General features: G+C 48.8%; 44 protein-coding genes and 1 pseudogene (2 of these 45 cut by a window edge). 38 read left to right on the top strand and 7 right to left on the bottom strand.

The genetic code is table 11. The features are described 5' to 3' along the window. The 20 genes from frr to DXB18_RS03590 form a co-directional block, all read left to right on the top strand. Positions 1 to 129 carry the 3' end of a ribosome recycling factor gene (gene frr, locus DXB18_RS03685; protein WP_118540426.1) on the top strand. The gene continues 426 nt to the left of window position 1, outside the view, so 129 of the gene's 555 nt are visible here — the last part of the coding sequence; its start codon lies off the left edge, out of view; it ends in the stop codon at positions 127 to 129. 62 nt (positions 130 to 191) lie between these two features. Then, a complete protein-coding gene (locus DXB18_RS03680) occupies positions 192 to 920 on the top strand; it encodes an isoprenyl transferase (protein ID WP_118706036.1) in 729 nt (242 codons plus the stop codon). Positions 921 to 932: 12 nt separating this feature from the next. Continuing rightward, positions 933 to 1,733 carry a phosphatidate cytidylyltransferase gene (locus tag DXB18_RS03675; RefSeq protein ID WP_118706034.1) on the top strand — a complete coding sequence of 267 codons (801 nt, stop codon included), beginning with the start codon at positions 933 to 935 and terminating at the stop codon, positions 1,731 to 1,733. A 76-nt stretch (positions 1,734 to 1,809) separates the two neighbouring features. Further along, positions 1,810 to 2,952 carry a 1-deoxy-D-xylulose-5-phosphate reductoisomerase gene (locus DXB18_RS03670; protein ID WP_118540429.1) on the top strand — a complete coding sequence of 381 codons (1,143 nt, stop codon included), beginning with the start codon at positions 1,810 to 1,812 and terminating at the stop codon, positions 2,950 to 2,952. Position 2,953: 1 nt separating this feature from the next. Then, entirely contained in the window at positions 2,954 to 4,054 is a 1,101-nt protein-coding gene (locus tag DXB18_RS03665) for a site-2 protease family protein (protein ID WP_347560846.1), read from the top strand. A gap of 27 nt (positions 4,055 to 4,081) precedes the next feature. Further along, positions 4,082 to 5,155 carry a flavodoxin-dependent (E)-4-hydroxy-3-methylbut-2-enyl-diphosphate synthase gene (gene ispG, locus DXB18_RS03660; protein WP_118540430.1) on the top strand — a complete coding sequence of 358 codons (1,074 nt, stop codon included), beginning with the start codon at positions 4,082 to 4,084 and terminating at the stop codon, positions 5,153 to 5,155. Positions 5,156 to 5,158: 3 nt separating this feature from the next. After that, positions 5,159 to 9,796, top strand: coding sequence for a PolC-type DNA polymerase III (locus tag DXB18_RS03655; RefSeq protein WP_118706032.1), 4,638 nt, complete (start codon positions 5,159 to 5,161; stop codon positions 9,794 to 9,796). A gap of 214 nt (positions 9,797 to 10,010) precedes the next feature. Further along, complete coding sequence (locus tag DXB18_RS03650; RefSeq protein WP_118706030.1) at positions 10,011 to 10,940, top strand: PfkB family carbohydrate kinase; 930 nt, start codon at positions 10,011 to 10,013, stop codon at positions 10,938 to 10,940. A 22-nt stretch (positions 10,941 to 10,962) separates the two neighbouring features. Further along, a complete protein-coding gene (gene udk / locus DXB18_RS03645; protein ID WP_118540433.1) occupies positions 10,963 to 11,589 on the top strand; it encodes a uridine kinase in 627 nt (208 codons plus the stop codon). 60 nt (positions 11,590 to 11,649) lie between these two features. Continuing rightward, positions 11,650 to 13,095: a Na+/H+ antiporter NhaC gene (nhaC, locus tag DXB18_RS03640; protein ID WP_118540434.1), complete on the top strand. Its 1,446-nt coding sequence runs from the start codon at positions 11,650 to 11,652 to the stop codon at positions 13,093 to 13,095. A gap of 5 nt (positions 13,096 to 13,100) precedes the next feature. Then, a complete protein-coding gene (gene iadA / locus DXB18_RS03635) occupies positions 13,101 to 14,279 on the top strand; it encodes a beta-aspartyl-peptidase (RefSeq protein WP_118706028.1) in 1,179 nt (392 codons plus the stop codon). Between the two features lie 91 nt (positions 14,280 to 14,370). After that, entirely contained in the window at positions 14,371 to 15,531 is a 1,161-nt protein-coding gene (gene iadA / locus DXB18_RS03630; RefSeq protein WP_118706026.1) for a beta-aspartyl-peptidase, read from the top strand. A 111-nt stretch (positions 15,532 to 15,642) separates the two neighbouring features. Beyond that, entirely contained in the window at positions 15,643 to 16,680 is a 1,038-nt protein-coding gene (locus DXB18_RS03625; RefSeq protein WP_118540664.1) for a GGDEF domain-containing protein, read from the top strand. Beyond that, positions 16,677 to 16,931, top strand: coding sequence for a Smr/MutS family protein (locus tag DXB18_RS03620; protein ID WP_118540437.1), 255 nt, complete (start codon positions 16,677 to 16,679; stop codon positions 16,929 to 16,931). The genes DXB18_RS03625 and DXB18_RS03620 overlap by 4 nt, the downstream gene beginning before the upstream one ends. Positions 16,932 to 17,546: 615 nt before the next feature. After that, positions 17,547 to 19,088, top strand: a complete 1,542-nt coding sequence (locus tag DXB18_RS03615; protein ID WP_118540438.1) for an L-lactate permease — start codon at positions 17,547 to 17,549, stop codon at positions 19,086 to 19,088. Between the two features lie 89 nt (positions 19,089 to 19,177). Beyond that, positions 19,178 to 20,314, top strand: coding sequence for an acyl-CoA dehydrogenase family protein (locus DXB18_RS03610; protein WP_118706024.1), 1,137 nt, complete (start codon positions 19,178 to 19,180; stop codon positions 20,312 to 20,314). Between the two features lie 98 nt (positions 20,315 to 20,412). Next, complete coding sequence (locus tag DXB18_RS03605) at positions 20,413 to 21,198, top strand: electron transfer flavoprotein subunit beta/FixA family protein (protein WP_118706022.1); 786 nt, start codon at positions 20,413 to 20,415, stop codon at positions 21,196 to 21,198. A 14-nt stretch (positions 21,199 to 21,212) separates the two neighbouring features. Then, positions 21,213 to 22,142 carry an electron transfer flavoprotein subunit alpha/FixB family protein gene (locus DXB18_RS03600; protein ID WP_118706020.1) on the top strand — a complete coding sequence of 310 codons (930 nt, stop codon included), beginning with the start codon at positions 21,213 to 21,215 and terminating at the stop codon, positions 22,140 to 22,142. Positions 22,143 to 22,199: 57 nt separating this feature from the next. Next, the gene (locus DXB18_RS03595; protein WP_118540442.1) at positions 22,200 to 23,618 is read left to right on the top strand and encodes an FAD-binding oxidoreductase; all 1,419 of its coding nucleotides are present in this window, start codon (positions 22,200 to 22,202) and stop codon (positions 23,616 to 23,618) included. Positions 23,619 to 23,632: 14 nt separating this feature from the next. Next, complete coding sequence (locus tag DXB18_RS03590; RefSeq protein WP_118706018.1) at positions 23,633 to 24,328, top strand: FCD domain-containing protein; 696 nt, start codon at positions 23,633 to 23,635, stop codon at positions 24,326 to 24,328. 105 nt (positions 24,329 to 24,433) lie between these two features. Here DXB18_RS03590 and DXB18_RS03585 read toward each other — a convergent pair whose 3' ends face one another. The 4 genes and pseudogenes from DXB18_RS03585 to DXB18_RS03570 all read right to left on the bottom strand — a co-directional run bounded on the left by DXB18_RS03585 (position 24,434) and on the right by DXB18_RS03570 (position 27,760). Then, complete coding sequence (locus DXB18_RS03585; RefSeq protein ID WP_118540444.1) at positions 24,434 to 24,766, bottom strand: hypothetical protein; 333 nt, start codon at positions 24,764 to 24,766, stop codon at positions 24,434 to 24,436. 15 nt (positions 24,767 to 24,781) lie between these two features. Then, the gene (locus DXB18_RS03580) at positions 24,782 to 25,573 is read right to left on the bottom strand and encodes an SDR family oxidoreductase (RefSeq protein WP_118706016.1); all 792 of its coding nucleotides are present in this window, start codon (positions 25,571 to 25,573) and stop codon (positions 24,782 to 24,784) included. Positions 25,574 to 25,692: 119 nt separating this feature from the next. Then, a pseudogene (locus tag DXB18_RS03575) lies at positions 25,693 to 25,992 on the bottom strand (iron-containing alcohol dehydrogenase); the annotation flags it as partial. Positions 25,993 to 26,329: 337 nt separating this feature from the next. Beyond that, positions 26,330 to 27,760: a PLP-dependent aminotransferase family protein gene (locus tag DXB18_RS03570; RefSeq protein WP_118706012.1), complete on the bottom strand. Its 1,431-nt coding sequence runs from the start codon at positions 27,758 to 27,760 to the stop codon at positions 26,330 to 26,332. 185 nt (positions 27,761 to 27,945) lie between these two features. On the opposite strand from DXB18_RS03570, the gene DXB18_RS03565 reads away from it, so the two are divergent. The 4 genes from DXB18_RS03565 (at position 27,946) to DXB18_RS03550 (ending at position 32,872) form a co-directional block, all read left to right on the top strand. Then, positions 27,946 to 28,989, top strand: a complete 1,044-nt coding sequence (locus tag DXB18_RS03565) for a transglutaminase domain-containing protein (RefSeq protein WP_118540448.1) — start codon at positions 27,946 to 27,948, stop codon at positions 28,987 to 28,989. 4 nt (positions 28,990 to 28,993) lie between these two features. Then, entirely contained in the window at positions 28,994 to 29,977 is a 984-nt protein-coding gene (locus tag DXB18_RS03560; RefSeq protein ID WP_118706010.1) for a DUF3878 family protein, read from the top strand. Positions 29,978 to 30,129: 152 nt separating this feature from the next. Further along, positions 30,130 to 30,729 (top strand): biotin transporter BioY, encoded by a 600-nt coding sequence (locus DXB18_RS03555; RefSeq protein ID WP_118540450.1) that lies wholly within the window; start codon positions 30,130 to 30,132, stop codon positions 30,727 to 30,729. A gap of 172 nt (positions 30,730 to 30,901) precedes the next feature. Beyond that, positions 30,902 to 32,872 (top strand): oleate hydratase, encoded by a 1,971-nt coding sequence (locus DXB18_RS03550; protein WP_118540666.1) that lies wholly within the window; start codon positions 30,902 to 30,904, stop codon positions 32,870 to 32,872. An 87-nt stretch (positions 32,873 to 32,959) separates the two neighbouring features. On the opposite strand, the gene DXB18_RS03545 is transcribed toward DXB18_RS03550, so the two are convergent. Continuing rightward, a complete protein-coding gene (locus DXB18_RS03545) occupies positions 32,960 to 34,153 on the bottom strand; it encodes an iron-containing alcohol dehydrogenase (RefSeq protein WP_118706008.1) in 1,194 nt (397 codons plus the stop codon). Between the two features lie 72 nt (positions 34,154 to 34,225). Next, entirely contained in the window at positions 34,226 to 35,044 is an 819-nt protein-coding gene (locus tag DXB18_RS03540) for a polysaccharide deacetylase family protein (protein ID WP_118540668.1), read from the bottom strand. Positions 35,045 to 35,297: 253 nt separating this feature from the next. Between DXB18_RS03540 and DXB18_RS03535 the strand changes: the two genes are divergently transcribed. From DXB18_RS03535 to hflX, 7 genes are all read left to right on the top strand, one after another. After that, on the top strand, positions 35,298 to 36,599 hold the full coding sequence (locus DXB18_RS03535) for a D-alanyl-D-alanine carboxypeptidase family protein (RefSeq protein ID WP_118706006.1): 1,302 nt from the start codon (positions 35,298 to 35,300) through the stop codon (positions 36,597 to 36,599). Between the two features lie 114 nt (positions 36,600 to 36,713). Then, complete coding sequence (locus DXB18_RS03530; RefSeq protein WP_347560022.1) at positions 36,714 to 37,634, top strand: metallophosphoesterase; 921 nt, start codon at positions 36,714 to 36,716, stop codon at positions 37,632 to 37,634. A 144-nt stretch (positions 37,635 to 37,778) separates the two neighbouring features. Beyond that, on the top strand, positions 37,779 to 38,579 hold the full coding sequence (locus tag DXB18_RS03525; protein WP_118706004.1) for a segregation/condensation protein A: 801 nt from the start codon (positions 37,779 to 37,781) through the stop codon (positions 38,577 to 38,579). Between the two features lie 7 nt (positions 38,580 to 38,586). Beyond that, positions 38,587 to 39,663, top strand: a complete 1,077-nt coding sequence (scpB, locus tag DXB18_RS03520; RefSeq protein WP_347560845.1) for an SMC-Scp complex subunit ScpB — start codon at positions 38,587 to 38,589, stop codon at positions 39,661 to 39,663. Then, a complete protein-coding gene (locus DXB18_RS03515) occupies positions 39,644 to 40,078 on the top strand; it encodes a dUTP diphosphatase (protein ID WP_118540455.1) in 435 nt (144 codons plus the stop codon). Before scpB ends, DXB18_RS03515 begins: the two co-directional genes overlap by 20 nt. A 37-nt stretch (positions 40,079 to 40,115) precedes the next feature. Next, positions 40,116 to 40,910 carry a tetratricopeptide repeat protein gene (locus tag DXB18_RS03510; RefSeq protein WP_182430452.1) on the top strand — a complete coding sequence of 265 codons (795 nt, stop codon included), beginning with the start codon at positions 40,116 to 40,118 and terminating at the stop codon, positions 40,908 to 40,910. Between the two features lie 78 nt (positions 40,911 to 40,988). Continuing rightward, positions 40,989 to 42,242 carry a GTPase HflX gene (gene hflX, locus DXB18_RS03505; protein WP_118706000.1) on the top strand — a complete coding sequence of 418 codons (1,254 nt, stop codon included), beginning with the start codon at positions 40,989 to 40,991 and terminating at the stop codon, positions 42,240 to 42,242. 133 nt (positions 42,243 to 42,375) lie between these two features. Here the strand turns inward: hflX and DXB18_RS03500 are convergent, their stop codons facing one another. Next, entirely contained in the window at positions 42,376 to 43,650 is a 1,275-nt protein-coding gene (locus DXB18_RS03500) for a peptidoglycan-binding protein (protein ID WP_118705998.1), read from the bottom strand. A 286-nt stretch (positions 43,651 to 43,936) separates the two neighbouring features. Between DXB18_RS03500 and DXB18_RS03495 the strand changes: the two genes are divergently transcribed. From DXB18_RS03495 to DXB18_RS03465, 7 genes are all read left to right on the top strand, one after another. Continuing rightward, positions 43,937 to 45,028 (top strand): carbamoyl phosphate synthase small subunit, encoded by a 1,092-nt coding sequence (locus tag DXB18_RS03495; protein WP_118540459.1) that lies wholly within the window; start codon positions 43,937 to 43,939, stop codon positions 45,026 to 45,028. After that, the gene (gene carB / locus DXB18_RS03490; RefSeq protein ID WP_118705996.1) at positions 45,028 to 48,633 is read left to right on the top strand and encodes a carbamoyl-phosphate synthase large subunit; all 3,606 of its coding nucleotides are present in this window, start codon (positions 45,028 to 45,030) and stop codon (positions 48,631 to 48,633) included. The genes DXB18_RS03495 and carB overlap by 1 nt, the downstream gene beginning before the upstream one ends. Before the next feature lie 404 nt (positions 48,634 to 49,037). Continuing rightward, entirely contained in the window at positions 49,038 to 50,555 is a 1,518-nt protein-coding gene (locus DXB18_RS03485; RefSeq protein WP_207665761.1) for an ATP-binding protein, read from the top strand. Positions 50,556 to 50,560: 5 nt separating this feature from the next. After that, positions 50,561 to 54,607, top strand: coding sequence for a leucine-rich repeat protein (locus DXB18_RS03480; RefSeq protein ID WP_118705992.1), 4,047 nt, complete (start codon positions 50,561 to 50,563; stop codon positions 54,605 to 54,607). Between the two features lie 34 nt (positions 54,608 to 54,641). Then, positions 54,642 to 55,595, top strand: coding sequence for a MoxR family ATPase (locus tag DXB18_RS03475; RefSeq protein ID WP_118705990.1), 954 nt, complete (start codon positions 54,642 to 54,644; stop codon positions 55,593 to 55,595). Continuing rightward, positions 55,588 to 56,757: a DUF58 domain-containing protein gene (locus DXB18_RS03470; protein WP_118705988.1), complete on the top strand. Its 1,170-nt coding sequence runs from the start codon at positions 55,588 to 55,590 to the stop codon at positions 56,755 to 56,757. Before DXB18_RS03475 ends, DXB18_RS03470 begins: the two co-directional genes overlap by 8 nt. A 148-nt stretch (positions 56,758 to 56,905) precedes the next feature. Continuing rightward, on the top strand, positions 56,906 to 57,671 hold the 5' portion of the coding sequence (locus DXB18_RS03465; RefSeq protein WP_207665760.1) for a transglutaminase-like domain-containing protein. Its footprint extends 1,505 nt past the window's final position; only the first 766 of its 2,271 coding nucleotides appear in the window; the start codon lies at positions 56,906 to 56,908; the stop codon falls past the right edge of the window.

Here is a 57,671-nt window from a genome sequence, read left to right as displayed (position 1 = left end):
AAAGCAGGAGATATCTCCGAGGATGATTTAAAGCAGGGCGAAGAAAAGATCCAGAAGATCACCGATAAGATGATCGAGAAAGTGGACAAGGCTATCGAAACAAAGACCAAGGAGATTATGACTGTCTAGTAAAAAAGGTGGGGGAGAGCAATCTTCCCCATTTCTTTGTATGCTATTGTGGGAGGAAGATTATGTCTGAACAATTAGAGGGAATGGTGATCCCAAAACATGTGGCCCTGATCCTGGACGGCAACGGCCGCTGGGCAAAAAAACGCGGTCTGCCGCGGTCCATGGGACACAAGGAAGGTTGCGTAACGGTAGAAAAAACGGTTGAGATCGCAGCACGCATGGGAATTGAATATTTAACGGTATACGGTTTTTCCACGGAAAACTGGAAACGTTCCGCGGAAGAAGTAGGCGCGTTAATGCAGCTGTTCCGTTTTTATATGGTGCGGCTGCTGAAGGTGGCATCTGCAAACAATGTCCGGGTTAAGATGATTGGGGACCGCACCCGTTTTGATCAGGATATCATCGACGGCATTAACCGCCTGGAATCGGAAACAAAGGATAACACCGGTCTTACATTTGTGATCGCGGTCAATTACGGCGGTCGGGATGAGATCACCCGCGCAGTGAAAAAACTGGTGGAAGACTGCCAGAATGGCAAACAGAATGCAGCCGAGATCACCGAGCAGGTTGTTGCATCGTATCTGGATACTGCCGGAATGCCGGATCCGGATCTTCTGATCCGCACCAGTGGTGAGATCCGCCTTTCCAACTATCTGCTGTGGCAGCTTGCCTATACCGAGATTTACGTGACAAACTGCCTGTGGCCGGACTTTGACCAGGAAGAGCTGGAAAAAGCAATCATGGCCTACAACAAACGCGACCGGCGTTACGGCGGGGTAAAACAGGCATAAGGAGGAAACCGTATGTTTACAAAACGGCTTGTAAGCGGTATTATTCTCGTCATTCTTGCTATTATAGTAGTGGGAAAGGGCGGAGCACTGTTGTACGGAGTGACAGCGCTGATCTCCCTGATCGGCCTGTTTGAGCTGTACCGGGTGCTGAAAATTGAAAAGAATGCCATGGGAATCGTTGGGTATCTGACAGCGGTTTCGTATTATGGGCTGGTGTGGTTTGACGGGCATCATTATGTGACTCTGATGGCAATTGCTGCACTTATGGTCATGATGGCGATCTACGTGTTTACCTTCCCAAAATACCGGACAGAAGAGGTGGCAGAATCCTTTTTTGGCGTCTTCTATGTGGCGGTGATGCTGTCCTATCTGTACCAGGTGCGTGCCATGGGAGACGGAAAGTATCTGGTATGGCTGATCTTTTTAAGCTCCTGGGGCTGCGATACCAGTGCCTACTGTGTTGGTATGCTGCTTGGAAAACACAAGCTGGCTCCTGTCTTAAGCCCGAAAAAGTCCATTGAGGGGGCCGTGGGCGGTGTAGCAGGCGCAGCACTTTTAGGCTTCTTATTTGCCACGGTATTTGGCGGACACATGACAGAGCTGATGTATCCAAGACTGGCATGCACGCTGTCCTGTGCCATTGCGGCGGTCATCTCCCAGATCGGGGACCTGGCGGCTTCTGCCATCAAGCGGAACCATAACATCAAAGATTACGGCAACCTGATCCCGGGCCATGGCGGAATCCTGGACCGGTTCGACAGTATGCTGTTTACGGCTCCGGCGATTTTCTTTGCGCTTTTATTTTTGCCGTAACAGGACTCTGTTTTGATCGTCCGTATTGAAAATTATATGCCAGTCTGCATAATACAGGCTGGAAAAGGAGATACAAATGAAACGTATAGCGATTTTAGGTTCTACCGGCTCCATCGGTACCCAGACCCTGGAAGTCGTGGAGAACAATCAGGATATTCAGGTAACGGCCCTAGCAGCCGGAAGCAACATTGTACTGCTCGAGGAGCAGATCCGCAAATTCCATCCGACACTGGTGTGCGTATGGGATGAGAAGAAAGCGGCAGAATTAAAAACAAACATTGCCGATCTTTCCGTGAAGGTGGTAAGCGGCATGGATGGTCTTTTGGAGGTGGCCGTCCAGCCAGAGTCAGAGATTTTAGTAACAGCGATCGTAGGCATGATCGGCATCCGCCCGACGATTGCAGCCATGAAGGCAGGAAAAGATATTGCGCTGGCAAATAAGGAAACGCTGGTAACGGCAGGACACATCATCATACCGCTTGCAAAAGCGGTTGGTGTGAAGATCCTTCCGGTAGACAGCGAGCACAGTGCTATTTTCCAGAGCTTAAACGGCGAAGACAAAAAAGCAATTCACAAGATCCTGTTAACGGCATCCGGTGGCCCGTTCCGTGGTTGGACGAAAGAACAGCTGGCAGGTGTGCGTCCGGAGGATGCTTTAAAGCATCCAAACTGGACCATGGGAAGAAAGATTACGATCGATTCGTCAACTATGGTGAACAAGGGACTGGAGGTCATGGAGGCGCGCTGGCTGTTTGGCGTGGAGATGGACCAGGTCCAGGTGGTGGTACAGCCGCAGAGTGTCATTCACTCTATGGTAGAGTTCGAGGATGGCGCAGTCATTGCGCAGCTTGGCACTCCGGATATGAAGCTGCCGATCCAGTATGCCCTCTATTATCCAGAGCGGAAGTTTTTGCCGGGAGAGCGTCTGGATTTTGCAAAGCTGGGAAGAATTACGTTTGAGAACCCGGATATGGAAGTCTTCCGTGGCTTAAAGCTTGCTTATGAAGCAGGAACACGCGGCGGTTCCCTTCCGACGGTTTACAATGCGGCGAACGAGTATGCTGTAGGGAAATTCTTAAACCGCGAGATTTCCTACCTGACCATCATCGATATGATCGAGGGTGCCATGGAACATCACAAGGTTGTGGAAAATCCGGATGTAGATGCCATACTTGCCGCAGAACGGGAAACCTATGAATATATAGAAAGCAGGTGGTAGTTTGCTGAACATTCTTGCAGCAGTGCTGCTGTTTGGATTTATCGTACTGGTGCACGAATTCGGGCATTTTCTGCTGGCGAAATGCAGCGGGATCGGAGTTGTGGAATTCTCGGTCGGCATGGGACCGCGCCTGATCAGTTTTCAAAAAGGCGAGACCCGCTATTCCATCAAGGCGCTGCCGTTTGGCGGTTCCTGCATGATGGTGGGAGAGGACGCAGAAAATCCGGACCCGAAGGCTTTTAATAATAAGCCGGTATTATCCCGCATCGCGGTGATCGCGGCGGGGCCGGTGTTTAACTTTATCCTGGCATTTTTATTTGCCATGATCATCGTGGCACAGGTGGGCCACGACGCTCCGGTCTTGACCGGAGTTATGGAAGGCAGCCCGGCCGAGGAGGCAGGACTGCAGGCTGGCGACTGCATCACCAGGATCAACGGACGCCACATTACGGCGTACCGGGATATCATGCTGTATACCTTTTCCCATCCGGGACAGGAGATGAAGGTACAGTTTACAAGACCTTCCGATGGCCTGGCGGGCACAGAAGCCGGAGCCTCTGCAGAAGCGACAGGCAAGAACGATGGTCCGACCTCCGGTATGGTAGTTTTGACCCCGCGCTTTAGCGAGGAATACAATTCCTACATGATGGGTGTCCAGTTTGGTGGTTACCAAAAGGTACACGGAATTTTGCCGCTCATTCATTACAGTGCCTATGAGGTAAAATACTGTGTCATGTCTACGATGGACAGTCTTGGTATGCTGTTTCGGCACCAGATCCGTGCCGAGGAGGCTGTGACCGGACCGGTTGGTATCGTGAACATGGTAGGGGAAACTGTGCAGGAGGGGCGCCAGATCGGTGCCCGTGCCGTGGTTTTAGTTCTGGCAAACTGGGTTCTGCTCTTAAGCTCCAGCCTCGGGATCATGAATCTTTTGCCGATCCCGGCTTTGGACGGCGGACGTCTTGTGTTTCTGCTCATTGAGCTGGTACGAGGAAAGCCGGTGGACCCGGAAAAAGAAGGTATGGTGCATATGGCCGGTATGGCAGTGCTGATGACGCTTATGGTTCTGGTACTTTTCAACGATATCCGGAACCTGATGTAGTATAGAAACGAAAAAGGGGAATTGCAAATGGAACGCAAAATGACAAAGGAGATCCGGATCGGAAACCGGAAGATCGGAGGAGGAAATCCGATCCTGATTCAGTCGATGTGCAACACCAAAACGGAGGATGCAGCGGCAACCGTGGCACAGATCTTAAAGCTGGAGCAGGCTGGCTGTGACATTATCCGTGTGGCAGTGCCGACCATGGAGGCAGCAGAAAGCTTAAAGACCATCAAACGCCAGATCCATATTCCGCTGGTGGCAGACATTCATTTTGATTACCGTCTTGCCATTGCAGCCATGGAGTGCGGCGCAGACAAGATCCGCATCAATCCGGGAAATATCGGAAGCCGGGAGCGTGTGCAGGCAGTTGTGAATAAGGCGAAGGAATATGGAGTGCCGATCCGCGTCGGCGTGAACAGTGGTTCCCTGGAAAAGCCGCTCATTGAAAAGTATGGTGGTGTGACAGCGGAAGGAATTGTTGAGAGCGCCCTGGAGAAGGTTGCCATGATCGAGCAGATGGGCTATGACAATCTGGTTATCAGCATCAAGTCCTCCGATGTTTTAATGTGTGTAAAAGCGCATGAGATCATCAGCAAAAAGACGGATTATCCGCTTCATATCGGCATTACCGAATCCGGTACGCTGACTTCTGGAAATATCAAGTCTGCAGTGGGACTTGGCATTATTCTTCATGAGGGAATCGGAGATACCATCCGTGTCTCTTTAACCGGGGACCCGGTCGAAGAAATCAAATCCGCGAAGCTGATCTTAAAAACCCTGGGTCTTCGAAAGGGCGGCGTGGAAGTGGTTTCCTGTCCGACCTGTGGAAGAACGAAGATCGATCTGATTGGTCTGGCAAACCAGGTAGAAAATATGGTAACCGAGTTTGACCAGCTTGACGTGAAGGTTGCAGTTATGGGCTGTGTTGTGAATGGACCGGGCGAGGCGAAAGAAGCAGATCTCGGAATTGCAGGCGGCTGCGGCGAGGGTCTTCTGATCCGCAAAGGGGAAGTGATCCGCAAACTGCCGGAGAACGAACTCCTTTCTGCGCTTCATGATGAGCTTGCGGCACTTGCGAAGGAACAGGGGAAGTTGTAATACATGAAACCATTTTTGGAAGTATTTCCGGGCTTACATATGACAGACCAGATGCAGGAGCTTTTAACCCTGGTGAAGGTAGACCGCGTGTCCCTTACCAGGGATAGAAGCTCTCTTCGTGTCTATATCGTAAGTCCAAGACTGATTGATAAACGAAATATCTGGTCTCTGGAAAAAGGCATCCGTGACCAGCTTTTTCCGGGAAAACAGATCCAGATCCGTGTTTTCGAAAAATATACGCTGTCTGAGCAGTATACGCCGGAAAAATTGTTAACGGCATACAAAGACAGCCTGCTCGCAGAGCTGAAGGAATATAGTATTGTAGAGTATTCGATCTTCCGGAAAGGAGCATGTACCTTCCCTAAACCGGATCTTCTTCATATGACGGTGGAAGATACCATGGTCAACCGCGATAAGGCCGGCGAACTGAAACGGGTGCTGGAGAAGGTCTTTCATGAGCGCTGTGGACTGCCAGTGGAGATTGAATACGAGTATGTTGCGCCCACGCGTGCAAAGGCTTCGATTGAGCGGGAACTGCAGGCAAAGCAGGAGGCGGAGCGCATGACGGCGAAAGTCGCTGCGGTGCTTGGTCTGAATGCGGCAACCGGAACTGACGGGGAAGTACTCCCGGCAGGAACCGATGGATATGGACATGGCGGACATGGAAGCGGAGCAGCTGGTGCCGGGGCACATGGAACTGCAGGACAGAATGGAGTTGCCGGAAAGGGTCAGACTGGAAACAATCCGGGCGCAAATAGCCAGAACGGCAAAAACGGCCAGTCTGGTGCCGGAAAAGCGGCTGCGGCAAACGGGGTGAATGGCGCTAAGGGCGGAGGCTTCTCTGGTGGGGAGGCGCGTCTGGGACAGCTGCGCTCCGGCAAAAAAGACTTTAAGAAGAACGACTGGAGTTCCGGCGGCTACCGCAAGAAATCGGATAATCCGGATGTTTTGTTCGGTCGTGACTTTGAAGATGACTTTACGGAAATCGAGAAGATTGAAGGGGAAATCGGTGAGGTTACGATCCGCGGCAAGATCCTGGACAAGGACAGCAGAGAGCTTCGCAGCGGAAAAACCATCATCATTTTCCATATTACAGATTTTACCGATACCATTACCGTAAAAGTTTTTGCGAATGAAGACACGCTGGAAGATTTAAATGCGGCGATCAAGCCGGGAACCTTCATCCGTCTGCGCGGCATGACAACGATTGACCGGTTTGACGGCGAACTGACGATCGGTTCTGTGCGTGGTATCAAGAAAGCAGAAGATTTCACCAGCAAACGTATGGACCATAGTCCGGTGAAGCGCGTGGAGCTGCACTGCCATACCAAGATGAGTGATATGGATGGTGTCTCGGATGTGGCGAGTATCATCAAAAAGGCCAAGGAATGGGGCATGGAAGCGCTTGCAGTTACCGACCATGGCTGTGTGCAGGCTTTCACGGAGGCCAGCCATGCACTGGATAAAAACGATCCGTTTAAGATGCTCTACGGCGTGGAAGGTTATCTGGTTGATGATATGAAGGAACTGGTCGAGAACGCTAAGGGCCAGACCTTTGCGGACTCTTTTGTTGTGTTTGATATCGAGACCACCGGTTTTAGCCCGGAGAAAAATAAGATTATCGAGATCGGTGCAGTGAAAGTGGAGCAGGGCGTGATCACCGATAAGTTCAGTACGTTTGTCAATCCGGATGTACCGATCCCGTTTGAGATTGAACAGCTGACTGGTATCAACGACAACATGGTGCTCCCGGCACCGAAGATTGACGTGATCCTGCCGCAGTTTCTGGAATTCTGTAAGGGCTGCAGCCTGGTGGCACACAATGCGTCCTTCGATGTGAGCTTTATCGCCCAGAATGCCATGCTGCTTGGTCTGCCGTTTGACCCGACCGTCCTGGATACGGTGGCGCTTGCAAGACATCTCTTGCCGAATTTAAACCGCTTTAAGCTGGATACCGTCGCAAAGGCTTTGAATATCTCGCTGGAAAATCACCACCGGGCAGTCGACGATGCGGGCTGTACCGCGGAAATCTTTGTAAAATTTATTGAAATGTTAAAAGAACGCGGAGTTGAGGATCTGGCTCACTTAAACCAGATGAGCACGCTTAGTGCGGATATGATCAAGAAGCTTCCCACCAATCATGTCATCATCATTGCGAAAAATGAGGTAGGACGCATCAACTTGTACCGCCTGGTATCCTGGTCTCACATCGATTATTTCGCAAAGCGTCCGCGTATTCCAAAGAGTGTGTTAAACCAGTACCGGGAGGGACTGCTCATTGGCTCCGCCTGTGAGGCAGGAGAACTTTACCAGGCGCTGCTGCGCGGACTTCCAGAAGCTGACATTGTCAAGATTGCGAATTTCTATGACTTCCTGGAAATCCAGCCGCTTGGAAACAATGCGTTTATGCTGCGCGATGAGAAGAGTCCGGTCAAGACCGAAGAAGACTTAAAAGATTTAAACCGCCGTATTGTGAAACTTGGTGAAACACTTGGAAAGCCGGTCTGCGGCACCTGTGACGTGCATTTCTTAAATCCGGAGGATGAAGTTTACCGCCGTATCCTCATGGCCGGACAGGGCTTTAACGATGCCGACCAGCAGGCTCCGTTGTATTTAAGAACGACGGAAGAGATGCTGAAGGAATTTGCGTATCTGGGACCGGATAAGGCAGAAGAGGTCGTCATTACCAATACCCGCATGATTGCGGACATGTGTGAGAAAATCTCGCCGGTGCGTCCGGATAAGTGCCCGCCGGTCATTGAAAATTCCGATGAGACTTTGCGTAAGATCTGTTACGACCAGGCCCATGAGATGTACGGGGAAGACCTGCCGCAGATCGTATCGGCGCGTCTGGAAAAGGAACTGAACTCCATCATTTCCAATGGTTTCGCCGTGATGTATATCATCGCACAGAAACTGGTGTGGAAGTCGAATGAGGATGGTTATCTGGTTGGCTCCCGTGGTTCCGTAGGATCTTCTTTCGTGGCGAACATGGCAGGTATCACGGAGGTAAATTCGTTAAGTCCGCATTACCTGTGCCCGAAATGCCATTACTCGGATTTCGATTCTGCGGATGTAAGGAAATTCTCCGGTATGGCCGGCTGTGACATGCCGGATATGCGCTGCCCGAAGTGTGGTGCGATGATGACCAAGCAGGGCTTTGATATCCCGTTCGAGACATTCCTGGGATTCAAGGGCGATAAGGAGCCGGATATCGACTTAAACTTCTCGGGTGAGTATCAGAGTAAGGCGCACGATTATACCGAGGTTATTTTCGGAAAAGGCCAGACCTTCCGCGCGGGAACCATTGGTACGCTGGCGGATAAGACCGCATTTGGCTTTGTAAAGCGCTATTACGAGGAGCGCGGCATTCACAAGCGAAACTGTGAGATCGACCGCATTGTACAGGGCTGCGTGGGCGTGCGCCGTACGACCGGTCAGCATCCGGGCGGTATAGTCGTACTGCCGATCGGAGAGGAAATCTATTCCTTTACTCCGGTCCAGCGTCCGGCAAACGATATGACGACCTCCACGGTGACCACGCATTTCGATTACCACTCGATTGACCATAACCTGTTAAAGCTTGATATTTTAGGACATCAGGACCCGACCATGATCCGTATGCTGCAGGATTTAACCGGCCTGGACCCGGTAAAAGATATTCCTCTGGATTCTCCGGAGGTCATGTCCCTGTTCCAGAACACCTCTGCGTTAGGCATCACGCCGGATGACATCGGCGGATGTAAGCTCGGTGCGCTTGGAATCCCGGAGTTCGGTACGGACTTTGCGATGCAGATGTTACTTGACGCGCAGCCGAAATATTTTTCTGATCTGGTCCGCATTGCCGGACTGGCACATGGTACCGATGTATGGCTGGGCAACGCGAAAGACCTCATCATAAGCGGGCAGGCCACCATTCAGACGGCGATTTGCTGTCGAGATGATATCATGGTGTATCTGATCCAGATGGGCCTGGAGGAGGGACTTTCCTTCACGATCATGGAGAGTGTGCGAAAAGGCAAGGGTCTGAAACCGGAGTGGATCGAGGAAATGAAAAAACACGATGTGCCCCAGTGGTATATCGATTCCTGCTTAAAGATCAAGTACATGTTCCCGAAAGCCCATGCGGCGGCCTACGTTATGATGGCATGGCGTGTGGCGTACTGCAAGGTGTTCTATCCACTGGCTTACTATGCGGCATTCTTCAGTATCCGCGCGAACGGGTTTTCCTATGAGCTGATGTGCCTGGGCCGGGATAAGCTGGAATATCATCTGGCAGACTTTAAAAAGAGAGCGGATTCTCTCTCCAAGGCCGAGCAGGATACCCTGCGCGATATGCGTATCGTTCAGGAAATGTACGCGCGCGGTTATGATTTTATGCCGATCGACATTTACCGCGCCCAGGCAGACCGCTTCCAGGTGATCGACGGAAAGCTGATGCCATCTTTAAGCAGCATCGCAGGTCTGGGTCTGAATGCAGCGGAGGGTGTGGTTTACGCGGCGAAGGATGGTCCGTTCTTATCGCGCGAGGATTTCAGAAACCGTACCAAGGTCAGTAAGACGATCTGCGACCTGATGAACGATCTGGGACTTTTAGGAGATCTGCCGGAAAGCAACCAGCTGTCGCTGTTTGATTTCTAAAAGAGGCACAGAATGCTTGGTTTGCAGGGAGATGGTTTCTTTGCCATACAACATTTTTCGACAGAATGTGCAAAAGGGATTTACAACCACAGGTCTTCCTGGCTATAATTAAGTATTAAATCGATGTAAAATCGAAATCAAGATATCTGCTGCCTGCGCAGCGCGTAAGCAGCAGTGATATAGTATCAAATAAAGGGAAAGTGAGAAACAAAAGATGGGAATTGTAGTGATCGGTGCTGTTTTTATGGATCTTAAGGGGTATTCCACATCCCCGTATATCCCATCCGGACGAAATGCCGGAATCATCGTACAGAACCACGGTGGGGTATCCAGAAATGTAGCAGAGGATATTGCGAATGTAGAATTGAAGCCAACCTTTGTCAGCCTGGTGGATGATAACTCGATGGGAGAGGATATCATCCGCAAACTGGACCGCCATAAAGTAAACACCAAGTATATCCGGAAACTTCCGGATGGCATGGGAACCTGGCTGGCTGTATTTGACCATGAGGGAGATGTGGTGGCATCGGTTTCCAAACGGCCGGACCTTACACCGATTGGGAATATTTTAGACGAGCAGGGCGATGAAATCTTCAAAGATGCAGACAGCATTGCGGTAGAGATCGATCTGGATAAGGATATCATGAAAAAAATCTTCCAGTATGCTGAAAAATATAACAAAGATGTATATGCCCTGGTGTCCAACATGACGATCGCAGTAGAGCGCCGTGATTTCTTAAGAAAGACCTCCTGTTTTGTCTGCAACCAGCAGGAGGCAGGCATTCTGTTTTCGGAAGATTATGAGAACAAGACTCCGCAGGAAATGGCAGATATTCTGGCAGACCGTATCAAGTCCGCACGGATTTCCCGCATGGTCGTGACGATGGGCGGAGAGGGCGCAGTCTACGCGGACAGCTATGGAAACCGCGGCTTTGTTCCGGCACTGAAGGTCGATGTTGTCGATACCACCGGAGCCGGTGATGCATTCTTTGCCGGGGTCTGCATGGGTCTCACCTATGGAAAGACCATGGCAGAAGCCTGCAGCATTGGTACACGTCTGGCTTCTACGGTCATTACTACTTCGGAAAACATCTGCCCGCGCTTTATGCCGGAGGAATTTGGAATCAAACCGGTTCAGAAATAAACGATACGGAAGGGAAAAGAACATGGAGAGCATCATAATCGGAATTGCCGGTGGATCCGGCTCAGGTAAATCTACCTTTACAAACAGAATCAAGAGCTATTTTGGGGACGATGTGGCGGTTTTGTACCACGATAACTATTACCGCTGCCAGGACGGAGTTCCGTTCGAGACACGTGTGAAGGTAAATTATGATCATCCGGATTCTCTGGAGACCGATCTTTTGATCGAACACTTAAAGGAGTTAAAGGCAGGAAGATCGATCGAGAGCCCTGTATATGACTACAGCCAGCATAACCGTTCCAACGAAACAGTCCGGATCGACCCGAAGCCGATCATTATCGTAGAGGGAATTCTGCTTCTGGCTGATGAGCGCTTAAGAAGCCTTCTCGACATCAAGGTTTACGTGGAAGCCGATGCGGATGAGCGTATCCTGCGCCGTATTTCCAGAGACGTATCGGAGCGTGGCCGTGATCTGAATGGAATCATTGAGCAGTATCTGACCACAGTAAAACCGATGCATTATCTCTATGTAGAGCCGACCCGTTCCAAGGCTGATGTTGTCATCAACAGTGGTAAAAACGACGTAGCGTTTGACCTGTTTGTCTCCAAGATCAGCCGGCTTCTGGAAGAACGGGAAAAAGAAAGTTAGAAAGCAAAAAGAAATTTAGAAAAATTTAAGAATTAGTGTGAAGAAAAGGAGGACATCCAAATGAAAGAAAAGAAAGAACGGGCCAAACGTTTGCCTACCTTTGCGGAATCGATCACACCGATCATCGCAATGCTTCTGATCTTAACGATCGGAAAGGGCGTATTTGGCTACAGCACAGAGCCGCTTCTGATCATGGTAGCAGCGATCGCGGCATTCATTGCATTCCGCGTTGGTGTGACCTGGGACGAGATGATGGATGAGATCTGCACCAAGATCGCAAAAGGCATGCCTGCAATCCTGATCCTGGTTTGCGTTGGTGCCATGGTCGGCACATGGATGGCAGCCGGAACCATTCCGCTTATGATTTATTACGGCGTACAGATCGTAAACCCGAAATTCATGCTGGTTACCGCATTTCTGATCGAGGCAGTGGTATCCGTTGTTACCGGTACCTCCTGGGGTTCCGTTGCGACCATGGGTGTTGCACTCATGGGAATTGCAAGTGCCCTTGGCGTTTCCCTTCCGGCAACTGCAGGTGCATGTATTGCAGGTTCCTACTTCGGCGATAAGATGTCTCCGCTGTCCGATACCACAAACCTGGCTCCGATTGCGGCAGGAAGCACCTTGTACGAGCATATCGGACATATGTTCTACACCACCGTACCGGCAACCATTGTTTCCCTGGTGGTATATGCCATTGCAGGTATGAATGCAAATGTAACTGCAGATATTACCTCTGATACGGTTACCACCTTACTGGACCAGCTTTCTTCCATGTATAGCTGGAATCTGCTGGTCATCATTCCGGTACTGATCGTTCTGGGCGGTTCCCTGCTTCAGAAACCAACCATTCCGGTTATGCTTCTTTCTACTTTCGTAGCAGGTGTTGAGGGAATCTTCATTCAGCACGTGGAATTAGGCGATGTGCTGAAAGCAACCGTAAACGGCTTTAACGTATCCATGATCCACCGCGCAGGCTTCGACACAGAGACCTGCTCTGAGGCAGTAACCAAGCTGTTAAACCGCGGCGGTATGAACGGCATTATGAGCACCACACTTCTGGTATTCTGCGCATTCTGCTTTGCAGGTATCATGAGTAAGGCAGGCTGCCTGGATGTTGTGCTTCAGAAAATCTTAAGCGTGGCAAAGAGCACCGGTGCGCTGATCACTGCAACCGTTGCAGCATGTATCACTATGGCACTGACAACCGGTAACTCTTACCTTTCTATCCTGATCCCGGGCGAGATGTTCCGTGACGCTTACAAAGAGCGCGGACTGGCAGCCAAGAACCTGTCCCGTACCCTGGAGGATGCTGGTACTGTAGTCGTACCGCTGATCCCGTGGTCCGCAGCAGGTGCTTACATGGCATCCACCCTGGGTGTAGAGACACTGGATTATCTCCCGTGGGCAATCCTGTGCTATACCGGCTGGATCTTTGCAATCATCTGGGGCTTCACCGGTTTTGGTATCGCAAAGCTGAAAGATGAGGAGAAAAAGGAGAACTAAATGGTATGTCCAGAGTACTTTTGATAAAAAATGCAAACCTGTATGATCCGGAGCCACAGGGCCTCCGCGACATCCTGGTGGTAGATGAAAAAGTATTAACTGTGGCAGAGCACATCGATACACCGGAACTTCCTGTTCCGGTGGAAGTTGTTTCTGCAGAAGGAAAAACGGTGATCCCGGGTTATGTAGACCAGCATGTCCATATGATCGGAGGAGGCGGTGAGGCGGGGCCTTACAGCCGGACACCGGAAGTCATGCTTTCCGATGTCACAACAGCTGGCGTTACCACCGTGATCGGAGTTCTTGGAACCGATGGAACCGGACGTCACCCGGAATCGCTGCTGGCAAAGGTGCGTGGTCTGGAAACAGAAGGAATCAGTGCCTATATGCTGACTGCATCCTATGAGATTCCGCTTCGGACCATGACCGGAGATGCCAGACGAGACATCATTCTGATCGATAAAGTGCTGGGAATCGGAGAGATCGCATTGTCAGACCACCGTTCTTCCCAGCCGACAAAGGATGAAGTAAAACGGATCCTGACCCAGGCAAGATTGGGCGGTATGCTTTCTGCCAAGGCTGGGGTTGTTCAGTTTCATATGGGAATCGGAAAAAATGGAATCCAGATGCTGTTTGAGATTCTGGATGAAACGGAGATTCCGGCAAGACATATGATTCCGACCCATGTAAACCGGGCACCGCACCTGTTTGAACAGGCGAAAGAGCTGGCACGCCGTGGCGGTTACATTGACATTACCTCTGGAATCCGGGAAGAAGATGGTTTTACAAACTGCATCAAGCCAAGCGAAGCCATCCGCATCTGTATGGAAGAGGGAGTGCCGATGGAGCAGATCACCATGAGTTCTGACGGAAACGGAAGCATGAGCGTTCCGCTTCCGGACGGAGGCGCAAGGCTTCTGGTCACCAGACTTTCCTCCCTCCACGAAGAAGTGCGGGACGCCGTTTTTTCGGGTGTGCCGATTGAAAAAGCCATTCAGATCTGCGGGGCCAATCCGGCAAGAGCCAATGGTCTGTACCCGAAAAAAGGCTGTATCCGCCCGGGAAGCGACGCGGATATCCTGTTTTTGGATGAGGAGTTTTTGGTTGATACCGTGTTTGCGCGGGGCAGAAAAATGGTAGAGCATGGAAAAGCACTGGTAAAGGGAACATTTGAAACGAACTAAGATTTTTAAAGGAGAGCTGCCACATCCCTAAGAGGTTTAGACGGCAGTCTGCTTGTATAGTGAAAAAGAAAGAGACAGGAGAGCAGACATTATGATCAAGTTACTGAAAAATGCAGAAGTTTACGCACCAGAAAAACTGGGCAAAAAGGATCTTTTGATCGAAGGAGAGAAGGTTCTTCTGATGCAGGATACGATCGAAGGTTATGAGGGGCTTCCGGGAGTGGAAACCTATGACCTGGAAGGAAAAATCCTTGCACCGGCTTACATTGATATGCACGTACACATCACCGGAGGCGGCGGTGAGCAGGGACCGGCTTCCCGTGTGCCGGAATCTCAGCTCAGCGAATTTTTCAAGAACGGAATCACCACGGTAGTCGGACTGCTCGGAACCGATGGCGTAACCCGCAGCGTGGAAAACCTGGTTGCAAAGGCCCGCGCCCTGACTGAAGAGGGCATGACTGTCTACACCCTGACCAGCTCCTACGGCTATCCGCCGATCACCCTGACCGGCAGCGTGGAGCGCGACATCATTCTGGTTCCGCCGATGATCGGTGTAAAGGTAGCAGTATCCGATCACAGAAGCTCCAATCCGGGTGGCGAAGAGCTGATCGCCCTGGCAACTGCAGCACGCAGAGCGGGTTTACTTAGCAATACGCCGGGGCTTGTCACTATGCATATGGGTGACGGGGACGGAAAGCTGGATCCAATTTTCTATGTACTGGATCATTCCGACGTACCAGCAAAGAATCTGCTTCCGACCCACATCTTGCGCAATCCGGGCCTGATCGATGCAGGTGCCGAGCTTGTAAGACGCGGCGGCTACATTGACTGCACTGCAGGCGCAGACGATGTTGAAGTCGAAGCGGATACCATGAAGCTTTATGAGCTTTTACACCGCGACGGCGTAAATCTGGATCATGTAACTTTATCCAGTGATGCATTCGGAAGCCAGCCGCGCTTCAATGAAGAAGGCGAGTGCATCGGCTTAACCTATGCATCTCCAAAGTATCTGCACCGCACCATCCAGATCCTGGTAAGAGAAGGTATGCCGCTTGAGCAGGCATTGAAGCTCTTAACCAGCACTCCGGCAGTCTTACTGGGACAGGAAGGAAAGAAAGGCTGCGTGGCAGAGGGCGCAGATGCCGACCTGTTGGTATTAGACAAAGATTTAAACATCGACAGTCTGTTTGCACGCGGTAAAGTGGCTGTGTGGAAGCAGGAAGTGAAGATGAAGGGCAGATTTGAGCAGTAAATAGTTGAGATATCCTGTAGGAATGGAACGTACTGGTACTTCTGGAGAATAAACATGACAGACTTATACTTTTTTATTTTAACTGCCATTAATCTTTTTGTTTTGGTGTTCATGTGTGTATTAGTGCAGCTGAGCGAGAACTTGAATCCAAAGCAGACAAGAAGATTTCTTTTTACCTTCATTCTGATTGGTGGAATTTCCATTCTTGAGATGATTTCCGTTCTGGTGAACGACGGACCAGTCTGGCTGCGTGCAGTCAATATCCTTTCCAATTATTTGGGATTTGGTCTGACGCCGGCAGTGCCGCTCTGTCTTGTTTATACAATGGAGAGGTCCGAACATATGAAATGGAGCCTCCGGGTCGCGATTGGTATGGAAATATTCTATTTTGTGGCATTGACGGTTTCTTTGTTTTCGAAAAGCATGGTCTTTTCGGTGGATGCCGCAAATCATTATTCCAGAGAAGCCGGATTTCGTGTTTATATGCTGATGTACTATGCTGGAATCGGCTATCTTTTGTTCAATACACTGGAGATGGCACAGAGTTTTCAGAACCGCGGAAGAGAGTTGATCTACGGACTTGCCGGATTTCTTGCAGTTGGAACCCTGGTACAGGTTTTGATTCCGTCTGTTCATATCACATGGCTGTGTATTACCTTGATCGCAGTGCTTTTTTTCCTGTACTGCAATGAAATGTGGAACCAGCTGGATGGTCTGACCGGACTTTTAAGCCAGAAAAGCTATCTGAACCGTACTTTGAACTTGCGCGCAGAGGATAAGATGCTGATCGTGTTTGATGTAGACAATTTCAAACAGATCAATGACACGTATGGACATCTGGCAGGAGACCGGTGCCTTAGGGAGATTGCCGGCTGCCTGAACAAAGCCTATAGCCGATATGGAAACTGTTACCGGATTGGCGGTGACGAGTTTTGTGTACTTTTGCGGCAGGTGGAAAAAGAAGAACTATGCAAGGAAAAATTTTTCTGGATTATGGAAAAACGAAGAAAAGTGGTTTCGATTCTCCCAGGAGTTTCCTATGGAAGTGCAGAACTTCTGGAGAAAGAAAGCATTCGTGATGCGAAAGCACGGGCCGATCAGCAGATGTATGAAAATAAAAAAGAACGCAAGGAGCAGAAACTGAGATGATCAACAATCCGATTATAGAATTCGATGTGCATGGCATGCGCACGGAGGAAGCGGTTGCGGCCGTACAGAAAAAAGTAGAGCAGGCGGAAAGTTCCGTCTATAAAATCAGGGTGATCCATGGTTATAACGGAGGAACCCGGATCCGCAGTGCGATCCGGGAGGAGTTCAGCTATGGGCGTGAACCGAAGGTAAAGCGGATTGTGATGGGAGCAAATGAGGGAATTACAGAACTGATTTTGCGGGAATTATAAAAAAGTGGTTGTTGTGAATGGAATTGCTTTGGCTGATCCATTTCATAACAGCCATTTTTTTATTTCTTTAGAAGGTGTCAGGATGCTGCCATGTTACAAAGACAGGAGTACAAATTGAAAAATTCGTCATTTTTACCTATGAAAATATGCCCGAAACAGGAGGAAAAAACCGTGCAAAAATCTTGTGTACTTGTCGACAAGACAAAAAATGATAGAAAATTCTAAAGCGGAAAAAAGGTGGTTGTTAAATTGGTAACGGAATAAGACTTGTTGAGGAAGGATTGAGGCAGAAAAAGCAGGTGAAATGGTATGTATATATCGACATGTTTGCATGGAAATGCCAAGATTTCTGCATGTTTTGATGAATTGACTGTTCCAATTCTATTCCTTCAAAGTGGATCAACCAATCATACTTTGTTAAGAAAATTACGCCCAAAAACAGCAAAAAAATATTGTAAAAGTTACATATTGAACAAAAACACACGACTGAATATAATCGAATCATCAAAAATGACCGCGGAACATAAAAGACATGAGGGGTTCATATCTCGAGATTTACAGAATTGGTTTAGCAAATGGTTGCAATTGGTTTAGCAAATTTTGGGAGGTGTTTCTATGTTTTCTTTGTTTCTTCTGGCTATGATCCCGATCCTCTGGCTGGTGGTTGCCCTAAGTATTTTAAAAATGCCGGGACACAAGGCTTGTGTGATCGCATGGATCCTGACGGCAGTATTATCGGTTGTTTGTTGGAAGTTTCCGGTTTCCAGCATGGCTACGGCAACATTGGAAGGTGTGTTGAATGCCTTGTGGCCGATCTGTCTGGTTATCATCGCAGCATTATTTACCTATAACCTGATCTTAAAGACCGGGGCAATGGAAGAAATCAAAAAGATGTTAGCGAGTGTTTCCAGAGACAAGAGAGTGTTAATTCTTCTGATCGGCTGGGGATTTGGAAACTTTATGGAAGGCATGGCTGGATTTGGAACTGCAGTTGCCATTCCGGCATCCATGCTGGCAGGTATCGGAGTTGACCCGATCGGCGCTGTTGTTGGCTGCCTGGTTGTAAACTCTACGCCTACCGCCTTTGGTTCTGTCGGAGTTCCGACGGTGACACTGGTTTCCGTAGCCGGAGTAGAGACGATGGCGCTTTCCACCCATGTAGCAATGCTTCAGAGCATTCTGGTGATTCTTTCCCCGTTCCTTTTAGTAGCGATCGGAGCAAGAAGCATCAAAGCATTAAAGGGTATGGTTCCCATGATCCTGATCGCGGCACTGTCTTACCTGATTCCCTGGTACGCAGCAGCGTGCTTTATCGGACCGGAACTTCCGGATATCATCGGTTCGATCTGTTCCATGATTTGCATTGTTCTGGCATCCAGAGTGCTGAACCAGAATCCGGAACCGGAATATGCGATTGAAGTAGCGGAGGATGCGAAAGATCACAAATTCACCGTGGGTGAAGGATTAAAAGCCTGGTGTCCATTCGTTCTGATCTTCATCTTGCTTATGGCAACCTCGAATCTGTGTCCGCCAATCCACAATGCGATTGCAGGAATCAAAACTTCGGTTCAGGTTTACAGCGGCGAAAATGCCGGAAAGCTTTCCTTTAGCTGGATCAACACACCGGGTGTGATTATTTTCATCGCAGCAGTGATCGGCGGTCTGGTACAGGGAGCTACGTTTCAGGAAATGCTTCAGGTACTTGTGGAGACACTCAAAAAGTACTGGAAGACGATCGTTACGATCTGCTCGGTTATGGCAACCGCAAAGATCATGAGTTACAGCGGCATGATCTCCGATATCGCAAATCTTTTAGTAGCAGTTGCAGGAAGTGCTTATCCGTGCATCGCACCGCTGATCGGAGCAGTTGGAGCATTTGTAACCGGTTCCGGAACATCGACCTGCGTGCTGTTTGGCGGACTTCAGAGCCAGACCGCTGCATCGCTTGGATTTGACCCGTCCTGGATGGCGGCAGCCAACGTCTGCGGCGCAGGAATCGGCAAGATGGTTTGCCCGCAGAGTATTGCGATCGGTGCAGGCGCGATTGGAGCAGTAGGATCTGAGAGTAAGATCCTCGGTGCAGTATTTAAATACTTTGCACTGTTTGTAGTACTGGCCGGCATTATTTGTTATGCGGGCGTGCTGATGGGAATCTGATCCCTCACCTCAGCACAAATCAAAATGGTATTTATGATTCAACAAATACATTTATATGACAATGAATTTCTGAAAGGGAGGATATGGATATGAGTTACATTATTTCTGAGGACGGCAAGGAGCTTTTAAAGGATGTCCGCGATTTCTGCATCAATGAAGTAAAAGAGCAGGTGAAGGAATACGACATTTCCGGCGAGTGGCCGAAAGAAATCTATGATCAGGCAATCGAGATGCAGCTTCATATGATGGATGTTCCGGAGGAGTACGGCGGACTTGGTCTGGATCATATGGATCAGGCAGCTATCGTGGAGCAGATCGCATGGGCCGATGCCGGTGTGGCAGTTACCTTAAATGGAAACGGCCTGGCATTAAAGCCGGTGCTCTTAGCAGGAAATGAAGAGCAGAAAAAGAAATGCTGCGATATCATCATCAATGGTGGCTTTGGTTCCTTTGCCCTGACTGAGCCGAATGCCGGATGTGATGCAGGTGCAGGAAAGACTACCGCAGTCCGCGAGGGCGATGAATATGTATTAAATGGAAGAAAGTGCTTTATCACCAACGCAAGCGTAGCTGATTTCTTTGTAGTTACCGCTATGACTGCCAAGGATCAGGGGACAAAAGGTATTTCAGCCTTCCTTGTATACAAGGGAACTCCTGGCCTGAGTGTAGGAAACCATGAGAACAAAATGGGTGTCCGCTGCTCTACCACAAGCGATGTGCTTCTGGAGGATGTCCGTATCCCGGCTGAGAACCGCCTGGGTGAGGAGGGTACCGGCTTCATTACCGCAATGAAGACCCTGGATCTGGCACGTACCTGGTGTGCTGTCATTGGTACCGGCGTCGCACAGAGATGTATCGATGAGGCAGTTGCTTACTCCAAACAGCGTGTACAGTTCGGCAAGCCGATCTGCAAGAACCAGGCAATCCAGTTCAAGATCGCAGACATGGAGATCCGTACCGAGGCATCCAGACAGCTGATTGCACATTCGATCCGCCTTGCTGATATGGGGCTTCCGTTCAGCAAAGAATCCGCAGCAGCAAAGTGCTTTGCAGGTGATTCTGTAATGCAGACCGCAATCGATGCAGTACAGATTCTTGGTGGTTACGGTTACAGCCGTGAGTACCCGGTAGAGAAGCTGATGCGCGATGCAAAGATCTTCCAGATCTTCGAGGGAACCAACGAGATTCAGCGTATGGTAGTAGGAAGAGCCGTAATCGGGAAATAAAATAAGAAAGTCCGCGTATTCCGGGAAACAAAAAAGACAGCTTTCCCGGAATGCGAAAAAAGATAGCAAGAGAGAATCAAAGGAGGATATAAAATCTTATGGATATTCTGGTATTTGTAAAACAGGTTCCGGATGACAGCGTGGAGATCCATTTAGACGCTGCTGGCACACCGGCAACAAAAGATGTAGAAAAGGTGACAAACGCATTTGATACCTATGCACTGGAGCTCGCAGCCCGTTACACCGAGGCGAATGGCGGTGAGGTTACCGTGGCAGCAATCGGAACCGAGGACTGCACCAGCATGATGAAGAATCTCCTGGCAGTTGGAGCAAAGAAAGCATACTTATTCAAAGATGAGGTATTTGCCGGAGCGGATGAAGGCGCAGTGGCAGCGTATCTTGCAAAAGTAGTAAAGAAATGCGAAGCAGAAAACGGTCAGCCTTACGGCATGATCCTCTGCGGTAAGGAATCTACCGATGAGATCAGCGGCCAGGTAGGTGCCCGTCTCGCTGAAATTCTTGGAACCGGTTTTGTATCCAGTGTGATCGAAGTAGAACCGCAGGATGACAGCCTTGTTGCAAAGCAGGAGACTGAGGAAGGTTACATCCGTTACCGTGTGGCACAGCCGGCAGTATTTACCATTGCAAAACCGGCATACGATCCGCGTTATCCAAACATCAAGGCAAAGCTGGCAGCAAGAAAAGCCGTTGTTCCGGTATTCACTGCAGCAGATGCAGAGGTTTCCAAAGTAGAAGCCAAGGTATCCTTAAAAGGATACAGCGAGCCGCCGAAGAGAAGCGCAGGCGTCCGCATCAAGGAAAAAGAAGCAGCAGAAGCTGTCCGCAAGGCAATGGAAAAAATGCTGAAGGATAAGGCATTGTAAGGAGGAGACCGAACATGAAAGTACTGGTATATATCGAAGCAAAAGAAGGAACCCCTCTGCAGGGCAGCCTGGAGCTTCTGTCCGCAGCAAACGGACTGGGCGAGGCATCTGCAGTAGCAGTAGAAGATACTGAGGCAGCGAAAAAAGCTGCAGAGTATGGTGCAAAGGTTGTAGTCTTAAAGACCGGTAACCCATCAGAAGATGCACAGGCAGCAGCGCTGGAGGGTTATATCAAAGAGACTCAGCCGGAACTAGTGCTGTTCTCTGGAAGCCAGCTTGGCAAAGATCTGGCACCGCGTCTGGCACAGCGCTTTGATGCAGGCTGTGTTACCGATGTAACCGTCATTGAGAAGACCGATGCAGGTGTTGAATTTGTACGTCCGGCTTACGGTGGCACGGTTCTTGAGCGTCTGAGTGTGGCAGGCGGCATTCAGTTCGCGACCGTCCGCAGCGGAAGCTTTGCAAAGCCGGAAGCAGCAGAAGGCAGCGTAGAAGAAAAAGAAACAGGCGTATCCGATGCAGGAAAGGCTAAGATCGTAGACGCAGCAAAAGAAATCGCAGAGGCAGTGGATTTGGAAGGTGCTGATGTCATCGTAACCGGCGGCCGTGGTATGGGTGATGCAGAAAGCTTTAAGCTGGTAGAAGAACTGGCAGCCCTGCTTGGCGGCGTTGTTGGAGCATCCCGTCCGGCAATCGAAGAAGGCTGGGCCTCCCGTGCACATCAGGTTGGACAGTCCGGTAAGATCGTTGCACCGAAGCTTTACATTGCCTGCGGTGTATCCGGAGCTATGCAGCATGTGTCCGGAATCATGGGTTCCAAATACATTGTAGCGATCAACAAAGATGAAGCAGCATCAATTTTTGATATCGCAGATGTGGGAATCGTGGGAGATGTCAAAGAAATCCTTCCGCTTTTGATCGAGGAGATTAAAAACAGAAAATAATGTTCATTCGATTTGATTATTGGTGAGGCTTACATTATAATATGAGGAGGAATTACAATGGAAAAATATAATCAGCTGACTCCGGAAATTATCGCCCAGATTCAGGCAGTGTCCGATCATGTTCTCGTGGGAGACGACATCAACGTAGATTTCGCAAGAGATGAGATGCCAATCTACGGCACCCATATGCCGGATCTGGTTGTACAGCCGACTTCTACCGAGGAAGTTGCTGCAGTCATGAAGATCTGCTATGAGAACACCATCCCGGTTACGCCAAGAGGTGCAGGTACCGGTCTGGCAGGCGGTGCAGTTCCGTTACTTGGCGGAGTTTTGATGGACACTTCCAAAATGAACCGGATCTTAAACTACGATATGGAGAACTTCGTAGTCGAGATCGAGAGCGGCGTGCTGTTAAACGATCTGGCCAATGACTGCTTAAGCAAGGGCATGATGTATCCGCCGGATCCGGGCGAAAAGTTCGCATGTGTAGGAGGCAACGTATCCACCAATGCAGGCGGCATGAGAGCTGTGAAATATGGCGCAACCCGTGATTATGTACGTGCTATGACCGTGGTTCTTCCGACTGGTGAGATCACCCATCTGGGCGCAACCGTTTCCAAGACCTCTTCCGGTTATTCCCTGTTAAACTTAATGATCGGCTCCGAGGGAACCCTTGGTATCATCACTGAGCTGACTTTAAAGATCATTCCGGCTCCGAAGGTAGTAGCATCCCTGATCATTCCGTTCGAAGACTTAAACACTGCACTTTCTGCGGTTCCGAAGATCAAGATGTCTGGTTTAAACCCACAGGCAATCGAATTCATGGAGCGTGAGATCGTGTTAAGCTCCGAGCGCTACATTGGCCGCAGCGTATTCCCGCAGGAGTTAGAGGGCCAGCAGATCGGTGCTTATCTTCTGGTAACACTGGATGCAGGAAGTCAGGATGAACTGGATACCATGCTGGAGCAGATGGCAGAACTGGTTCTGGATGCCGGCGCTATGGATGTTCTGGTTGCAGATACCCCTGCCAAGATCAAAGATGCATGGGCAGCACGTTCTTCCTTCCTGGAGGCAATCATGCATGAGACAAAGCTGTTAGATGAGTGTGACGTTGTAGTTCCGGTCAATAAGATTGCAGATTACCTGGATTTCGTGAACAAGACCGGAGAAGAGTGCGGTTTGACCATCAAATCTTTTGGCCACGCAGGAGATGGAAACCTTCACATCTACCAGTGCTCCAATGACCTGGAAGAGGAAGAGTTCAAGTCCCGTGTTGATAAATTCTTCGAGATCATTTACAAAGAAGCAACCAATTGCGGTGGTCTGGTATCCGGCGAGCATGGTATCGGTTCCGGCAAGATCAAATATCTGATCGATTCAGTTGGTGAGACCAACATGGCTCTCATGGAAGGCATCAAGCGTGTCTTTGATCCGAAGATGATCTTAAATCCTGGAAAGGTCTGCTATCGTCTCTAGGAGGATGACGTTACGTGGAAGAGAAAAACAGTCAGAAAGCATACGAACGAGTATTTGATTATTTTACGGCGGAGATTACCTCAGGCAATCTCCGCCTGAATGATAAGATCCCGACGGAGCGTGCTTTATCGGAAAAACTCGGAGTCAGCCGCAATTCAGCGAGAGAAGCGCTTCACGTTCTTGAGATGATGGGGCTGATTGAGTGCATTCAGGGAAGCGGAAACTATATCCGCTGCAACACAAAGGAATACATGACCAGGCTCATGTCCCTGACCATGGTATTGCAGCATATCGACCGGACGGAAGTGTTTGAGATGCGCTGCGGATTTGAACAGACGGCACTGGCCGCAGCGATGGAAGATGCAAAACCGGAAGAATTGGAGCGGATGCATGAAGTACTGGAGAAGATGGACCAGCCGATGAGCGCCCAGGATAGTGCGGCGCTGGATATACAATTTCACAAGATCCTTATGGAAATGTCACATAATGAGCTGATGATCTTTTACGTGGATCAGATGGAAAATCTGTTGAAACTGTTTGTGAAGGACTTAAGAACGTCGATTCTTTCCGACCGGCGACGTGCTGCCGTTTTAAGAAAAGCACACTGGGATATTTACGAGGCGTTAACGGTCCGCGATGAGGCGGCGGGCGCGAAAGCGCTGAAGAAGCATTTTAGCGTTGTGCGCAAGCATCTGGAGAAACTGATCTGAATGGACTGGGGAAAAGCAAAAATCCGGCAAAAAGCCGGATTTTTTGTTTGTGCGGAAAACGCGCTTACGTTTATGCTTAAATGGAATTTTTTAGACTTCTGTCCGTTACTTAGGACGTACCGTCAGTCTTCGGATATGCCCGTCTGCAGATAACTGCTGCAGGGTAGCAATGGCCATCACATGGTAACCACTGAAACTTGCGATAAACTCTGCCTGGGATGGACTTAAAATGGTCGGTTCCAGTATGGAGTATTGTTTACAGAGAAATTTGTTCCGGAAGAACATGGAGATGGCTTCCTTCCCGTAGAGATGATAGTCATGCTGGAGTGTTCCGTTGGCACAGTAGTCACAGTAATGACCGTCCTTGGTAAAGAGGCTCCCCAGCCCTTCATAATCTTTATTTTCTATGGCATCAATGTATTGTTCGATTGGCAGCATCTGTCAAAACCCCCTTTAATAAACTTTTTCTGTATTTAAAAGCGCATCGGTACCGCCATCCACAAACATGACAATGCCGTTGATCCCGCAGGCTTTTTCAGACGCCAGAAATACAATGGCCAATGCAATTTCTTTTGGATCCATGAAGGTTTCCTGAGCGTAGCGTGTTGGAATCGGAAGGGCATTTAAGGAGGATTTGGCGCTGTGCGACATGGTAGCGGTCATGGCACTGCCGACATTGCCTGGCGCGACAGCATTGATTCGGACACCATTTGCCGCATAGGATGCAGAGTGGCGGCGGACCCAGCGCGCCAGGGCATATTTGGAAGCAGCATAGATGCTGTTTCCTACGCTTAGATCGGAGGCATCGAGTGAGGAAACTACGCTTCGGATTTTGTGTTCATCGTCCCCGCAGTTATTTAACAGATCTGCGATATCCATGCGTGAAAGATCCTGGGAGATGATATTGGAAGAAACCGCCACGCAGCTTCCATGCTTTTTCTCCAGCAGGTCATAGGTCCCTTTGATGATCGACACGGCACCAAAGTAATTCAGGGATATGATTTTGGTGAGATTTCCGCATGCGCCGGAAACCGCTGCACTTAAGATCAGACCGTCAAGACCTTCCGGATGCAGTTCGTGCAGCTCGTCGATGACTTTCTGACGTCCTTCCAGTGTGGTAAGATCTGCCGTGATATCGCCTTTTAAAAGGTCGATGTTTACCACCTCATGTCCCTCTTTTTTCAGTAATTCTACCGTATTGGCCCCAATTCCGTGGGAACCACCGGTTACAGCGTAAACACCCATGGGTATTCCTCCTCGAAATATCTTGATATTGAAAACAGCACAAAGCCCGGCATAAGCCAGGCTTGCGCAAATGTATTTGGCAAAATGTTTGATTGAAAAGAACCGGAACAATATTTGACATGCCAGTCTACGATTGCCATCTTGACGTGACGGCTGGTATCAGTAATGATACAGAAGCGGGTAATCTCAGAAGCAGTACCGGCGGTTGTGTTGATCGCGATCATCGGGCACATTGGTTTGGTGGACTTATCCACACCTTCGTAATCCCGGATATCGCCGCCGTTGGAAGCAACCAGACCGATGGCTTTTGCACAGTCGTGGGAAGAACCGCCGCCGAGAGAAATGATGGAATCACAACCCTCTGAACGGAACATCTCGAGTCCGCTTACGACATTGGTATCTTTCGGGTTTGGCTCTGCATCAGGGTACCAGCCTCCTGGACGGAATCTTCACCGAATAAGTTTCTGGTTGGTAAGAAATAGTAAGTTGTTGCCATAAGATACACGCTCCTTTTCCTGATAATGTAATTTTTGATGCTTTCGATTTCGAATCAAAAGCCTTCAGAATACAGAACCGAAAAGTGATTTCGAGGAAATGATTTCCTGTGGGGAATTGTCCCAGGCGGTTCCGTTCGTTCGTCATGGCTACATCATAACAGGATATTGGTGCTTGAAAAACGACCAAAATAAAAAATAATTTAGATACCAGAGATAACGGAGCGAGGATCAGTCCCTGAGACGGAAATGAGACTCTCTGCTACCACTGGATAAAGATGTTTCCCAGCCTTCTTACAGTCTCCATCAGTGTGCGTTCATCCAGGTCGCAGTAGTTTAGGACCAGCACATGTTCGTATTCCGGGCGGATTTCCGTACAGAATTCGGACAGGCAGGCCAGGTTGATGCCCTTGCTTCTGGCCGCCCAGCGGATCTCCACATCGGTCATGGAGGTATCCAGATAGACAAGCAGGTGCGTGCCGCAGCTTCCGCCGGTGATGCGGGATGCCGGGATCAGGGTGCTCTGCTTTAAGATGCGCAGCAGGCGTTCGCCCTCCTGGCGGTAATATTTTTTCAGACGGCTTAAGTGCCGTTCAAAAGAGCCGTTTTCGATAAAGCGGGCCAGAGCATACTGCTCACAGCTGGACGCAGAGTTGGAGTAGAAGTTGGCTCCGGAAATGTAACGGCTCATCAGCTTCTTTGGCAGAACCATATAGCTGATGCGGATGGCCGGTGCAAGACTTTTGCTGAATGTATTCATGTAGATCACCCTATGACTGGTGTCCATACTCTGTAAGGCAGGAATGCTCTTGGTTGAGTAACGGAATTCGCAGTCATAGTCGTCTTCGATGATATAGCGGTCTGAAGTTTCCGAAACCCAGGAAAGCAGTTCCTGGCGACGCCCGGCAGTCGTAACTGTGCCGAGGGGGTAGTGGTGCTCCGGAGAAACGTGGAGAACGTTGGCGCCGCTCGCCCGAAGACTTTCCATACTGACACCGGAGTCATCCATTTCAAGACTTTTCCAGGAGAGTCCAAACTCCTCGTAAATACGAGGAATCTTGCGGTATCCTGGATTTTCCGCACTATAAACAGAGTGCTCCGGCAGAAGTTTGATGAGTTTCTCGTAAAGGTATTCAATGCTGGCACCAATGACAATGCTTTCCGGAGAAATCCGCATACCGCGGGAACGGTACAGATAGTCTGCGATTGCAGCGCGCAGCGCCGGGACTCCAAGGAAGTGTGCCCTTTCAACCAGCTCCAGCTCGTATTCACTTAAAACCTCCCGTATGGTTTTTCTCCATAAGGAAAAGGGAAATTTTTCGTAAATGGTGTTGTTAGAGGTGAAGTCCGCATACCAGCTGTCTTCTTTGTAAAGTGGTTCCATTTCTTCTGCATTTTTAGCCTGTGCAGGAGAAGAATAGGGCGAAAACGCGGCACGGTCCGGCTCAGCCGTCAGCTTTGCGGCAAAATATCCGCGTTTTTCCTCGGAGGTGATGTAGCCTTCCGTCAGCAGCTGATCATAGGCATTCATGACTGTGCGTACACTGATCTGGTTATCCGAGGCGAGTTCCCGCTTGGAAGGAAGCTTTGTGCCTGACGGGATGCGGCCGGTCAGGATATCTTCTTTTAAACAATGGTAGAGAAATTCGTAGAGGGGGCGAGTCCCCCGTTTGGAAAAATCGTATATTAGCATAATCTGGTATCCTCGACATAATGAAAACTGGTATCTGTTTAATGAGATTATAGCGCTAAAATCAATATTTGTCTGCAATAAAAAGAAATTCGATGCAAAAATCAGGAAAGAATGTTATAATCGACAGAAAGTAATTGCAGTGTGGAACTGATGTTTTGTAATTTGCAGAAAGAAGTAGAAACAAGATGGCTGGAACCTATTATTATGATCATATGACAAAACCCCGTCAGGCGGCTTACCGTAGCATGCTTGCGGGTCTTACAGAACTCTCGGACAGCTTCCAGCTGCCCCTTTTGGAGGCGAAGGAGCTTTCGGAGGTATTTTTGCTGCTCCGGCTGGATCATCCGGAACTTTTCTGGGCATCCGGATTCCGGTTCCTGCATTACCAGGATTCCCCAAACCTTATCATGAAACCAGAGTATCTGTTTGACAAGGGCAAGATCCGGGAACATCAGAAAGCGATGACGGCACGGGTGGAAAAGCTGGTCCGCCCGGCAAAGACATTTTCCGAATGGGAAAAGGAAAAATATATTCACGATTTTATCTGTGAGAATATCCGCTATGACAAGTTAAAGAAGGCCTATTCCCACGAGATCATTGGTCCGCTGGGGCAAGGCGTGGGTGTTTGTGAAGGGATTGCCAAAGCAGTAAAGATTCTTTGCGATGCGCTTGGAATCTGGTGCATGATCGCGATTTGCGGCAATAATCCGGAAAAAGGCATCAAATACCGCCATACCTGGAACATTGTCCGGATTGATGGCACCTATTATCATCTGGATGCCACGTTCGATAACAGCCTTGGAAAATGCAGCGTGACCGGGGAGGAAATCCGTTACGATTATTTCAATCTGGACGATAAAGCCATCTTCCGGGATCACGAACCGCTGATCGCACCGGCACCAGCCTGCAGCAATAGTGATCATTTCTATTATAAAGAAAAGAAATTGTCGTTTACCAAACTGGAGGATGTAAAAAAACGGGCACTGCAGGCAGCAAAGAAGGGAAAACTCCTGACGTTTCACTGGCGGGGCGGTTATCTGACAAAGCAGGTTTTGGAGGATTTGCTGGAACAGATCCAGGAGGCTGGCAAGGAGCGCACAAAAACGCCGCATGTCAGTCTGAACTGGTCTCAGGCAGTTTTGCGCATCCGCTATACGGATGACGCAGACATAACGCCAGCAGAACCGGATATCAATATGGAAGAAGCAAACGAAGGAGAGCAGGAATAACGCTATGAACGCATATCGGATGCTGGAAATTTTGATCCAGCAGAATCAGTTTGAACTCCTGAAGGGGAAAGATGAGTTTCACACACCGCAGGATATTCGCCTGGTTTACCTGATGAACGATGCAGTGGAATGTTTTCTGACGTTTCGGAATGCGCGCATCACCGGAGACTACCTTGCAGAGTATGACGGAGAACTGGAAACGCATCTGGACCGGAAGGAAGAACGTTCCGCGCTGGTGGTTCATCAGGGGCACAATGTTTTTACAGTGTTTTTTGAAAAGCTGGAGCCGGAATATCATCTATACGATTACGGGCAGATCGGCCATTTCTGGGTGAAAGGCTATGAATATCTGCGGCAGTTAGAGTACCGCATTGCCATTTTGTGGGACAAATACGAATATATGGGAGAAGACTGCTGCAATGAGGAGGAACAGAAGCTGGCCTGGCTTGCAAAGTTCCCGCCTTTGAATTTTACCTGTTACCCGTCTGTGCCGCCACAGTATCTCCCGGACCGGGAGGATGGCTGGGTGCTGGCAGAAGAAGCATGGGAGGTCATGCTGGAGCTTGCAAAGGAAAGCGATGATCGCTCTTTACAGCGGGTACTTGTGAGATACTGCAAACACCCGGGCAAATGGATGACAAAGTATGTGGCAAAGCTTCTGCACCGGAAATCCCACGCAAAGACAATAGACCTTTTGGCAGAAAAGCTAAAGACGGCAGCATCCGCTTACCCAGACCGGAGCTTTGGACCAGAGCGGGATGACCAGTATGAGGTTGTCATGAAAGCGGCGCGGGAAGGACAGAAGGTTCTGGCAGAAAAAGGAATCCAGTCTGTGGTTCTTCGGGAAGAACCTTTCGTGGAAGCGGCAGATACCCTGGATTTCAAGGCACATCTGATGATCTGGATGCCGGGGATCGTGAACCGGAAAACAGAAATCCGGACGTTTTGCTATGAAAGTAAGAAAGAGGAAAAAACCGTTCATTCTTGATTCTTGTTTGTAACTGAGCTATAATTTCAGAAAGATTTCAAGGAAAAAGGCTGGAACGTTCAAATAAATGAACGCTCCGGCTTTTTCTTGTCTAATGAAAGAAAAATGGGTATAATGGTTCGTGGATATTTACAGAAGGGACAAAATACATTATGAAAGAAAAAATAATAACATCCCGAAGTGCATCCCGCAGTCTGACGATGGATGTAGCAGTCAGTGGCCTGTTCGCAGCACTGATCGCAATTGGGGCATTTATGAAAATTGTGATCCCGGTTGGTGTAGATACCATGAATTTCACCCTGCAGTGGCTGTTTGTGCTGTTGGCTGGATTGCTGCTTGGGTCGAAACGGGCGTTTCGAAGCGTTGCCACGTATCTGGTAACCGGATTAATTGGTTTCCCGATTTTTGCCCGTGGCGGCGGACCGGCTTATCTTTTAAGACCAACCTTTGGTTTTCTGCTTGGCTTTGCTATTGCCGCATGGATGATGGGCTTCCTTAGCGAAAAGCTTCGTCCAACCAAAGCTATTTCCTGGTTTTGGGTTACCCTGGCAGGCTATACCGCATATTACGGAATGGGAATCCTTTATTTTTATATGATCACACACCTGTTGTCCTCCCAGACACCGACAGCACTTCGTGTGATCTTCGGCGTATATTGTCTGCCAACCATGCTTCCGGATCTGATGCTTTGTGCACTCGCGGTTATGATCGCAGGACGGCTGCGTCCGGCGGTACAGGTTTCCCTGAAGTAAACGGGATTTCCGAAAGGTTACCTGTTTTTACATGGAAATTCGACTTACGGATAATAATTGTATGTCTGGGGATCATAAATTAAAAAATGATGGATCGCCATAATTTGGGCGCTCCATTGTTTCTATGAGTATCAAGGGTTATATGTTTGCAGAAAAGAAGGAGAAGAATACGATGAACAAGAAACTTGCCAAGTTTGGAGCAGCATCGCTTCTGGCTGTAGGAGCCGGGACCATGCTCATGAAGAAGAATGGTATGGGAACAAAAAATTCACAATCCAAAGCACAGCGCCAGAAAGAACTGGAGGAATATCGCAATACCGAGCGCGGGAAACAGACAAAGAACAGCAAGGGAATCTATTATTCAAACGGTAATTATGAGGCCTTTGCACGTCCGGAAAAACCGGAGGGTGTGGATGAAAAATCGGCTTACATTGTAGGAAGCGGTTTGGCAGCTCTGGCAGCAGCCTGCTTCCTGGTTCGTGACGGACAGATGAAGGGAGAACATATCCACATATTGGAGGCTATGGACATTGCCGGTGGTGCCTGCGATGGCATCGAGGATCCGCTCCGCGGTTATGTGATGCGAGGCGGTCGGGAGATGGAAGACCATTTTGAGTGTCTGTGGGATCTGTTCCATAGTATCCCTTCCCTGGAGACACCGGGAGCATCCGTGCTGGACGAGTATTACTGGCTGAATAAGCATGACCCGAACTACTCCCTCTGCCGTGCAACCAAAAACCGTGGGGAAGATGCCCATACCGATGGAAAGTTCAACTTAAGCCAGAAAGGCTGCATGGAGATCATGAAGCTGTTCTTTACCCGCGATGAAGACCTTTATGACAAAAAAATAGAAGATGTTTTCGATGATGAGGTATTTGGCTCGACGTTCTGGCTGTACTGGCGCACCATGTTTGCTTTTGAAACGTGGCACAGTGCCCTGGAGATGAAGCTGTATTTCCAGCGCTTTATCCACCATATCGGCGGACTCCCGGATTTCTCTGCATTGAAGTTCACAAAATACAACCAGTACGATTCCCTGATCCTGCCGATGCAGAAATATCTTGAGGACGCAGGGGTGCAGTTCCAGTTTAACACCCGTGTGACCAATGTGATTTTCGATATCGAAGGTACGAAAAAGACAGCGAAGAAGATTCTCTGCAGCGTAAACGGAATGGAGACCGAGATCCCGCTGACCGAAAAAGACCTTGTCTTTGTCACAAACGGAAGCTGCACGGAAGGAACCATTTATGGAGACCAGAACCACGCACCGGTGGGAGATGCCGAGCGTCGTGTCAGCGGATGTTGGGAGCTGTGGAAAAATATCGCAAAACAGCATGACGCATTTGGACATCCGGAAAAGTTCTGTTCCGATATCGAAAAAACCAACTGGGAATCTGCGACGGTCACCACGTCCGACGATACGATCATTTCCTATATCCAGAAGATCTGTAAACGCGATCCGCGAAGCGGACGCGTGGTAACCGGCGGCATTGTAAGCTGCCAGGATTCCAAGTGGCTCTTAAGCTGGACTATCAACCGTCAGGGACAGTTCAAAAACCAGAAGAAGGAAGAAATCTGCGTCTGGATCTACAGCCTCTTTACTGACGTGCCGGGCGACTATATCAAAAAGCCAATGAAAGAGTGTACCGGTAAGGAAATTACGGCCGAGTGGCTGTACCATATGGGAGTGCCGGCAGACCAGATCGACGACCTGGCCGAAAACCACGCTGTCTGTGTACCGACCATGATGCCGTATATTACTGCCTTTTTCATGCCGAGAAGAAAAGGCGACCGCCCGGATGTCATTCCGAATGGCTGCGTAAATTTCGCATTTCTGGGACAGTTTGCCGAGACTCCACGCGACACCATCTTCACAACCGAGTATTCTGTGCGTACGGCTATGGAGTCTGTATATGGTCTGCTTGGTGTAGACCGCGGTGTACCGGAGGTGTGGGGCAGTGTCTACGATATCCGTAATCTCTTAGACAGCACGGTCAAACTGATGGACGGAAAATCCCCGCTTGAGATGGAACTTCCGGGACCGCTTAATATGTTGAAGAAACCATTATTAAAGAAAATCAAGGGAACTGTAATTGAAAAAGTTCTGCGTGATCATGATATCATTCGTGATGGGATGATTTGAAAATAACCATTTGATTCACTTTAATAGGGCCGTGTGAGTTGCCTTTCGGCAACTCACACGGTCCTTGTCATATACTTATATTGTTATTTAGAATTTCGCAGTATGATTTGCATTTTTATAGATTTGGTAAATGTCTTCTTCCTGAAGAGTCCGGAATGTTCCAATCGTTCGTGTCCGGTGATAAGTGCAGCGGTAGGCCAGATCGTGCAGGGTTGTATCATCCTGGAGTCCGATATCTTTGTTCTCTTCGAAAGAAGCCGGCATGCCAATGGAGCGGAAAAAGGCAACCGTTTTCTCGATTCCTTCCATAGCGGCCTGGGTTTCATCGGAGGTGGTTACACCCCAGACATTTTTTGCGAAACGTGCAAAGCGGGAAATTTTTGTGTTGCAGACGAATTTGGCCCAGGAGCCCCATACCGTCGCGAGGGAAGCGCCATGTGCTGTATCAAACATGGCAGAGAGCTCATGACCAAGCTGGTGGACCGCAAAGTCTTTGCTGCCTCCAAGCCCGGTCAGCCCATTGTGGGAAAGAGAACCAGCCCACATCAGTTCACTCATAGAATCATAATCGTGCGGATCCTGGACAGCAATCCGACCGTTTGCAATGACCGTGCGAAGAAGCGCTTCTGCAATTGCATCAGTCAGTTCATTTTCCAGAGGATTAAAATAGCGGTCCATGGTATGCATCATAATATCCGTGACGCCGCAGGCAACCTGGTATGGCGGAAGTGTCAGCGTGAGCTCCGGATTCATGATGGCAAAACGGGGACGGTTTAATTCTGAGCCAAGACCGCGTTTTACGCCATCTGCAAGATTGGTTAAAACTGCAGAATCGCTGGATTCGCTTCCGGCAGCGGAAATCGTTAAGATTGCACCGACAGGCAGTGCGGTATGCGGAGTTTTTTCTCTGGTCCAGAACTGCCAGATGTCAGTAGGAGCATTTGCGGCACCAATTGCAATCGCTTTGGCTGTATCGATGACAGAACCACCGCCGGCTCCCAGGATAAAGTCAGCACCAAATTTGCGGGCAAGCGTTACGCCTTCTCTGGCATGTTCCAGGGTTGGATTTGCCTTTGCGCCGCCAAAGAGTTCATAAGGAATCTGACTTTCTGTCAAAATCTGGCAAAGCTGCTGCAATAAGCCGCTGCGTTCGATGCTGCCGCTTCCATATACAAGGAGAACACGGTTTCCACCGTATTTGCGGATGTAATCGGCAGTCTTTAACTGGGCATCTTTTCCGAATACGATTTCGGTAGGGCAATGATAGGTAAATGCATGCATGATAAGTATATCCCTCCTTTTTCTACTGATAGTAATCATAGCATGAAATGTCAGATAATTCCAGTTGCTTTCCTATTTTTGATCCGTATTAACAACTTCATCCAGGCTTCCAAAACGGTAACCCATTTCTTCCCATTTTGTCAGTAATTCATCGAGAATTTCCCCATTGGTTTTTGAAGTGCTGTGCAGCAGGACAATGGCACCCGGATGGATGCGTCCAAGCAGCTTTTGAAACGCTTCTTCATGTGAGGGCTGTTTGTTCTCATACCAGTCTACATAAGCGAGACTCCAGAAAAAGGTGTGATAGCCCATTTCCTTCGCCATTTTCAGATTCGATTCGCTGTATTTTCCCTGGGGCGGACGGTAGTATTTTTTCATGGTCTGCCCGGTGACCTCCTGGTATTTCACTTCCAGTTTTGATAATTCTTCGGAAAAAGATGCCTGGTCGGCAATCTTTGACATATCCGGGTGATGCCAGGTATGGTTGCCGACGGTATGTCCTTCTGCAACCATGCGTTTGACTAATTCCGGACTGGTTTCGAGGTAATTTCCGACCAGAAAAAAGGCAGCAGGAGCGTTATGCTTTTTTAAGGCATCCAGAATAACTGCGGTGTTTCCGTTTTCATATCCGGCATCAAAAGTAAGGTAGATGACAGAATCGTTTGTATCTGCAATATAATGTGCCTGAAACTGTTTCAGGTAGTCGGAAGTAGCGTTGGCAACCGGGGGCTTTCCTTCCTGCTGGAAGCTGAGACCCCAGTTTTCGTAAGCGGGGGAAAGGTGGGAAGATGAGGAAGCGGTAAGTCTGCTTCCGGTGTTGTCTGTTGGAGAGTCAAGAACCTGCCTGTCGGTTTTGGATGTTATTTTTAGGTTCGAAATAGCATGTGCCACAACACCTCCAGCAAAAAAAGCACACAAAAACAGAGCGGTTGCAGCGGCCAGCCTTTTACATATGCTGCGTTTGGGATGAGGGAAAAACTGCATAAAAGTTCTCCAGAGCGGAACCTGTTACTTCTATATTTACGGTGCTGTTTAAAAAATAGAACGGGAAGATTAAGAAAGTTGTTATGTTTGCGGGAAAGGTTCTATGCTATACTATTGGTATTGTGTATACAGACTATTGTGATGAATAAGGAGACTTTCGATGAAGCATAAACATAAAGTACAGATACTCAGCCTTGGTCTTGCGCTGGCTCTTTCCCAGGCGGCGAATGCATTTGCGGCAGGAACCGTTACCGTAGGTCTGGCACCGGGAGAAACCGCACAGACAAGTGTGGCAGAAACAAATGCGGCACAGAGCAGTGCGACAGAAACCAGTGCAGCGCAGAAAACCTCAGAAAGCAGTGCGGCGCAAAGCGCATCAGAAACTGCAGCATCACAGAATGGAACCTCACAGGCGGTTTCCCAGACACCAGGTACAAGTCATACGGTAACAGCGGGAAACGGCGTGACCTCAGACCGCCCGGCGGTGCTTCCGGCTGCAGGGCAGACACCGGTCGCTGTGCTTGACGCTATCTTAAATCTTGGACCTGGAACGGCAGCTTCCAATTCTGGGACAGCGGTATCCGGGAATACTTCTTCCAAAACAGTGAGTGCAGGAAATGAAAATCCCGGCACAGCAACGAATAATCAGGCTTCGGCAACACAATCAACTGCATCCGCAGCCGACATCAAGCAGCCGGAGGTGGCAGCTGAGGGCGCGGTTCTCTTAAATGCAGCAACGGGAGAAGTTCTCTACGGAAAAAATCAGGATCAGCAGTTTTATCCGGCAAGCATTACCAAGGTCATGACGGCGCTTGTGGTGCTGGAACATTGCAATCTGAATGATACGGTGACATTTTCTGAGACAGCAACCACAAATCTGGAATCCGGGGCAGTAGCGCTTGGCGTTTCTGCAGGCGATCAGCTGACGGTGGAACAGTCTTTGTATGGACTTTTATTAAAATCTGCAAATGAGATCGGCAATGGACTGGCAGAACATGTATCCGGAAGCGTCAGCGCTTTTGCAGACCTTATGAACGCGAAGGCAAAGGAACTTGGATGCAAGAATACTCATTTTGCAAATCCACACGGATTAAATAACGAAAACCACAAGACAACACCATACGATATGGCTTTGATCCTGAGGGCAGCTGTTGCAAATGACACGTTCCGCAAGATCGATACCACAACTTCTTATGAATTCCCGGCAATTAAAAATGCAGCAGCCCACACCATTACCATGGGTCACAAAATGATGTATAAGACCGATTCCCGCTATTATGAAGGCATCATTGGCGGCAAGACCGGATATACTTCAAAAGCAGGAAATACGCTTGTGACAGCGGTGGAACGCGACGGAGTACGCCTGATCGCAGTTGTCATGAAAGCCAAGGGGACGCATTATACTGATACGAAGGCTATGCTGGACTATGGATTCCAACTGCATGCAGCCGGGAAAATCTAAGCCGCCCGATATACTATGCAAACTGTGCAGCATGCTTGGGTGGTCAGAAAAATAAACGATACTGCCCAGGGCAGTGTCAGTAATAAATAATGATTAGAAAGGGTAGGATAGAAATTGAATACCGAAATGAAAATCCTTTCCGCTGTCATGGCGGGAGGTGCTGCTGTGGCAGCGGCTGGTCTGATTCGCTCTGGCTATGAGCGCAGGCATTTTGTGACAGAAGAAATCACGATCGGCTCAGAAAAGATCCGCAACCCGAGAACCCTGGTGTTCTTAACGGACTTACACGATAAAGAATTTGGAGATGGAAATGAACAGCTGCTCACGTCGATTCAGAGCATTCGGCCGGATGTGGTCCTGATCGGTGGTGATGTCATGGTCGCAAAGCCTGGAAAGGCAAATCTGGAAGTGACCAGGCGCTTCTTAGACGGTCTGTGTGAGGTGCAGACCCTCACGACCGGGGAAAATTCCGACAAACCGTTCCGTATTTACTATGGGAACGGAAACCATGAGCAGCGTCTTGGGCGGGAGACAGATACGTACGGGAACCTTTACCGTCAGCTGCGGGTTCTCTTAAAAGAACGTAATATTGCATATTTATCAGACCGGTCTGTAAATTTAAATGAGGAGATCCGGATCAGCGGTCTGAATCTGGATCAGGCCTGCTACCGGGACTTTGTTCCGGCCCGTATGAGGGAAGATTACCTGTCCCGACACCTGGGACCGGCAGATCCGACCTGTTTCCAGATTTTACTGGCGCATTCACCCTTATATTTTGAACAGTATGCGAACTGGGGAGCAGACTTAACCTTATCCGGGCATTTCCACGGCGGAACCATCCGTCTGCCGTTTGTGGGCGGTGTTATGACTCCGCAGTATCAGTTCTTCCATCCGTATTGCGCTGGAACATTTGAAAAAGATGGTAAATACATGATTGTCGGAAGGGGACTTGGCACGCATTCCATCAATATCCGGTTCTGTAACCGGCCGCAGCTTCTTGTCATTCGCCTGCAGCCGAAGAAAACGGAAGAATAGTTTTTTTTACCTCTGTTTTTGTATAGTTATGTTGCTGGACACGCTTGCGTAAACAGTAACATATTTACAGAACAGAGGTTTTTTGTTATACTGTAACATACGTGTTCGTCTGCCCTGGCGGCAGACCAGAAGGAAAAAGAAACTATGACCATTTCTTATAAACTGGAGAAATTTGAAGGCCCGCTGGACCTTCTTTTACATCTGATCGAAAAAAATAAAATCGATATTTACGATATTCCCATTGTGGAGATTACCAAACAGTATCTGGACTATGTAAACCAGATGGAAAAAGAAGATTTAAACATTGTCAGCGATTTTTTGGTAATGGCGGCTACCCTGCTGGATATCAAGTCCCGTATGCTGCTTCCTGCTCCGGAGGTGGATGAGGACGGAGAGGAAACGGACCCGAGAGCGGAACTGGTTGCCAGACTTTTGGAATATAAAAAATATAAGCTTCTGGCGCAGGAACTGGCTGACATGGAAGACCAGGCCGGCGATATTCTTTTTAAGAAACCGACTGTGCCAAGGGAAGTGGCAAAGTATGAACCGCCGGTTGATCTTGACCAGATGTTAGATGGTCTGACGCTGGCAAAGCTGCAGCGGATTTTCGATTCCGTTATGCGCCGACAGAAAGAAAAACTGGATCCGATCCGAAGCAAATTCGGCACGATCAAACGGGAGCCGATCAGTCTGGAAACCAAGATCATGGATGTCATGCATTATGCAAGACAACACCGGAAATTTAGTTTTCGTCAGATGCTGGAGCGTCAGAGAGACAAACTGGAGGTCGTGGTCTCTTTCCTGGCAATTCTGGAACTGATGAAAATCGGCAAGATTCATCTGACACAGGAGCATACGTTTGACGACATGTGGATCGAAACGCTGGAAGAAGAAGGGGAAGAGGGCGAGCTGGAGTTAGAAGATTTGAGCGGCCTGGAAGGATAGATAACATATGGGTAGTTTTTTTGATGAAGAAGATGAGAAAGTAGATCTGGCTGCGATAGAAGCCAGGCACGCACAAATGGAAGCAGAAGAAGAACTGGAACGGTTGGAAAAGCAGGAAAGGCAGCCTGAGCAGTTAAAACAGTCTGAACAGTCTGGACAGATTGAAACAGCAGGTGGAAAGGTGCTTGGGAACGGAACTGCCGGAAAGTCCACAGGAGGAAATATGGCTGCAACCGGACATTCTGCAGCCACCAGGAAAGCTGGTTCGGACAAGCAGATGCCAGGAGAAAATGCACAGTATCATGCCGAGGACTGGGAGGCAATCATCGAGGCAGTTTTATTCACGATGGGCAATTCCGTGGAGCTGCGCCAGCTGGCGATCGCAATCGATCAGAGCGAGGACATTGCAAAGCGTGTTGTGCTGCATCTGCAGAAGCGTTACGAAGAAGAAAAACGTGGCATGCGCATTCTGGAGCTGGAAAACGCATACCAGATGTGCACCTGCCAGGACTATTATGAAAACCTGATCCGGGTTGCCGTGGCACCGAAGAAACATGTGCTGACGGACGTCATTTTAGAGACGCTTTCTATCATTGCATACCGTCAGCCGGTGACGAAAATGGAAATTGGCAAGATCCGCGGTGTAAACTCCGATCATGCGGTAAACCGTCTGGTGGAATATGGCCTTGTATATGAAGCTGGCCGTCTGGATGCACCAGGCCGTCCGGCATTGTTTGCCACCACGGAGGAATTTTTGCGGCGCTTTGGCGTCAGTTCCATGATAGACCTTCCTACCATGAATCCGGAGCAGGAAGAAGAAATCATCCAGGAGGTCGAAGAGGAACTGCAGATGAAGCTTGGAGAGCAGGGCGAAGAAGCAGCACAAACACCGGCACAGGAAGTGGAAGCGGTGCTGACGGAACTCATGGAAGAGCGCGACGACTTGCAAACAGAAGATTTGGAGCAATGTCAGAACTCCGACAGGCAGGATTCTGACAATCAGGATTTGGAAGATCAGCAAGAGTGGGAAGATTTAGAAGAACAGCAGAAAGAGGAATCAGAAGATGCAGAAAATCAGAATTAAATATTTTCAGGAAGATATGGAAAAATTAACCTATATTGACGGCAAGTCTGACTGGATCGACCTTCGGGCCGCAGAAGATATAGAGATGAAAGCGGGCGAATTTAAACTAATTCCGCTCGGCATTGCTATGGAACTGCCGAAAGGGTATGAGGCCCACGTGGTTCCGAGAAGCAGCACCTATAAAAACTTTGGAATCATCCAGGCCAACCATATGGGTGTGATCGACGAAAGCTATTGTGGTGACAACGACCAGTGGTTTTTCCCGGCTTACGCACTGCGTGATACAAAAATCAGCAAGGGCGACCGTATCTGTCAGTTCCGTATCATGGAGCATCAGCCGGCGATCGAATTTGAGGAAACCGATTCTCTGGATCACGAAGACCGCGGCGGGATCGGAAGCACCGGAAGAAGGTAATGTGCATATGGGCAGGGAAGAGTATACAGGAAACAACATGCATAGACGAACGGGGCGTCAAGCCGGGGGTCGGGCAGCAAACCAGACAGCGGGCCGGACAACAAACCAGTCAGCATATTCCCCGGTCCGGGCCCGTCAGATTGCCCGCCGCCGCAGGCAGCAGAGAAAACGGCGCCGCCAGATGATGGCAGCTTTGGCTGTAGTGGTCCTGCTTGCCGGAGGAGGAGCATTTGGCTTTCGGCAGGCATCGCTCCAGAAGCACCGTCAGGAATATGCGGAGCAGGGCATTGCTGCATTAGACAGCCAGAATTACGAGCAGGCGGTCACAGACTTTAATGCAGCCATCGACCTGAATCACGGAAAGATTGGCAGCTTTGAGAGCCAGATGCTTCTTTACCGGGCTGAGACCGAGTACCGGAGTGAGGATTACCAGGCAGCGCTTGCCACCTACGAGACGTTGTACGGGAAAGACGAGCAGAATGAGACGTACCGGACGGGACTTGCTCTCTGTCTGCTGGAAACCGGCGATTATGACCGGGCACTGACGCTGGGCGTCATTCCTGGTCAGATCTATAACCGCATGGCAAAGGACCAGATCAATGCCGGAAATTATGATGAGGCACTTGCCACGATTGAAACCGGTCTTTCGGAAGCCGGGGCCGATGATGAGGGCAGAAAAGAACTTACCTTCAACCAGGCTGTAGCCTGGGAGTATAAGGGCGATTACAAAAAGGCGCTGGAAATTCTGGAGGATTACGACCAGAAATATACAGCAGAAGGAAATGCAGCAAGGGAACTGGCATTTCTGAGAACCCGCCAGGGCAACAACTAAAATTCCAGAAGCCCGCCAGGACAATCATGAGAATTTTGGGAAAATCCGATATGGCAACAATTAGGAGTAATAACATTTATGGCAGAATTATTTGATATGAAAGAAATCGAGGAGCGCGTCATTCTTATTGCAGTCAGCACCGACGATGAGGACGATACCCGCGCTTCCCTGGACGAGCTGGAGGAGCTTGTGAAGACCGCGAGAGGTGTCACCGTGGATAAGATGATCCAGAACCGTGAGCGCATCCATCCGGGCACCTACCTTGGAAAAGGAAAAATTGACGAAGTGCGGGAGCGGATCTGGGAACTTAAGGCTACCGGTGTAGTCTGCGACGATGAACTTTCCCCGGCGCAGCTTCGGAACTTAGAGGATGCACTGGACACCAAGGTTATGGACCGTACTATGGTCATTCTGGATATTTTCGCATCCCGTGCGACGACCAGTGAGGGAAAGATCCAGGTAGAGCTGGCCCAGTTAAAATACCGTGCAGCACGTCTGGTCGGCTTGCGAAGTTCTTTGTCCCGTCTTGGCGGTGGCATCGGAACCAGAGGACCTGGTGAGAAAAAGCTGGAGATGGACCGCCGTCTCATTCATGAGCGCATCGGCCAGTTAAAATCAGAATTAGAAGAAGTAAAACGCCACCGCGACGTTATCCGCAAGCAGCGTGAAAAGGCTCACACACCGGTAGCAGCGATCGTCGGATATACCAATGCCGGAAAATCCACGCTTTTGAACCGGCTGACGGATGCAGGCATTCTGGCAGAGGATAAGCTGTTTGCAACGCTGGATCCAACCACCCGCAATCTGGAGCTGGAAAGCGGGCAGCAGATCATGCTGACCGATACGGTCGGTTTTATCCGCAAGCTGCCGCATCATCTGATCGAGGCGTTTAAAAGTACGCTGGAGGAAGCAAAATACAGCGACATCATCCTGCATGTGGTAGACTGCTCTAATCCAAACATGGATATGCAGATGCATGTGGTTTACGAGACTTTGCGGGAACTGAAGGTCGAGGATAAGATCATCGTTACCGTATTTAACAAGATCGACCAGAAGGAAGACGGGGAGTTTCCGCGGGATCTGCAGTCGGACTATCAGGTACAGATCTCTGCAAAGACCGGAGCTGGTTTGGACGAACTGTTAAGTACCTTAGAACAGATCCTGCGCAGCCAGAAGGTATATCTGGAACGTGTATTTTCCTACCAGGAAGCCGGAAAGATCCAGACCATCCGCAAGTACGGGGAACTGCTGAGTGAAGAGTACCAGGCAGATGGCATTGCAGTGAAGGCATATGTGCCGGCAGAGCTGTTTGGAAGTCTGATCACAGGATAGATGTTTTTCGAAACGACGATGTTTTATTGTCTGGGCGAAAGTGAAAAAACAACAGCGAAAGTCAGGGGACCATCAGGCATCCCTGGCTTTCGCTGTTTTGCATTATGGGTCCGGAAAATTCGGACGCCACGCTTTATGCCCCATACAACTCCCCAATCCCGGAAACTCCCACATAAATATGTGAAATTTTGTACCAGGTAGCAAAGTCGGTAACGCCGGTTTCATCAAGCCCGAAGATGGACTGGAACTCCCGCACGGAAGCAGCGGTGGAAGGTCCGTAGATGCCGTCTGCAGCTACACGTGGGATGGCAGTATAGACAGTGGCAATGGCATCTAACTGCTCCTGCAGCTGCATCACTTTCTGACCAGAGGAACCAATACCCAGATCATACCCGGGCCAGGAGGCTGGAATACCGGATATTTCTTCTGCGGTATTGATGTAGATACTGTCACCGTAGTAATGCCGCAGGATCTCAATCGGACTGTACCCGCGTTCCCCAAGGGAGCAGGAACCCCACTGCGTCATCCATCCGCGGTTTAAGCACTGCACCTGTCTTCCATCGCAGTACTGCGTCAGGATTGGCTGGCGCACGCCGGGACGGGAGAGGTAATTGTCAAAGATTTCATCTACGATGACGGAGATACTTTCAAAGATATTTCTTCCCGGGATCCATTTGTGGTCAAAGGCGGTGGATGAGGTAATCGTAAAGTCATACCCGCGGTTGCGGTAGTGTTCCGTGTAGACCCTGTTTAAAGTGAAACTCATAATGGCAAGAACATTCGCGGTGATGGAGGACTGCGGCCAGGTAGCGTAGATTTCGCTGGAGGCAACGTTTTTGATGTAGTCCCGGTATGGAACGTAATAGTCCTGTGCGCTGCTGGTTGGTGGTCCGTCGTGAACGACGATCGTCTGCGGCACGACTACCCGGCTTAACACGATTTCGCCGCTTTCCCCCACCGGCTGGATCTCTGTTTCTGCAATCTTGGGCGGATAGTTCCCGTAGAGGGTATGTTCTGGAATGAGAATGGGATTTTCTTCCGGCTCCGGGTCCGATTCCGGTTCCATACGGATCGGCTGAATGGCCGTTGTGTCGGGCAAAACTTCGGTGCCTTCCACGGTTACCGGTTTAAAACCAGGCGCTTCTACGGTGATGTTGTAGTCTGCGTAGGGCTGGCCTTCGCCAGGACGGAGACTGAATTCTAGCGGCGGCGCTGCGAGCGAGACTTCTTCTGTCTGGCCAGATGCATCGGTGGTTAATTCTTCCAATGGGGCGGCGGGTTCGCCGGAATAGGCAATGCGGATTCTGGCATTGCGGATGGGAAAGTTATTCTGGACATTGACCACGTTGACCTGTAAGAGACCGCTGGAGGTCAGCTCGGTGGAAGCGATATGGATGTTTTTGGGCATAAAAGATTCCTCGGATCTTTGGATGGATCATCATAGCAGAATATGAGAGAGAGGCGGCTTGCGTGCCTGTCAAAACAGTGAAGAGAACGTATGATTTATAAGAGGTGTATGGGAAAATGATAGAGTCTAATCAAAAGTAATGATGTATAAAAATAAATCAGCTTGCATAACGATAGTATATCATGTATAATTCTATCAATTTGGGCTGATGTAAGTGTATACAAAGACCCAAAACCGCATCACACAATACAATAATACGGATGAAAGAAAGGATAGGTACTCCCACATGAAAGCATTTCTTATTCTGGAAGATGGCACCGTGTTCGAGGGAACCAGCATTGGCTCCACCCGCGAGGTCATCAGCGAAATCGTATTCAATACCTCAATGACCGGTTATCTGGAAGTTTTAACCGACCCGTCTTATGCAGGACAGGCGGTTGTTATGACTTACCCGTTAATTGGTAACTATGGTATTTGTTATGAGGATATGGAGTCTGACAGACCATGGCCGGACGGTTACATTGTCCGCGAGCTGTCCCGTATTCCGAGCAATTTCCGCAGTGAGGATACCATTCAGAACTTCCTGGAAAAGTACGACATCCCTGGTATCAGTGGCGTAGACACCCGTGCACTCACCAAGATCTTACGAGAGAAGGGTACCATGAACGGCATGATCACTACAAAGCAGTACGACGATCTGACCGATCCGATCGCACGCATGCACGCATACACCGTAACCGGAGTCGTAAAAAAGACCTCCTGCAAAGAAAAGTACATCCTTCCGGCATCCGATGCATTTGAGAAGCCGATCAAAAAAGTAGCGCTCCTGGATCTTGGAGCAAAAAGAAACATTGCCCGCTCTCTTGCAAAGCGTGGCTGTGAAGTTACCGTTTATCCCTGCGATACCACCGCAGAGGAAATCCTCGCAACCAATCCGGACGGCATCATGCTTTCCAACGGTCCTGGAGACCCGAAAGAAAATGTGGAGATCATCAAAGAAATCCGCAAGCTTTATGAGTCCGACGTGCCGATCTTCGCAATCTGTCTTGGTCACCAGCTTATGGCACTGGCAACCGGAGCAGATACCTTCAAATTAAAATACGGCCACCGCGGCGGAAACCATCCGGTCAAAGATGCAGAAACCGGCCGTGCCATTATCTCATCCCAGAACCATGGATATGCAGTTGATCCAAAGAGCCTGGATCCGAATGTAGCCGTTCCGGCATTTACCAATGTCAACGACGGAACCAACGAAGGCTTAAAATATGTAGGAAAAAATATTTTCACTGTACAGTATCATCCGGAAGCATGTCCGGGACCGCAGGACTCCGCGTACCTGTTCGATCGTTTTATCAACATGATGGGAGGAAATAACTAATGCCGAAGAATCCTGAGATTAAGAAAGTTCTTGTACTTGGATCTGGCCCGATCGTCATCGGCCAGGCAGCTGAATTTGACTATGCCGGAACCCAGGCCTGCCGTTCCTTAAAGGAAGAGGGCATCGAGGTTGTTCTGTTAAACTCCAACCCGGCAACCATTATGACCGATAAGGACATTGCAGACCGTGTATACATTGAGCCGCTGACGGTAGAAGTCGTTGAGCAGCTCATCAAGAAAGAAAAACCAGACAGCGTGCTGCCGACCCTGGGCGGCCAGGCAGGCTTAAACCTTGCCATGGAGCTGGAAGAGGCAGGCTTCTTGAAAGAGAACAACGTCCGCCTCATCGGTACCACGGCCCTGACCATCAAAAAGGCCGAAGACCGTGAGATGTTCAAAGAGACCATGGAGAAGATCGGCGAGCCGGTGGCTCCGTCTGACATCGTAGAGAACGTAGAGGACGGCCTTCGCATCGCAGACAAGATCGGTTACCCGATCGTGCTTCGTCCGGCATACACCCTGGGCGGAAGCGGCGGCGGTATTGCCGAGAACCCGGAACAGTGCCGTGAGATCCTGGAAAACGGCCTGCGTCTTTCCCGTGTGGGACAGGTCCTGGTAGAGCGCTGCATCGCCGGATGGAAAGAAATCGAGTACGAGGTAATGCGCGACAGCGCAGGCAACGTGATTACCGTATGTAACATGGAGAACCTTGACCCGGTCGGCGTTCATACCGGAGACAGTATCGTAGTAGCTCCGTCCCAGACCCTTGGCGATAAAGAGTACCAGATGCTTCGTACTTCCGCATTGAATATCATCAGCGAGCTTGGCATCACCGGTGGATGTAACGTTCAGTACGCCCTGCATCCGACCAGCTTTGAGTACTGTGTCATCGAGGTAAACCCGCGTGTAAGCCGTTCCTCTGCACTGGCTTCCAAGGCAACCGGTTACCCGATCGCAAAGGTGGCAGCAAAGATCGCTCTTGGTTACACCCTGGACGAGATCAAGAATGCAGTTACCAGGAAGACCTATGCAAGCTTCGAGCCGATGTTAGACTACTGTGTCGTAAAAATGCCGAGACTTCCGTTCGATAAATTCATCAGCGCAAAACGTACCCTGGGAACCCAGATGAAGGCAACCGGCGAGGTTATGAGTATCTGCACCAACTTCGAGGGCGCACTCATGAAAGCCATCCGCTCCCTGGAGCAGCACGTAGACTGCCTGCTCTCCTATGATTTCAGCGAGCTGGATCATGACGCACTTCTGGAACAGCTGCATGTGGTAGATGACCGCCGTATCTGGGTGATCGCAGAAGCGCTGCGCCGCGGCATTTCTTATGAAGAAATCCATGCCATCACCAAGATTGATCTCTGGTTCATCGACAAGCTGGCAATTCTGGTTGAGATGGAAGATCAATTAAAGAAGGGACCGCTGACTCCGGAATTATTAAAAGAAGCAAAGCGCATCGAGTTCCCGGACAATGTCATTTCCAGACTGACCGGTGTTTCCCAGGATGAGATCAAGGCAATGCGCCATGCAAACAACATCCGCGCCGCTTACAAGATGGTTGATACCTGTGCGGCAGAGTTCGCGGCCGAGACACCGTATTACTACTCCTGCTTTGACGGCATCAGCGAGGTGGAAGAGGAGCATAAGAAGAAAAAAGTTCTGGTTCTTGGTTCCGGTCCGATCCGTATCGGCCAGGGTATCGAGTTCGACTTCTGTTCCGTACACAGCACCTGGGCGTTTGAAAAAGAAGGATACGAAACCATTATCGTAAATAACAACCCGGAGACCGTAAGTACCGACTTCGATATCGCAGATAAGCTGTATTTCGAGCCGCTGACTCCGGAGGATGTAGAGAGCATTGTTGATATTGAGAAACCGGACGGAGCTGTCGTTCAGTTCGGTGGCCAGACTGCGATCAAGCTGACGGAGTCCCTGATGAAGATGGGCGTTCCGATCCTGGGAACCGCAGCTGAAGATGTCGATGCAGCCGAGGACCGTGAACTGTTCGATGAGATCCTGGAACAGTGCCAGATCCCGAGACCGGCCGGACACACCGTATTTACCGCAGAGGAAGCAAAGAAGGCAGCCAACGATTTAGGCTACCCGGTTCTGGTAAGACCGTCCTACGTACTTGGCGGACAGGGTATGCAGATCTGCATCAACGACAACGATATCGACGAGTTCATCGGTATCATCAACCAGATCGCACAGGATCACCCGATCCTGGTAGATAAATACATCGTCGGCAAGGAGATCGAGGTCGATGCTGTATGCGACGGCAAAGACATCCTGATCCCGGGTATCATGGAGCACATCGAGCGTACCGGCGTCCACTCCGGCGACAGTATCTCTGTTTACCCGGCACCGAGCATCACCCCGGAAATCGAGGCAAAATTAGTCGATTACACCGAGAAACTGGCTCGTGCCCTTCATGTCAGGGGCATGATCAACATCCAGTTCATCGTGTCAGACGGCGAGGTCTACATCATCGAGGTAAACCCGCGTTCCTCCAGAACCGTGCCGTACATCAGCAAGGTAACCGGAATCCCGATCGTACCGCTGGCAACGCAGGTGATCTGCGGACATACCTTAAAGGAGCTTGGATACGAGCCAGGTCTGCAGAAGAAGGCAGACTACATCGCCATCAAGATGCCGGTATTCTCCTTCGAGAAGATCCGCGGCGCAGATATCAGCCTTGGACCGGAGATGAAGTCCACCGGTGAGTGTCTGGGTATCGCAAATACCTTCAACGAGGCACTGTACAAGGCCTTTGAGGGCGCAGGACTGAAGCTGCCGAAACACAAAAACATGATCATCACCGTCCGCGATTCCGAGAAGGAAAACGTGGTTCCGATCGCAAAACGCTTCCAGAACGTCGGCTATAAGATCTTTGCCACCCGCGGCACCGCGAAGTTCTTAAATGAGAACGGCGTGAAGGCCCTGACCGTGCGCAAGCTTGAGCAGGAATCCCCGAACATCATGGACCTGATCCTGGGGCATGAGATTGATCTGGTCATCGACATTCCGCAGCAGGGCGCAGAGAGAAGCCGTGACGGCTTTGTCATCCGCCGTAACGCCATCGAGACCGGCGTGCATGTACTCACCAGCTTAGATACCGCAGGTGCTCTGGCAACCAGTCTGGAGAACCGCGCGAAAGAGCTGACCCTGATTGATATCGCGCAGGTAAAATCGGTCACCTACAACGCCATTGAGCGCGTGGAGAAATTCTTAAAAGACGCAGATACTTATTACCTGGCAACCGCAGAAGGTGATCAGCCGAGAGTACGTCCGTTTGGAACGGCACATATTTTCGAGGGAAAGCTTTACATTCAGACTGGTAAAATGAAGGATGTTTCCAAGCAGCTTCACGCAAACCCGAAAGCAGAAATCTGCGCTTTCAAAGACGGCGAGTGGATCCGTGTTGCCGGAGAACTGGTTGCAGATGACCGCAGAGAGGCAAGAGCATCGATGCTGGACGCATATCCATCCTTACGGAAAATGTATTCTGAGGACGATGGAAACACGGAAGTATTCTATTTTAAGAATGCAACAGCAACGATTTCTGCATTTACGCATGAACCGAAAGTAATTCAGTTCTAACCTATGGCACATGTGAAACGCAGTTTTTTGCAATAAGATTGAAACGTACGAAAAAATAACTTTCCAGACCCACCAGTGTGCATAGATCTCTTTATGGCACACAGGTGGGCTTTTTGTGTTAGAAATATGAGCTTGTATACATAAGTCGCTTGTTATTTATATCAACGAATGATAAAATAGAAGTATTATTAATGAATGGACTGTATACGTCTGAGCTTTGAGGAAGGAGAACTATGTCGGCGATGGTATCGTTTTTTCAATTGCCTGGAACATACCATATTCAGGCAGTGCTCCTTCTTTTGGAGCTCTTTTTTGCGTTTCAGTTATTATTATGGCAGATTCGTCTGAAACGAAAAAAACAAAATCTTGCAGAAAAAAGCAAAAACAGGAATCTGTTTTACCAGATGTATTTTACGGAATTACAGACACCGCAGTTTTTGTTTAGGAGAAAGGATCAGAATCCGGTATATCAGACGAACGCTTTTTCTGAATTGTTTGGATTATCAGCCACGCAGTTCCAGACGGATCTTTTATCCTTTTCGAATCGTCTGGTAAAAGAACAGGGGAGAAAATTCTGGAAACAATATCAGCAATGGGATGGGAACGGCGTTTATGAACAGGAACTCGCCCTTTCTGAAACCCCAAACTGGTACCGGCTTTCCGTGAAACGGAGTGAAGACGGCTTGTATGATCTGTTTCAGTTTACGGATATCACAAAAGAACGGGAAGAGAAAGCAGAACTGACCGAACGCTTAAACGATGCGGCAGAGTCAAGCCGTTCCAAAACGGCGTTCCTCTCAAAGATGTCCCATGAGATCCGTACTCCGATGAACGGTATTATTGGTATGCTGACTCTGGCACACGCACAGCTTCATGGTCATGTGGCAGAAAGTTATATCAGTAAAGCAGAAAATCTGTCTGCTTACCTTCTGTCTGTATTAAACGACATCTTGGACATGTCCAGAATCGAGGCTGGAAAAGTAGAGTTGGCGCAGAAGCCGATAGATTTAACAGCACTGGCGGAAAAGCTGCGCGATCTGTTCCAGAAAAATGTGGAAGCGAAAGGCATTGCGTTTTCTGTTGAAATGCAGGATTTTGATGTGCGTTATGTCATTGGAGACGAGCTTCGTCTTTCCCAGGTGCTGGTAAACTTTTTATCCAATGCACAGAAATTCACCAGTCAGGGTGAGATTAAAGTAATCTTCCGGCAGCTTTTGCGCGAAGCCGACAAAGTAAGCATCATGATCCGGGTACACGATACCGGTGCCGGAATGGATCCGAATTTTCTAAACCGCATCTTCCTTCCGTTTGAACAGGAAAGTGCAGACACGGCCAAACAGCATGGTGGTTCCGGTCTTGGAATGGCAATCACCGATAATCTGGTTCGTCTGATGGGCGGAGAAATTGTAGTGGAAAGTATGCCTGGAAAAGGCTCTGATTTTACCGTTTATTTAACACTTCCGATTGCTTCGGAAGAAGAAGCAGCATTGGATTCCGACGAGAAAACAATGGAGCCTGATGCCGAATTTACGTATGCCGGCTGCCATATTCTGATGGCAGAAGACAATGAAATAAACGCTGAGATCGCTGTCAGTATTCTGGAAGAAGCCGGTGCAACGGTCGATGTTGCAGAAAATGGTCAGGTTGTGCAGGAAATGTTTGCAGAAAAACCGGAAGGTACTTACAATTTCATTTTAATGGATATCCAGATGCCGCTTGTAGATGGTCGCACTGCAGCAAGACAGATCCGTGCAATGAACCGCCCGGATGCACAGACGATACCGATTTTTGCCTTGTCTGCTGATGCATTCGTGGAAGACCAGAGACGTTCCCTGGAAAGCGGCATGAACGGACATTTCTCCAAACCGATTGATTTCGAAAAAATGCGGATTGAAATTGGAAATTATTTAAGAAGAAGGTAATTCGAATGAAAAAAGAGGGCAAATGGCAGGAAATCCTTCGCCTGATGAAACAAAATAAAAGTCCTGCATTGGCAGGGAAATTCGCACTGGCAGGAAAACTGGCTGCAGGTGCCGCTTCGATTGCCATTTTGTCGGTTGGAGGACAGGCAGTCTGGAACGGATTTAAAGACGGCAATGTATTTCGCCCGGAATTATTTGCGAATAGCCAGGCACTGCATGGCAACCAGATTTCATTCCCGGATCAGGACGAATTCAAAGGACAGAATCAGAATTCTGATTCTGGGGAAAATGAGCAGCTGCAGAAGGATAACCGCGCGGAGGATGAAATCGGAAAAGGAAACGATGATCGTGCATCGTTTGAGATGGACGCAGAGGATCCAAATGTGTATTCGGAGGAACTGCAGAATGTGGTGATTGCTCCGGCAGAGGAGAATCATGCTGCCATCATGCCGCCGAACAGTTTGTCTGGAGATTCGGTTCTTCTAGCTGATGAAAACAGTACGGACCATGAAACCATTCACACCGGCGGTCAGGGACTGGTTAGTGGCGGTACACAGGCAGGAAGCGGAGCTGGCGAAATACCAGGAACAGGAAATTTCTCTGGTGGAAGTTCTGACTTTTCTGGTGGAAATGGAGGCAGCGGAAACACAGGCGGCAGCGGGACAATAAACCCGGAACAGCCATCAGAACCGAATCAACCGGGCGAGGTAACGCCGTCAAAACCTGAGATTCCGACAGAACCTCCCAAACCCGGACAGTCGGTTTATGATCCAGATTATCCAGACGGTTCCCAAAAACCCGATTTGCCACAGGGTCCAAGCTTTGATGGCATTAATCCACTTTATCCCAATTTCCCAGAAAAAGGATTATCAGAAAAGTACACAGTAGAGCTTTTTGTAACAGACATATTAAGTGCAAGTGAAAACTCACAGAATTATTTATATGAAGGTGCTGTGTTAACGGACTGGAAATTATTATACTCTGCTTTATTTTTTATGAGAGTTTACGAAGATGGAAATCCAACACCAGTAAGGCAGTATCGTATCGTGAAATATGATGATTGCTTTCGCGTTGGAGAGTTCCCACGGTATGCGGAGCGTGGTCTCACTGTTACGTTTTATTATCGACCAAATGCAGAATGTGAATGGCAGGAAGAACAGGTAACGTTTAATAATATCAAATTTGCAAAGTATGTAGTAATGAATGCCGAAGATTCTACTGGTCAGGCAGAGGAGCTGATGTCAGGATATCTGGATGAGGGAGATTCAGCGTCTCTTTCTGAAGCAACGTTAAAGCTTTTTCAGAAAAATCCGGAATGGACAAAATCTGATGAAGGTTCTGATTCACTGGTAGTATCGAAACTATTCCCAGGTTGGTCGCTGAAACCAGATGGTGAGTTGCTTCGAGGAAACATATTTACGCCAGAACAAGGCGGCAGATACATTTTATATCCACTTAAGCGCATTCCGGTTCCAGATGGATGTACGGTTGAACTTCATCATGGCAAAGATCAGGACCAAAAAGAATATTTTCGACAGGTGTTGACACAATTTCAGACAGACGAGAAACAGGTCGTGATCCCAGAAGGAATCCAGGATGTCCAGTGTGCTTTTTCAGAAAATATCGAATCGCTATCTATACCGGAAAGCGTTCAGAACTTTTTTACAATCCCGAGAGTTTTAAAAGCCTATAAGGTTTCTGAATACAATCAAGTTTTTCACACGGAAGATGATGTGTTGTATGATGACAGCCGACAGGAAATTGTCGGGATCCCTCTGGAAAAAGAAGAATTGGATGTACCGGAAGAAATAGGACGCATTGCGATTCCTTATAACAATCAGTTGAAAAAAATTGTTCTTCATTCTATGGCTCCACCGGAAATGGATGTGACGATGCTGAATGAAGCAAGCATCTGCATCCCGTCAGGAAGCTATGTAAATTATATCAAAGCTTGGGGAAACAAATTGCCTGAAAATGTTATATTCGAAACAAAAGAAGGGGAGGATACCGATTATACGATAACGGAAGATGGCCTTTTTTCGAGAGATGGTTCTGTTTTACGTCAGGCCAATACATCCTGTTATGGACTTTATGTTGTTCCAGATTATGTGACAGAAATTGCCGCGAAGGCCTTTGAACAGGCGGAGCACGTTGATAGTGTCCTTATCCCTGAGACTGTGGAAAAATTGGATACAGAAAGTTTAAGTGCTTCCGGCATTGAGCGCATTTATTTCTATGGCAGAAATGAGAAAATCCCAGATATCTGCAAAGGAACATTTGATGTCTCTGAAAATTTGGAAGAAAATCCTGAAATACAGGAAGAGGCAGATGATACAGACATTATGGAAGAGGAATCAGGTGGTTTGCGTATTTGGGTGCCAGAAAATCAAAGAGAAGCTTATATTGCAAAATGGATGGATGTACTTGACGAAGACACCTTGAATACACTTGTTCTGGAAGGCTTTTCTTATCGGGAGAAGGAGGGAGTTACCTGGATAGAAGCATCTGGAGACGGAGCCACCCTGTTGCATGCAAATTCCGACATTTCTTCTTTTGATGAAATGAATAATCGTATACGAGAAGAAAAAGAATGGACCAGAATTGGAGCACGTGCGTTTGATTTTAGTTTTGATATTAAAATTTTGGAAATACCGACAAGTGTTACAGAAGTTGGAGAAGAGGCATTTACACATTGCCGCGGGTTGGAAGTGATTATTTTTCATACAACGGATTCCCTTTATATTGGGGATTATGCTTTTGAAAATCTGCAAATGCTGAAGATGATTGCTTTTGAGACGGAGGAAATTGTTCTGACAACAGGTGATACCGTGGTGGGTCGTACTTGCTATGTACCGAAAAATTGTCTGATGTTTTATGGTGAAGGGCGTAAACCGCTGCTTCAGTATGGCGGAGATGTTTATGTTGCAGTAGCTGGAGAGACAGGTTATTTTGTATATGGTTTATATCAGCAAAATGAAGAATCACAATCAGGAGAGGAAAACTTACAGAATCTGAATTTCTCTAAAAATAAAGGGAGTGTCATGGCTGCCTTGGAATTGGATGAGATCGAGGTGGAGAACGAAGATGAGGAAATTAAAGATGGTGATGTGGAAGATGATCCAGATCACGAAGATAAGCCCGTGGAAGCACTTACTCCGCCATACAGCATTCTCCTGGTGGCAACTTCAAATGTTTCAGGCGAGATTGAAAATCCAGAATTAAGTCAGTCCTATCCTATTGTAGAGATTGTCTCGGATGCATTGAATGGCTGCAATGCTGGCGAATTGAATATTTCTGAAGATGTAACAGGGACGATTCGTTATATTGGCAAGTATGCATTTGCATATTCTTCTCTAAGTGGCAGTCTGATATTCTCAAACGCTATGCAATCGATCGGAGCGGATGCATTTTTGGGCTGCGATGGGCTTGAGAAAATCTCTTTTGAAGGAAAGAATGCTCCGATATTAGCTACGCATAAACCAGGAAGTCCGTATACGTTTGGCTTTGAAGAGAGGGAATCTCAGCTGGAATTATCGGTAACGTACAGAGAGAATTATCGCGATATATGGAAATACTATCTGATTGGTTATGCTCCAGATACCATGGAGGATAAAATTCTGGAAGACTGTATGTGGGAAAAAATATGGAGTTGGCCTGGAGACCCCTTTAGCGATGCCTTTATGTTATATATCGATGATTTAGCAAAATACAGGATGGAATGGAAGCTATACCAGGGAGATACTATGGTCTGTAATCTTCTTGGCTTTCCAGCTCCGGAAGAACCATCCAGTATGGAGCCCAATATGGAAGATTATATATCGGAAAGTGATAGCGAGTGGAATCAATTTGGAATTAGCACTCCATCAGATGCTGTATATGCAGATGAAATATTGGATGAAGATGAAATTTGGGATGATGAGACGAATGAGAAATCTGATTCCATGAAAAATGACCATATGAGTGAAAGTGATAAAGAAAATGGAAAAGAAGATGCTGATGAAGGATCAAACTCGTTGGAAATAAATTCTGGTGAGGATACCGCAGAATCGTAATGCCAAAAAAAATATTTTACAAGGGGAAACACACATGATACTGGAACAATCCGAACACATCATTGAAGAAGTGAAAAAAGCCTTCATGGGTAAGGATGAGATCATCCGCCGGGTGCTCATGACGATTTACGCAGGTGGACATATCCTTTTGGAGGACTGTCCGGGCGTAGGAAAAACGACTCTGACCCTGGCATTCTCCCATGTTCTGGATCTGTCCTACAAACGTATCCAGTTTACGACCGATACGCTGCCGTCCGATATCACGGGATTTACGACTTACAACCGGCAGAAAGACAGCTTCGAGTATCATGAAGGAGCGGTGGCCTGTAACCTGCTTTTGGCAGATGAGATCAACCGTACTTCTCCAAAGACCCAGTCGGCACTTCTGGAAGCCATGGAGGAGGGCAGCGTAACGGTAGATGGTGTGACCTATCCGCTTCCAAATCCGTTCATCTGCATTGCGACCCAGAACCCGGTAGGTGCAGCCGGCACACAAGCGCTTCCCGAGTCTCAGCTTGACCGTTTTATGGTTCGCCTTTCCATTGGCTATCCGACTGCGGAAGATCAGGTACGCATTCTGAAAGCAAGACGGTATGCAAACCCAATCAACGAGATCAAGATTGCAGCTACGGCAGAGAGTATTCTGGATATCCGAAATTATCTTTCCTCTTTGCAGATCCGGGATGAGGTATTGTATTATCTGATCCGTCTTTGCGAGGCAACCAGGGAGCATCCGCTTGTGGAACTTGGGGTCAGTCCGCGAGGTGTTCTGGCTCTGACACAGATGGCAAAAGCCCATGCAGTCCTTGCGGAGCGCGGATATGTGATACCGGAGGATGTTCAGGCTGTTTTTGTGGATGTCTGTGCGCACCGTCTGATTTTAAAACCACAGGCCAGGGTTGAGGGAATTTCGGAAACCGAGATTCTCAGACGGATCCTTGCGGAAGTGAAGACTCCGTCTATGACCAGGGGGTGGAAGCGTGACTAAAGTCCGTGGTCTTTACAGCGCGGTAATGCTTTTTACAGCGGTGATGCTTCTTTGGTCAGCGAAGACCTATGTACTTGGCTTTTTGCTGTTGGAAGCAGCAGTTCCGTTCTGCCTGCGTTATATGCTGCGGCAGGAAGTAAAAAAGTTAAACATCTCTTTGTATTCCAGGGCAGCCTGTGTGGCGGGACAGGGGATTTCCATTGAAATCCGATTTGCCGGTCCACGTTGGATTGCGGTCGGAATTTTAAGCGGAGTTATGGAAGTAAAGAATCAGCTATTTCAGAGGTCCCAGGCATTTCCTGTGGCTGTCAGCTTTTCCAAAAGAAAACATGTGCTTTACATCCCATATACACCGGATGGCTGTGGAGAAACTGTGATCTGCCTGAAGGAGATCTGCTGCTGTGACATCCTGGGATTGAATACGCTCCCGGCTGCAGCACCGAAACCTCTTCGGATTACCGTATTTCCGGAACCGCTTCCGTTTCAGGTTTCTGCAGAATCCTTCCTGTCAGGGTTTAAGGAAGGAGAGCAGCAGACGGTCAACCGCAAAGGCGGGGATCCATCAGAAGTATTTGAACTCCGGGAATACCGGACCGGGGACGATGTGCGTTCCATTCATTGGAAATTGTCCGGAAAACTGGATCAGCTCCTGGTGAAGGAGTCGAGCGATACATCTCACTACAGTACGATGATTCTTTTGGATGCAGGTCTTTTTGCAGGGACAGATCTTTGTCAGGAAAAACTCTTGTCGACTGCAGTCAGCCTTGCCCTGGATTTCAGTGAAAAGCTGATGCGACTTGGTATTTTACACTATATTGGGATGATGGCAGGTCAAAAACCTTATTTTTACCAGATTACAGAACTGGCAGAACACACGAAGACAACCGAGATCTGGATGGGACTTACCCTGGAAGAAGTTTCCGGGGAGGGACTTCAGTTCTTTCTGGCAGAACGGATATATCAGACTTGCCGTCATATGATTTATATTACAGCCGGACAATTCCCGGAAGAAATCCATATGCTTCCTTCCGATCTTTCGGTTACTGCAATCTGCGTTGTGGATGACGGAACAGAAACACAGGCGACCAGCCGTGGACGCGGCATGTTTATGGAAATCCCACAAAGCAGTCTGCATTCCGGGATTCAGACGATCTCAATTTAAGCTGGAAAACGCGCCTGTGAAAATACGAATCCGTTACGATGGAACAACGATAAAAAGGAAAACAATGATGATGGAAAAAAGAGAACGAGACAGATATATTGCGCAGGAAAGTGTACGACCGGATTTCGCTGGAATTCCGGTTTTTTGCATGCTGTATTCCATCGGTATGGTTGCTTCCATCGCAAAACTTACCTCGCTGCGTCTGGCAGATGAGCTTTCTTTGCTGTTTTTACCTGCACTGTCCGTGATCGGAGGAACCATGTTTTGTGGTGCAGTCCCCAAACTCAGGAAGTGGGGATTTTGTTTCCCGCTCATGTTTGCAGGAATCTGCGTTGCTTTTTACGGACCGGCCAGGCTGTTCTTTGGCGGTCAAATGTTTTTGAATTATCTGATTAGTGCCTGGAATTTCTTTTATCAGGATGGGATTCCGGTTATGGGAAGCAGGGGAGGAACAGAAAAAGATCTGCTTGCTTTTTTGGCCGTGCTGCTTCTTTTGCTGAATGCATTATTCTGGTATTTCATTCGCAAAAAGGCATTTGTACGCATGATTTTATTCATTATTTTTGGAATGCTTCCGTGGATCATGTTAAAATATTCATCTCCGGTTGGCAGTGCCTTGTTTCTTGCCTGTGTTTTGGGAGCGTGGCTGCTGTTTTTTCATTCGGCATCCAGGAAACGCAGGATTATCTGGTTCCTCGCGCTGGGAGTTCTTTTCTTGCTTAGTGCATTTATAAATGGGAATCGGAAACTGGACGTGTTGGTTCAGCTCAAAAAGGATACGGCGCAGACATGGAATACCCTGCGTTACGGGAAAGATTCCCTCCCGGAAGGAAATCTGAAAAAAGCTGACCAGATGCAGTCCGGAGAGCGCGAAACACTGCTTGTAACGACTGAACAGGTAAAGCCGCTCTATC

The organism is Clostridium sp. OM02-18AC (assembly GCF_003481825.1).
In the GTDB taxonomy this organism is placed as follows: Bacteria; Bacillota; Clostridia; order Lachnospirales; family Lachnospiraceae; genus Brotaphodocola.
Note: the sequence above shows the minus strand (reverse complement) of the source record. Positions and strands in the feature narration are given on the sequence as shown.

Bases quoted from the DNA above. Each gene is read 5' to 3' on its own strand.
- DXB18_RS03680 (WP_118706036.1), top strand. From the start codon at position 192: ATGTCTGAACAATTAGAGGGAATGGTGATCCCAAAACATGTGGCCCTG.
- DXB18_RS03675 (WP_118706034.1), top strand. From the start codon at position 933: ATGTTTACAAAACGGCTTGTAAGCGGTATTATTCTCGTCATTCTTGCT.
- DXB18_RS03670 (WP_118540429.1), top strand. From the start codon at position 1,810: ATGAAACGTATAGCGATTTTAGGTTCTACCGGCTCCATCGGTACCCAG.
- ispG (WP_118540430.1), top strand. From the start codon at position 4,082: ATGGAACGCAAAATGACAAAGGAGATCCGGATCGGAAACCGGAAGATC.
- DXB18_RS03655 (WP_118706032.1), top strand. From the start codon at position 5,159: ATGAAACCATTTTTGGAAGTATTTCCGGGCTTACATATGACAGACCAG.
- DXB18_RS03650 (WP_118706030.1), top strand. From the start codon at position 10,011: ATGGGAATTGTAGTGATCGGTGCTGTTTTTATGGATCTTAAGGGGTAT.
- udk (WP_118540433.1), top strand. From the start codon at position 10,963: ATGGAGAGCATCATAATCGGAATTGCCGGTGGATCCGGCTCAGGTAAA.
- nhaC (WP_118540434.1), top strand. From the start codon at position 11,650: ATGAAAGAAAAGAAAGAACGGGCCAAACGTTTGCCTACCTTTGCGGAA.
- iadA (WP_118706028.1), top strand. From the start codon at position 13,101: ATGTCCAGAGTACTTTTGATAAAAAATGCAAACCTGTATGATCCGGAG.
- iadA (WP_118706026.1), top strand. From the start codon at position 14,371: ATGATCAAGTTACTGAAAAATGCAGAAGTTTACGCACCAGAAAAACTG.
- DXB18_RS03625 (WP_118540664.1), top strand. From the start codon at position 15,643: ATGTGTGTATTAGTGCAGCTGAGCGAGAACTTGAATCCAAAGCAGACA.
- DXB18_RS03620 (WP_118540437.1), top strand. From the start codon at position 16,677: ATGATCAACAATCCGATTATAGAATTCGATGTGCATGGCATGCGCACG.
- DXB18_RS03615 (WP_118540438.1), top strand. From the start codon at position 17,547: ATGTTTTCTTTGTTTCTTCTGGCTATGATCCCGATCCTCTGGCTGGTG.
- DXB18_RS03610 (WP_118706024.1), top strand. From the start codon at position 19,178: ATGAGTTACATTATTTCTGAGGACGGCAAGGAGCTTTTAAAGGATGTC.
- DXB18_RS03605 (WP_118706022.1), top strand. From the start codon at position 20,413: ATGGATATTCTGGTATTTGTAAAACAGGTTCCGGATGACAGCGTGGAG.
- DXB18_RS03600 (WP_118706020.1), top strand. From the start codon at position 21,213: ATGAAAGTACTGGTATATATCGAAGCAAAAGAAGGAACCCCTCTGCAG.
- DXB18_RS03595 (WP_118540442.1), top strand. From the start codon at position 22,200: ATGGAAAAATATAATCAGCTGACTCCGGAAATTATCGCCCAGATTCAG.
- DXB18_RS03585 (WP_118540444.1), bottom strand. From the start codon at position 24,766: ATGCTGCCAATCGAACAATACATTGATGCCATAGAAAATAAAGATTAT.
- DXB18_RS03580 (WP_118706016.1), bottom strand. From the start codon at position 25,573: ATGGGTGTTTACGCTGTAACCGGTGGTTCCCACGGAATTGGGGCCAAT.
- DXB18_RS03570 (WP_118706012.1), bottom strand. From the start codon at position 27,760: ATGCTAATATACGATTTTTCCAAACGGGGGACTCGCCCCCTCTACGAA.
- DXB18_RS03565 (WP_118540448.1), top strand. From the start codon at position 27,946: ATGGCTGGAACCTATTATTATGATCATATGACAAAACCCCGTCAGGCG.
- DXB18_RS03560 (WP_118706010.1), top strand. From the start codon at position 28,994: ATGAACGCATATCGGATGCTGGAAATTTTGATCCAGCAGAATCAGTTT.
- DXB18_RS03555 (WP_118540450.1), top strand. From the start codon at position 30,130: ATGAAAGAAAAAATAATAACATCCCGAAGTGCATCCCGCAGTCTGACG.
- DXB18_RS03550 (WP_118540666.1), top strand. From the start codon at position 30,902: ATGAACAAGAAACTTGCCAAGTTTGGAGCAGCATCGCTTCTGGCTGTA.
- DXB18_RS03545 (WP_118706008.1), bottom strand. From the start codon at position 34,153: ATGCATGCATTTACCTATCATTGCCCTACCGAAATCGTATTCGGAAAA.
- DXB18_RS03535 (WP_118706006.1), top strand. From the start codon at position 35,298: ATGAAGCATAAACATAAAGTACAGATACTCAGCCTTGGTCTTGCGCTG.
- DXB18_RS03525 (WP_118706004.1), top strand. From the start codon at position 37,779: ATGACCATTTCTTATAAACTGGAGAAATTTGAAGGCCCGCTGGACCTT.
- scpB (WP_347560845.1), top strand. From the start codon at position 38,587: ATGGGTAGTTTTTTTGATGAAGAAGATGAGAAAGTAGATCTGGCTGCG.
- DXB18_RS03515 (WP_118540455.1), top strand. From the start codon at position 39,644: ATGCAGAAAATCAGAATTAAATATTTTCAGGAAGATATGGAAAAATTA.
- DXB18_RS03510 (WP_182430452.1), top strand. From the start codon at position 40,116: ATGCATAGACGAACGGGGCGTCAAGCCGGGGGTCGGGCAGCAAACCAG.
- hflX (WP_118706000.1), top strand. From the start codon at position 40,989: ATGGCAGAATTATTTGATATGAAAGAAATCGAGGAGCGCGTCATTCTT.
- DXB18_RS03500 (WP_118705998.1), bottom strand. From the start codon at position 43,650: ATGCCCAAAAACATCCATATCGCTTCCACCGAGCTGACCTCCAGCGGT.
- DXB18_RS03495 (WP_118540459.1), top strand. From the start codon at position 43,937: ATGAAAGCATTTCTTATTCTGGAAGATGGCACCGTGTTCGAGGGAACC.
- carB (WP_118705996.1), top strand. From the start codon at position 45,028: ATGCCGAAGAATCCTGAGATTAAGAAAGTTCTTGTACTTGGATCTGGC.
- DXB18_RS03485 (WP_207665761.1), top strand. From the start codon at position 49,038: ATGTATTTTACGGAATTACAGACACCGCAGTTTTTGTTTAGGAGAAAG.
- DXB18_RS03480 (WP_118705992.1), top strand. From the start codon at position 50,561: ATGAAAAAAGAGGGCAAATGGCAGGAAATCCTTCGCCTGATGAAACAA.
- DXB18_RS03475 (WP_118705990.1), top strand. From the start codon at position 54,642: ATGATACTGGAACAATCCGAACACATCATTGAAGAAGTGAAAAAAGCC.